Origin of the sequence: Halomonas sp. 5021 (assembly GCF_036663435.1) — a bacterium.
Classification (GTDB): domain Bacteria; phylum Pseudomonadota; class Gammaproteobacteria; order Pseudomonadales; family Halomonadaceae; genus Vreelandella; species Vreelandella janggokensis.
Genome location: NZ_JAXOVU010000017.1, coordinates 1 through 54,628, shown reverse-complemented (window position 1 = coordinate 54,628; position 54,628 = coordinate 1). Strand labels below are relative to the sequence as shown.

Genomic DNA, 54,628 nt, shown 5'->3' with positions numbered 1-54,628 from the left:
TTAGCTTACTGGCTGCATGACGTTGGTGCCACCGTGTACGTACTGAATCCTGCCCAGGTGCGCCATCACGCCAAGGGGATGGGCGTCCGCAGCAAGACTGACCGCAAGGACAGCATGATGCTCGCCCGCTATGGGATCGAACGGAACCCTCAACCGTGGCAACCAGAGCCAACGGAGGTGAGAGAGCTAAAGCGTCTCATCAACCGGTTAGAAGCCGTAGAGGACGATCTGCAACGCGAGCGTAACCGCCTGGAGAAGGCCGAATTCAACACCGACACTCAAGCGAGCGAATCCATTAGCTATATGCTGGTCGCCCTTGAGCGAGAAGTACAGCGGCTGCAGCAGGCGATCGCTGACCATTTCGAGGCGCATCCGCCGCTTAAACAGGATCGCAAACTACTCGAGAGTATTCCCGGTATCGGAAACGTCCTGTCAGCTCGCTTGGTCGCCACACTACGCAGTCGAGATTTTCGCAGTGCTCGACAGGCAGCCGCGTTCCTGGGCCTCGTACCGATACTAAAAGAGTCAGGTACATCGGTGAAATTACGATCCCATCTTTCCAAGGCAGGGGCGCCCGGCATCCGCCGGAAGCTTTATATGGCCGCCGTCGTATCGACCCGATGTAATCCTGATATCAGCGAGCAATTTGCACGACTCAAAGCCCGTGGTAAACCAACACTGTCGGCGTTGGGAGCGGCTATGCGGAAATTGGTGCATATCGCTTTCGGCGTGTTGAAGTCACAAAGTGAATATCGGCCGCAAGGGACATAAAGCCCCTTGCAGTTGGTATCGAGAGACGGTATCTACCACCCCGTCTTGCGCGAGGCCATGTAGGAGCCCGACTTGTCGGGCGATCAGGCCATTGACTGGCTATCACCCTCGGCGCCTCGATCCCTCTTCCCGCCGTAATTGAGCCTTAGGTCGTACTCTGCTATTCTGTCGTCCCATCCTGGTGTGGCTTTCTGCCGTGCCTTCTGATCACGTTTCGACAGGTTTTTCATGACACGATATATCTTCGTGACCGGCGGCGTTGTGTCCTCTCTTGGCAAAGGCATCGCGTCGGCCTCGCTGGCGGCGATCCTCGAGGCACGCGGCCTTAAGGTCACCATGCTCAAGCTCGACCCCTACATCAACGTCGACCCGGGCACCATGAGCCCCTTCCAGCATGGCGAGGTATTTGTCACCGAGGATGGTGCAGAAACCGACCTGGACCTTGGCCACTACGAACGCTTTATTCGCACCAAAATGACCCAGCGTAACAACTTTACGACCGGGCGTGTTTACGAGCACGTACTGCGTAAAGAGCGGCGTGGCGATTATCTAGGTGGTACCGTTCAGGTCATCCCGCATATTACCGACGAAATCAAGCAGCGCGTTTATGCCGGTGGTGAAGGCTTTGACGTCGCGCTGGTGGAAATTGGCGGTACGGTCGGCGATATCGAGTCGCTACCCTTCCTGGAATCGATCCGCCAGATTCGCAGCGAACAGGGCGCCAACCGCGCGTTGTTCATGCACCTGACGCTGGTGCCTTACATCAAGACGGCGGGTGAAACCAAAACCAAGCCGACCCAGCACAGCGTCAAGGAGCTCCGCTCCATCGGTATCCAGCCGGACATCCTGATCTGCCGCAGCGAAGTCGAGTTGGAAGAGAGCGAACGCCGCAAAATCGCCCTGTTCACCAACGTTGAAGAGCGTGCCGTTGTGCCGCTGCAGGATGCCGATACGATCTACCGTATCCCGCTGATGCTTCACGAGCATGGGCTGGACGATATCGTCTGTGACAAACTGCGTCTGGAGGCCGGCCCGGCGGATCTTTCCGAGTGGGTGAAGGTCCTGGATGCCAAGCTTAACCCGCTGAAGTCGGTCAGCATCGCCATGGTCGGCAAGTACATGGAATTGCTCGACGCCTATAAATCGCTTAATGAAGCGTTGACCCATGCCGGTATCCAGGGGCGCATCAAGGTCAATATCGACTTCGTCGACTCGGAAGATATCGAGCGCCATGGTACCGAACGGCTGGCCGGTAAAGACGCCATCCTGGTGCCGGGCGGCTTTGGTGAGCGCGGCGTTGAAGGCAAGATCATGACCGCCCAGTTTGCCCGTGAAAACAAGGTGCCGTATCTGGGGATCTGCTTGGGCATGCAGGTGGCTGTGATCGAGTTTGCGCGCCATGTGGCGGGCTGGAAGGATGCCAACTCCACCGAGTTCACCCACGATACCCAGCACCCCGTTGTCGGCCTGATTACCGAGTGGCTTAACGCAGAAGGCAAAATCGAGCTGCGCGATGCGGCTTCCGACCTGGGTGGCACCATGCGCCTGGGCGGTCAGGTATGCCGCCTCGCGTCAGGTAGCAAGGCACGTGAAGCCTATGGCGCTGATGAAATCGTCGAGCGCCACCGCCATCGTTTCGAGGTCAATAACCAGTTTATCGATGACCTGGAAAAGGCCGGGCTGGTAATTTCAGGCAAGAGTGTCGACCAGTCGCTGGTGGAAATGGTCGAGCTTGCTGACCATCCCTGGTACGTCGCCTGCCAATTCCACCCGGAATTCACCTCGACGCCGCGGGATGGCCATCCGCTCTTTTCAGGCTTTATCAATGCCGCCGTCGAGCACAAAGCCGCAAGGGCACGTGCCCACGCGGCGCCTCAGGAATAACAGGGGGAAGCATGGCTTCTCAAGAGACATTCCAAGAGCACCATATCAACGTTGCCGGCCTAACTGCCGGCAATTCTTTGCCACTGATGCTGCTGGGGGGCATGAACGTCCTGGAGTCGGCTGAGCTGGCGGATGAAGTGGCCGAGACCTACGTCAAGGTGACGCAAAAGCTGGGCATGCCCTACGTCTACAAGGCGAGTTTTGATAAGGCCAACCGCAGCTCGATCCACTCCTACCGTGGACCGGGACTGGAAAAAGGCCTGCAGATCCTGGCGGACATAAAAGCCCGCCACGGAGTGCCGGTCATCACCGACGTCCACGAACCCTGGCAGGCCGCACCGGCAGCCGAAGTGGCCGATATTATCCAACTGCCAGCGTTTCTTGCACGCCAGACCGATCTGGTCGTGGCCATGGCCAGGACGGGGGCGGCGATCAATATCAAGAAACCGCAGTTTTTGGCGCCGCATGAAATGCGTCATATCCTCACCAAGTTCCGGGAAGCCGGTAACGACCGCCTGATGCTTTGCGAGCGGGGCACCAGTTTTGGCTATAACAACCTGATTGTGGATATGCTGGGCCTGGGCGACATGAAGCAAACCGGGTCGCCGGTGTTTTTCGACGTGACCCACGCACTGCAGCGCCCGGGTGGGCGTGCCGATAGCGCCGATGGGCGCCGTGCCCAGGTGGCGGAATTGGCTCGCGCGGGCGTCGCGGTGGGTTTGGCCGGGCTGTTCCTGGAAGCGCACCCGGACCCCGATAATGCCAAGTGCGATGGCCCCTGCGCTTTGCCGCTGGATCAGCTGGAGCCGTTTCTGACCCAGCTCATGCAGCTGGATGCGCTGGTGAAAGGCTTTGCGCCGCTGTCCATTCGCTGATGGCGCCGCCAAACGTGATACGTTAAACCTCCATTAGACCGACAACTAAGGACACTGTCATGACCAAAATCGTTGATATCCGTGCGTTGGAAGTACTCGATTCACGCGGTAACCCCACCGTTCAGGCAACCGTTCGCCTGGCAAGCGGTGCGGTAGGCGACGCCTGTGCCCCAAGCGGCGCCTCTACCGGCTCGCGGGAAGCGCTCGAACTACGTGATGGCGACAAGGCGCGCTACCTGGGTAAAGGCGTGCTCAAAGCAGTGGACGCGGTCAATGGCAGAATCCGAGAGGCATTGCTGGGGATGGACGCGCGCGATCAGCGTGGCCTGGACGACGCCATGCTTGCCCTGGACGGCACGGATAACAAGGCCAACCTGGGCGCCAATGCGATTCTGGCCGTATCGCTTGCGGCAGCTAAAGCCGCTGCCAATGCCAAAGGCGTGCCACTCTACGCGCACATCGCCGAGCTATACGGCCAGCCTGGCCAGTACCGCATGCCCGTGCCGATGATGAACATCCTGAACGGTGGCGAGCATGCGGATAACAACGTCGATATCCAGGAATTCATGGTCCAGCCAGTAGGCGCGGCCAACTTCCGCGAAGGCCTGCGCATGGGCGCGGAAATTTTCCACGCCCTGAAAAAGGTACTGTCGGCCAAGGGGCTTTCCACCTCGGTAGGCGACGAAGGCGGTTTCGCCCCCAACCTGGCGTCCAACGCTGACGCGCTGGCGGTTATCAAGCAGGCGGTTGCCGATGCGGGCTACTCGCTGGGCAGCGATGTGACGCTGGCGCTGGACTGTGCGTCTTCCGAATTCTACAAAGACGGTCAGTACAACCTTGCCGGTGAAGGCAAAAGCTACGACGCCCAGGGCTTCACTGATTACCTTGCAGGCCTGTGCGCGGACTACCCGATCGTGTCCATCGAGGATGGCATGGATGAATCCGATTGGGCGGGTTGGAAAGCGCTGACCGACAAGCTGGGCGATAAAGTGCAGCTGGTGGGTGATGATCTATTCGTCACCAATACCAGGATTCTCAAGCGCGGCATCGACGAGCAGATCGGCAACTCGATTCTGATCAAGTTCAACCAGATCGGTTCGCTGTCGGAAACGCTGGATGCCATCAAGATGGCCCAGGACGCGGGCTTTACCGCGGTGATTTCCCATCGTAGCGGTGAGACCGAAGATACCACCATCGCCGATTTGGCCGTCGGTACCTGTGCCGGGCAGATTAAAACCGGCTCGCTGTGCCGTAGCGACCGCGTTGCCAAATACAACCGCCTGTTGGTGATCGAAGATGAATTGGGCGACGTCAGCTACCCGGGGATCAAGGCCATTAAGGGCCAATAAGGCAAGAAATGGCAGTGGCTTTGTAAGAGATGTCTCAAGATTTTGTAAGAGATCTCTTACAAATGCCGTCGAAAATCGCTCGATAGATGTAAGAAAAACAGAAATTTTTCACTAATTAAATTTTAACTATCTGTTTTTAAAGGTGTTTATGAAAAAGGGTAGGCCAGCATGGCCTACCCTTTGTCGTTTTGGACCGCCTTGTGGTGTCAGCCGGTTCTGCCACAATGCTCATCAAGGACAAGGGAGGCAAGGATGTCCCCCAGGCAGGATGCAACGGGATGCAGGTTGGTGCGCCGGGTGAAACAGTGATGTAAGTCCTGGCAAGGACAGCACCAAAGGAAGTTGACACAGGGAGTGGTCAAGAGGAAGTGCTTGGAGCGGGCGGCCTACGGGCCGCCTTTTTTTATGCCTGCCGCAGGCATAAAAAAACCAGCGCAGTCGCTGGTTTCTAAAAGGTGTGCAATGGCGACTCGATTCGCGCATCACTTACCGTTCAAGCTTCTCCAGCTTGCCGCTTTTGCCATCCCACTCCTCGGCATCGGGCAGCGGGTCTTTCTTCTCGGCAATGTTGGGCCACACTTCTGACAGTTCCGCGTTGATTTCAATAAACTGCTCTTGTCCCTCGGGCAGTTCATCCTCCGAATAGATTGCCTCGGCAGGGCATTCCGGCTCGCAAAGCGCACAGTCGATACACTCGTCCGGGTGGATCACCAGAAAATTGGGGCCTTCATAAAAGCAGTCGACCGGGCAGACTTCTACACAGTCGGTGTATTTACATTGGATGCAGTTCTCGGTAACGACAAACGTCATCTTGCTATCCCTCTTGCGGGACCAAGGGGACGCCCTTGGTCGTGGTCAATCGTGAATGGTTATAAATCAGCCGTTTTTTATAAGCTAAAAAGTATGGGCGACATTCTAGAGGTGCCCTAAGGCCGCGGCAAGCGCCGTGGCGATGTTCTGTTACGCGAATTAAAGCAGCTCGCGCCATTGATATAGCAGCGACAGAGCCTCTCGTGGCGATAAACCATCCACATCCGCGTTTTCCAGCGCCTCCACCACCGGATGAGGTGCGCTGGCAAACAAATCATTCTGTTGAGGTGCGGCCGTTTGAGACAGCGGCATTTGACGCTGTTCCTCAACGTCGCGCTGTTCAAGGGTAACCAGCTTTTCACGCGCCCGCTGGATGACCTGGCTGGGCACCCCGGCGAGTTGGGCGACCTGCAAGCCGTAACTCTGGCTGGCGGGCCCTGACTCGATACGGTGCATGAAGACGATATTGTCGCCATGCTCGGTAGCGGTTAAGTGAATATTGGCCACGCCGTCGGCCTGGTCGGGTAGCCCGGTCATTTCAAAGTAGTGGGTCGCGAATAGCGTCAAGGCGCGGGCACTGGCCAGATGCTCTGCACTTGCCCACGCCAGTGACAGACCATCAAAGGTGCTGGTGCCGCGGCCGATCTCGTCCATCAGCACCAGGCTGTGCTCGGTGGCATTGTGCAGGATATTGGCGGTCTCGGTCATTTCGACCATGAAGGTCGAGCGTCCGCCCGCCAGGTCATCCGAAGAGCCGATGCGGGTAAAGATACGGTCGACGGGGCCTATTTCGGCAGCGTCCGCCGGGACAAAGCTGCCGCTGTGGGCCAGCAGTGCAATCAGCGCGGTTTGCCGCATGTAGGTTGATTTACCCCCCATGTTGGGGCCAGTGATAATCAGCATGTGCTGCTCGGGGGTGAGGGTCACATCGTTGGGCACGAAGGGATGATCACTCACCTGCTCGACCACCGGGTGACGACCGGCGTGGATGGTCAGACCGGTGGCCTCCACCAGGGTTGGGCGTACCCAGTTGAGTGCTTCGGCGCGTTCGGCAAAGGCGCACAGCACATCCAGCTCGGCCAGCGCCTGGGATGTCCGCTGCAGTGCGTTGAGATCCTCGTTGAGCTCGTTGAGCAGCTGGTCATAAAGCCACTTTTCCCGGCTTAGCGCGCGGGATTTCGCCGACAGCGCTTTATCTTCGAACTCTTTAAGCTCGGGGATGATAAACCGCTCGGCATTTTTCAGCGTCTGGCGGCGAATATAGTCGGCCGGGGCCTGCTGGGCCTGGGCCCGGGGCAGTTCGATAAAGTAGCCATGCACGCGGTTATAGCCGACCTTCAGGTTGGCAAGGCCGGTGCGCTCGCGCTCGCGCTGTTCCAGTTGAACCAGATAGTCGCCGGCGTTCTCGGCCAGGCCGCGGTGTTCATCCAGCTCAGCGTCGTACCCCTGGGCGATGACGCCGCCGTCGCGGATTACCACCGGCGGATTGTCGATCAGCGCTCGCTGGAGCGTATCGGTTATCTCCGGGTAGGGGCGAATATGCGGGCGCAGGCTATCCAGCAGGCTGCCGTTTTCGACCTCACCCAACTGCTGCTCCAGCGTGGGCAGCGTGGCCAGGGCATCGCGCAGACGCGCCAGGTCACGTGGACGGGCGCTATACAGCGCCACCCGGGCAAGAATACGTTCGACGTCACCCACGTCGTTTAGGGTATCGCGGATGGCCAGGTAGTTGGCGTCCAGGCTTAATAGCGCAACGCCTGCCTGGCGACCCTGAATGACGTCGCGTTGGCGCAGCGGTCGATTCAGCCAGCGCTTCAGCAGGCGCGAGCCCATTGCCGTTGTGCAGGTATCCAGAACGCTTGCCAGGGTGTTGTCAGTCCCGCCCCCGAGGTTGATATCGATTTCCAGATTGCGTCGGCTGGCGGCATCGATCACCACCGCGTCGTCACGGTTCTCGACGCTGATGGCCGTCACGTGGGGCAGGCGTGAGCGCTGGGTGTCCCGCGCGTAGTCGATCAGCACGCCGGCGGCGACCAGCGCTGTGGTCAAGTGGGCGCAGCCAAAGCCGCGTAAGTCCTGCACCTCGAACTGGTCGCACAAACTGCGCGTCGCACTCTGCAGGTCAAACAGCCACTCCCCCTGGCGGCGCAGGCCACGGGTCTGCGACCATGCGTCGGGCAGGGTAAGGCTTTCGGGGACCAGCAACTCAGCCGGCGATAACCGCGTCAACTCGGCCAGCATCTCGGCTTCACCGTCGACTTCCAGCACGCTAAAGCGGCCGCTGGAAAGCTCAAGCCAGGCCAGCCCCCACTGTTCGTTGCCGGGCGCAACGGCCACCAGTACGTTATCGCGCCGGGCGTCCAGCAAGGCCTCGTCGTGCAGGGTGCCGGGCGTGACAATACGCACAACCTGGCGATCAACGGGGCCTTTGCTGGTAGCCGGGTCGCCAATCTGTTCGCAGATGGCAACGGATTCGCCAGCGGCGACCAGGCGTGCCAGGTAGCCTTCGGCACTATGATAGGGCACGCCCGCCATGGGGATGGGCTTGCCGCCCGACTGGCCGCGCTGGGTCAGGGTGATATCCAGCAGCGCAGCGGCGCGCTTGGCATCGTCGAAAAACAGCTCGTAAAAGTCCCCCATTCGGTAAAACAGCAGTACCTCGGGGTGCTCGCGTTTGATCTTCAAATATTGCGCGATCATTGGCGTGTGCGCGGGGCTGGCCTGTGACATGGACGTCCTAATTGAGCGGGGCGCAAGCGCGTGGAACTTGCTGCCTGTTCTTTGAGCAACTGAAACACAGTATTCTACGCTGAATTGATGACGCACATGAAGGAGCGACGATGTCACCCAGTGTCTCAAGCTTGATGAATCTGGATTTATCCCTGCTAGCCCAACGCCTGGGGCGCCTGTGCCAGCAGGCGCAACTGGAAGTGACCGCGGCCGAGTCGTGTACCGGCGGCGGCATTGCCAGCGCGATCACCTCGGTGGCGGGCAGTTCGGCGTACTTCACCACCGGCTACGTCACCTACGCCAATGCGGCCAAGACGCGTCTTCTGGGCGTGCCGGAAGCCACGCTGGACACCCATGGCGCGGTCAGCGACGTCGTGGTCAAGGCCATGGTGGCGGGCGCCTGCCGGGAAAGCGGTGCCGGGCTTGCGGTGGCCGTCAGCGGCGTCGCGGGTCCTGACGGCGGTAGCGAAGACAAGCCCGTGGGGACTGTCTGGCTGGCGTGGGGCAATGCGGACCAGCAGCAAGCCGAGCGGTTTGTTTTTCCCGGTGACCGTCAGGCCGTTCGTGAGCAGGCCGTGCGCCAGGCACTGGCAGGGCTGATAGTGCGGCTGGCGGAAAAAGTGGGTGACGGCAGCGAGAAATAATCGCGCGAAACACTAGCTGAGGATTTGTTTAGCGGCTAATCTTTGGCATACTACTGGCTAATTATACAGCTTATGATGAGGATTGACTGAATGGCTCAGGATGATAATCGCACCAAGGCGCTCAACGCTGCGCTCAGCCAGATTGATCGCCAGTTTGGCAAAGGCACGGTCATGCGGCTGGGCGACGCTCCCCGCGTTGTCATGCCGTCGGTGTCCACCGGCTCGCTGGGTCTGGATATCGCCCTTGGTATCGGTGGCCTGCCGTATGGCCGGGTGGCTGAAATTTTCGGCCCGGAGTCCTCGGGTAAGACGACCCTGACCCTGTCGGTGATTGCGCAAGCCCAGAAACAGGGCAAGGTCTGCGCATTCGTGGATGCCGAGCATGCGCTGGACCCCAGCTATGCTGAAAAACTGGGTGTTAATCTGGACGACCTGCTGGTGTCTCAGCCGGATACCGGCGAACAGGCGCTGGAAATCACCGATATGCTGGTGCGTTCCGGCGGTGTCGATGTGATCATTATCGACTCGGTGGCGGCGTTGACCCCACGTGCTGAAATTGAAGGCGAAATGGGCGATGCCCACGTTGGCCTGCAGGCACGCCTGATGTCGCAGGCGCTGCGCAAGATCAGCGGCAACATCAAGAATGCCAACTGCCTGGTGGTGTTCATCAACCAGATCCGCATGAAGATCGGCGTGATGTTCGGCAGTCCCGAAACGACCACTGGCGGTAACGCACTGAAGTTTTACTCAAGCGTGCGGCTGGACATCCGGCGCACGGGGTCGGTGAAAGTTGGCGACGAGGTCACCGGTAACGAAACCCGCGTTAAAGTGGTCAAGAACAAGGTGGCGCCGCCGTTCCGTCAGGCCGAATTCCAGATTCTCTACGGCAAAGGCATATACCACGCCGGCGAAGTCGTCGATCTGGGCGTGCAGCAGAACCTGGTAGACAAAGCCGGTGCCTGGTACAGCTACAAGGGTAAAAAGATCGGTCAGGGCAAGGCCAATGCGGCCCAGTACCTGGAAGAGCACCCTGACGTCATGGAAGAGATCGAAAGCCAGATTCGCGCCCAGCTGCTTGCCCAGCCCGAGCCGAAGAAAGAAGAGGCTGCCAAGAAGGAAGAAGCGGCTGACGCGAACGCCGAAGACGATCTGCTCTAAGCCGCGGGCGTCAGCATGTTCCCATCGTCCCACGAAGCCACCCCCCGCGAGGTGGCTATCCAATTGCTGGCGAGGCGCGAATACTCGCGTACCGAGCTGGCACGAAAGCTGGAACAGAAGACGTTTGCTGCTGAGGATATCGACGCCTGCCTGGACGCCCTGATCGAGCAGGGCCTGCAGTCGGATGAGCGATTTGCCGAAAGCTTCATTCGGTCGCGAGTGAATCGGGGGCAGGGCGTTATTCGCATCAAAGGCGAGTTGCGCCAGCGTGGTGTCGACCAGGAAATCGCCACGGCAGCGTTTGCGACCGTTGAGGAACGCGAGGCCGTCGACTGGTTTGAACTGGCCCGGGACACCCTGGCGCGGCGCTTCTCATCGCCTGGCGCTACCCCTAAAGAACGGGCTAAACGCGAACGTTTTCTGGCGATGCGGGGGTTTGATTTTGACCAGATTCGCTACGCATTAGACTGCTTGTAGCCTGCTTTGCCGGGCGATTTAGCCTCCTTTCTGATAGCTCTGCCACTAACTGCGGCTTTAGTCGTTTGACAACTGCGCTATAATGGCGCTTTTGCGACCCCAGCGGGTAGCGGCGACAGCGCCCTGGGGCATCACGCTTTATTGTTACGGATACCCTATGAAGAGCGCAGAGATCAGACAGGCCTTTCTATCCTTCTTCGAAGAACACGGGCACACCATCGTACCCACGAGTTCGCTGGTGCCGGGCAACGACCCGACGCTATTGTTTACCAATGCCGGCATGGTGCCGTTCAAGGACGTTTTTCTGGGGCGAGACCCGCGCCCCTACGTGCGTGCCACCTCGGCGCAGCGTTGTGTTCGTGCGGGTGGCAAGCACAACGACCTGGATAACGTCGGCTATACCGCGCGCCACCACACCTTCTTTGAAATGCTGGGCAACTTCAGCTTTGGTGACTACTTCAAGCGTGATGCCATTCGTTTCGCCTGGACCTTTCTTACCGAGACCCTGGGGTTGCCCAAGGACAAGCTGTGGGTAACGGTACATATCAGCGACGACGAAGCCGAACGCATCTGGAAAGATGAGATCGGTATCGATCCTGAACGTTTTTCCAAGCTCGATGAAGATAACTTCTGGCAGATGGGCGATACCGGCCCCTGTGGCCCCAGTTCCGAAATTTTCTTTGACCACGGTCCCGAGGTCTGGGGTGGCCCGCCGGGAAGCCCGGAAGAGGATGGCGACCGCTACATCGAAATCTGGAACCTGGTGTTCATGCAGTTCGATCGCGACGCCGAAGGAACGCTTAACCCACTGCCCAAGCCGTCCATCGATACCGGCATGGGGTTGGAGCGTGTCGCGGCCGTCATGCAGGGCGTACACTCCAACTATGAAATCGACCTGTTCCAGAACCTGCTCCAGGCCGCCGCAAGCGCCACTGGCTACGCGGATACCACCGCGCCTTCCTTGCGGGTGATAGCCGATCACATCCGTTCCTGCGCGTTCTTGATTGCCGATGACGTACTGCCGTCCAATGAGGGGCGTGGCTATGTACTGCGCCGGATCATTCGTCGAGCGATTCGCCATGGCCACAAACTGGGGGCGACAGAGCCGTTCTTCCACAAGCTGGTGGACGCACTCGATACGGAAATGGGCGATGCCTATCCCGAGCTGCGCGACGCAAGCGATCAGATCACCCGTGTCCTGCTCAAGGAAGAAGAGCAGTTTGCCCGGACACTGGACCACGGCATGGGGCTTTTAAGCGCGGCACTCGATAACCTGCAGGGCGACGTATTGCCGGGCGAGACGGTGTTCAAACTCTATGATACGTACGGGTTCCCCTACGATTTGACCGCCGATGTGTGCCGCGAGCGCGAGGTCACGCTGGATGAAGAGGGCTTCCACCGTGAACTGGAAGCCCAGCGCGAGCGTGCCCGCGCGGCCAGCCAGTTTGGCGCTGACTACAGCGCTTCCATCGAATTGGACGGCGAAACCACCTTTACCGGCTACGACCGGCTGGAAGACCAGTCCAGCGTGACCGCTCTGGTGGATGCTGAAGGCAATGAATTGGCAGCACTGGAAGCGGGGCAGAAAGGCGTTGTCGTCCTTGATCGCACCCCCTTTTACGGTGAATCGGGCGGTCAGGTCGGCGATACCGGTTACCTGCATGTCGACGGTGGGCGCTTCCAGGTCACCGACACCCAGAAACAAAGTGGCCACCATCTTCACCAGGGGATCATGGTCGAGGGCACGATGAGTGTCGGGGCCAAGGTGCGCGGCGAGGTGGATGCGAGCCTGCGTAATGCCACTGTTCGCAACCACTCGGCGACTCACCTGCTGCATCAGGCGCTACGCATGGTGCTGGGCGACCATGTGCAGCAAAAGGGCTCATTGGTTAATGCCGAGCGCCTGCGTTTTGACTTTAGCCACTTCGAGCCCATGACCGCCGAGCAGCTGGCCGAAGTGGAGCGGCTGGTCAACGAACAGATTCTCGCCAACGCGCCGACCAAAATCGAGCAAATGAGCCTGGATCAGGCCAAGGCCAAAGGGGCTGCGGCGTTGTTTGAAGCCAAGTACGCCGACAACGTCCGCGTGCTGACCATCGGTGAAGATGACTTCTCGATTGAGCTGTGCGGTGGTACCCACGTGGCGCGCAGCGGCGACATCGGTTGTTGCCATCTGGTCAGCGAAGCAGGCATTGCCTCGGGCGTGCGCCGCATCGAAGCGATTACCGGCGAAAATGCCCTGGCATATTTCCGCGAACAGGAGGCCCGTGTCCAGCGGCTTGGGGAGCGGCTGAAGACCAAGCCCGAGCAGGTTGAAGCGCGCGTCGAAGGGCTGGTCGAACGCAATCGCAGTCTGGAAAAAGAACTTGAGCAACTCAAGGCCAAGCTTGCCAGCGCCGCCGGTAGTGACATGCTCAGCCAGGCGCAGGACGTTAACGGCGTTAAACTGCTGGCGACCCAGCTGGACGGGGTATCAGGTAAAGAGCTGCGCGGCGTACTCGACCAGCTGAAGAACAAGCTGGGTTCGGGGGTGATCATTCTTGGCGTTGCCGATACAGACACTGGCAAGGTCAGCCTGATTGCTGGGGTCACCAAAGACCTCACCGACCGGGTCAAAGCGGGCGAACTGGTTAACCACGTGGCCTCACAGGTTGGGGGCAAAGGTGGTGGGCGCCCTGACATGGCCCAGGCCGGGGGTAGCCAGCCCGATGCCCTCCCCGGTGCGTTGAACAGCGTACCGGCATGGTTGGAAAACACGCTTAGCTAAACAGACAGGCCGGTGGCATTATTTGCTATCGGCTTTTTTCTTCATACATGTCCAAACCACAGGAAAACGGCATATGGCATTATACGTACAGAAGTTCGGCGGCACCTCGGTGGGCTCTGTCGACCGTATCAAGGCCGTGGCGGAAAAGGTCAAAGGTTTCCGCGACCAGGGCCATCAGGTAGTCGTCGTCGTCTCTGCGATGAGCGGGGAGACCAATCGCCTGACCGATATGGCCCAAGCGCTAAACAGCGATCCCGCCCCGCGCGAGATGGACATGCTGTTGTCGACCGGTGAGCAGGTGACGATTTCCCTGTTGGCGATGGCGCTGCAGCAGGCAGGTGTGGCGGCAACGTCGCATACCGGTGCCCAGGTGGGTATCCATACCGACAGTGCCTATACCAAGGCGCGCATCCAGCGCATCGAAACCGAAGACCTGAGAGCCGACCTCGACGCCGGTCAGGTTGTCGTGGTGGCGGGCTTCCAGGGTGTCGATGAAGACGGCAACATCACCACGCTGGGTCGTGGCGGTTCAGATACCACCGGTGTGGCCTTGGCGGCAGCACTGGGCGCCGATGAGTGCCAGATCTACACCGACGTCGACGGCGTGTACACCACCGACCCCCGTGTCTGTTCCAAGGCGCAGCGTCTGGAAAATATTACCGTCGAAGAAATGCTCGAGCTATCAAGCCTGGGCTCAAAAATACTGCAAATTCGCGCGGTCGAATTTGCTGGCAAATACAACGTTCCCCTGCGGGTGCTGTCGAGCTTTGAAGATGGCCCCGGTACCCTAATTGTTGCTGAAGCAGACAAAGACGAGGATTCCATGGAAGAACCGCTGATCTCCGGTATCGCCTTTACCAAAAACGAAGCCAAACTGACCCTGCTCAACACGCCTGATGTGCCGGGTGTTGCCTCACGTATTCTGGGCCCGATTGCCGACGCCAATATTGAAGTCGACATGATCGTTCAAAACGTGGCCCCGGCAGGCGATTACACCGACTTCACGTTTACTGTGGCCAAGGGTGATTACAAGGCCACCAAGAAGCTGCTTGAAGAGACGGTGATTCCAGGCCTGGGCGGCGGTGAATTGCGTGGTGACGACAACATCGCGAAAGTATCGCTGGTGGGTGTCGGTATGCGTTCTCACGCGGGCGTGGCATCGAAAATGTTTCGCGTGCTGGCTGACGAAAACGTTAATATCCGTATGGTGTCGACCTCCGAGATTAAAATTTCGGTAGTGATTGACGAGAAACATATGGAGCTGGCCGTGAATGCCTTGCACAAGGCATTCGGCCTGGATAAGTCAGATATCGAATCTGAATAACATTAACGCCTTATACCTTCTACGCTGAAGGGTACTTGCTGCCGTGTGGTGGTGAGCTTTCTTTCAACGGGAGGTTAAGGTGTCATGGAGCCGGTGCCTTTGGTGGCAGGGGGTACCATGCCGCATAATGGCATGGTACCGCTGCCGGCGGACACATCCCGTTGTATATAACGTCTGAGAAGGAGATCAGCCATGCTCATCCTAACCCGCCGTGTCGGCGAAACCCTGATGATCGGGGATGAAATCACCGTCACCGTACTAGGTGTGAAGGGTAACCAGGTTCGTATCGGCGTCAATGCGCCTAAAGACGTGGCGGTTCATCGTGAAGAGATATACCAGCGTATTCAGCGCGAACGAAGCGGTGAAAGTGAAGCCGAATAAGCGCTGTTTGATGGTGCGATAGTGCCGCGTTTTACGCGTAAGGTAAGGCCGGCGCGAAAAAAATCCGAGCAGGGCTGGACAACTTCCTGCCAAATCGGTAATATTCGCGCCGTGCCGTTAAGGAGAGGTGGCCGAGTGGCTGAAGGCGCTCCCCTGCTAAGGGAGTATAGGGTTTATAGCCCTATCGAGGGTTCGAATCCCTCTCTCTCCGCCAGCCGCACACCAAGGTAAGCGCCCGTAGCTCAGCTGGATAGAGTATCTGACTACGAATCAGAGGGTCGGAGGTTCGAATCCTCCCGGGCGCGCCAGATTCCAAACCCGTCCTTTTCAAGGGCGGGTTTTCTGCTTTCTAGACAGGCTCAAGTGCCACGCGCTTGAGTCTCGTGCTCGTTTAGCGCCCCACTTCACGGTAGGGCGCTTTTTTTATGCCGGTTCGGCCATCCGGGTTGGCAGCACAAGGCTATCAAGCAGGGTGTCCAGATCGGTAATCCGCTTGACGCGCTGAAAGTGAAGGTTGGCTTCCGCGTTGCCTTGGCGCATCTGTGCAAGCCACTGCTTAACGAGCGATACCACCACTTTCTTCGGCAACTGTTGACGCTGACGATGAGCGTATTGCTTGAGAACGTTGGCGCGCATTGACCAGGTGGTGTCGGCCAGGCGCTCGCCGGTGCTCTGCCAGTGTCGTATCCTGGGCGCCAGCCAGGGATCGGCCAGGGCGCTGCGTCCCAGCATGACATCACGGCATCCTGAGAGCGTGCGCGCTTTCCAGTAATCTTCCAGGGACCAGATATCCCCATTGGCCACCACGGGCAGTGAAACGCGGTGTCGGATCCTGGCGATCCATTCCCAGTGAGCGGGTGGCCGGTAGCCTTCGTCACGGGTACGCCCGTGAACGACGAGCCGTGCGGCGCCGCCGGCTTCAGTGGCCTGGGCGCAGGCAACGGCCAGGCGGCGGTCAGAAAACCCCAGGCGGATTTTTGCCGTCACGGGAATTTCGCCGTCGAGGGCGTTAGCAACCGCTTTCACGGCTTGGTAAACGCGCTCGGGCTGGCGCAGCAGCGATGCGCCGCCGTCGTGACGGTTGACGAGCTTGGCCGGGCAGCCGAAATTAAGATCAATGCTGCGCGCCCCGAGTGCCAAAGCCTGGCGGGCATTGGCGGCGAGAGCCACCGGGTCGGCGCCGAGGAGTTGCAGGTGAACAGGAATGCCGCTGGGTGTGGCAACCTGATCGCGGGCGAGTTCAGGGCAGTGTTTGTAAAACACCCGAGGGGGTAAGCGGGCATCGACGACACGCACAAATTCCGTCACCGTCCAGTCAAACCCGGGCCTGACCGTCAGCAGCTCGCGCGTGACAGCATCGATCACACCCTCCATGGGGGCTAGTCCGATTTCGCCTTTATGTAGTAAATTAACAACCATGACTTACACCATCGCGCCATTGCATTCTTCAGGGGGTGTGGCAGGTTAGTGTATTCCCAGCATTGCGCCAAGCGTCAATGAGCGGTCGCGTTGATGGTCTTATTGGCTACCAGATAGGAGAAGCCTTATGCAGGACCCGGAATTATTACACGAAGGCCTGGGGCTTATGGCGTTAGGCATGGGGTTTGTGTTTGTTTTTCTTGCGATTTTAGTTTTTTTGCTGACCTTGATGTCAGGCATTATCCGGCGTTTTCAGCCTGCCCCCGCGCCGGTTGCGCCTGGTGGTAGCGCCAAGCCTGCCTCCCCAGCAAAAGGGCAGGGCGATGAGACGCTTGCCGTGATTAGTGCTGCAGTGCACCGTTATCGCTCGAAAAGACGTCGTTAACTTTCATCTTTTGTTGGGGTGCTCCGCGCAAACCGCATAATTTTTTGTTATTTTTACTACAAATAAACATTCCTTGACTACGAGCCAAGCCATGAACGAAACAAAAAGACCACTAGGCATTACCGATGTCGTGCTGCGCGACGCCCATCAGTCGCTGTTTGCTACCCGCTTACGTCTAGCCGATATGCTGCCGATTGCCGAAAAGCTGGATAAGGTCGGCTACTGGTCGCTGGAAACCTGGGGGGGCGCGACCTTCGACGCCTGCATCCGTTATCTGGGTGAAGATCCCTGGGAGCGCATTCGGGCACTCAAAGAGGCGATGCCGAACACACCGCAAGCGATGTTGCTGCGCGGCCAGAACCTGCTGGGCTATCGCCATTACGCCGACGATGTGGTCGATAAATTCGTCGAGCGCGCCAAAACCAACGGTGTCGATGTATTTCGTGTCTTTGATGCCATGAACGACCCGCGCAATCTGGAGCGCGCCATCAAGGCGGTTCGCCAGGTGGGCGGTCATGCGCAGGGGACTATTTCTTATACGGTTAGTCCGGTACATACCCTGGATAGCTGGGTCGACCTCGCCAAGACCATCGCGGCCATGGGTGCGGATTCGTTGGCTATCAAGGATATGGCGGGTCTACTCACGCCTTACACCGCGTTTGAACTGGTCTCGCGTCTCAAGAAAGAACTGTCGATTCCCGTACACCTGCACTGCCACGCCACCACGGGGCTTTCCACCTCGACCATTCTCAAGGCGGTCGAGGCGGGCATCGATAACGTTGATACCGCCATTTCGTCGATGTCGATGACTTACGGCCACAGCCCCACTGAATCGGTGGTGGCGATGCTCAAGGATACCGACCGCGATACCGGGCTCGACCTTGAGCTGCTGGAAGATATTGCCAGCTATTTCCGTGGCGTGCGCAAGAAGTACGCCGCCTTTGAAGGCTCCCTGCGTGGCATCGACTCGCGGATTCTGATCGCCCAGGTACCCGGCGGCATGCTGACCAATATGGAAGGCCAGCTCAAGGAGCAGGGCGCGGGCGATAAGCTCGACGATGTTCTCACCGAAATCCCCCGCGTACGCGAAGACCTGGGCTTTATTCCGCTGGTCACGCCGACTTCGCAGATTGTCGGCACCCAGGCAGTGATGAATGTCATGATGGAGGAGCGCTACAAGTCGATTTCCAAGGAAGTCCAGGCGTTGCTCAAAGGCGAATACGGCGCCGCACCTGCGCCCTTCAACAGCGAGCTGCAACAGCGCGTGCTGGAAGGCAGCGAGCCGATTACCTGCCGCCCGGCGGATAATCTCTCGCCGGAAATGGACAAGCTGGCCAGCGAACTGAAGGACAATGCCAAGGCCGACGGCATTCGCCTGGCCGACGGCGAGCAGCAAGTCGACGACGTGCTGACCTACGCGCTGTTTCCGCAGATTGGCCTCAAGTTCCTCAAGAACCGGGATAATCCCGACGCCTTTGAGCCCGAGCCCCAGGCAGCCGAGGCGGAAACGGTCAGCGGGCCTGCCAAAGGGGAAAGCAAAGCACCTGCCGCCAGTAACGGCCCGGAAACCTATACCGTCAAGCTCAACGGCAAGGCGTTCGTTGTGGAAGTCGCCGAGGGTGGTGACATCAGCAACGTGCAAGAGCAGACAAGTGCATCTGCCACCGCTGCCAAGGAAGAAGCACCGGCCCCCAGCGGCGAGGCAATCACCGCCCCGCTCGCTGGCAACATCTTCAAGGTCAATGTTCGCCAGGGCGACACCGTCGAAGAAGGTGACGTGGTGATTATTCTCGAAGCGATGAAAATGGAAACCGAAGTGCGCGCCAGCAGTGCCGGGACCGTTTCGGCTGTTAGCGTCAGTGAAGGCGACAGCGTTGTCGTTGGCGATACGCTGATCGAACTTTAAGGACCTCGCATGGATAAATTACTGACCCTATGGCAAGGCTCCGGGCTTTATAACCTGGAGCTGGGCCAAGCCGTGATGGTGATGGTGGGCCTGTTACTGCTCTATCTCGCTATCTACAAGAAATTTGAGCCACTGCTGCTGGTGCCGATTGGTTTTGGTGGCATTCTCGCCAATATCCCGGAAGCCGGTTTGGCGCTGTCCGCTCTTGAACAAGCGATTGATGTGGGGCGCCCCGCCGTGCTGGAGCAGCTTGCTTCGGCGTTGGGGGGCAGCCTCGACACCCAGGCGAGTATCGAGAGCTGGCGCACGAGCCTTCAACAGATGATGGCCAATGGCGCAGCCGAACAGCTTGCCACCGCAAAAGCCGTGGCCAATGGCGCAGGCTATGGCGATGGTTTGCTGTACATGTTTTACACCGTGGCGATTACCTCAGGCATTGCACCGCTGATTATCTTCATGGGCGTTGGCGCCATGACCGACTTTGGGCCGCTGCTGGCCAATCCGAGAACGCTGTTTCTCGGCGCCGCCGCGCAGTTCGGGATCTTTGCCACCCTCTTCGGGGCCGTACTGCTGTCGTCGATGGGCTGGATGGATTTCTCGCTCAACCAGGCGGCTGCCATCGGCATTATCGGCGGTGCAGATGGTCCGACTTCGATCTACGTCTCGAGCATGCTGGCGCCTGAACTGCTGGGTGCGATTGCCGTGGCCGCGTATGCCTACATGGCGCTGGTACCGTTGATCCAGCCGCCGATCATGCGCCTTCTGACCTCCCAGAAAGAGCGCGAGATCACCATGACGCAGCTGCGCCCGGTGTCGAAGCTCGAGAAGATTGTGTTTCCGCTGCTGCTGTTGATCCTGGTGGCGTTGTTTCTGCCCGATGCGTCGCCGCTGCTGGGGATGTTCTGCTTTGGCAACCTGATGCGCGAATGCGGCGTGGTCGAGCGGTTAAGCGACACGGCGCAAAACTCCCTGATCAACATCGTGACGATCATGCTCGGGCTGGCAGTGGGCTCCAAGCTCATGGCCGACAGCTTCCTGGCGGTCGAAACGCTGGGCATCATGGCGCTGGGGATCGTCGCCTTCGGGATTGGCACCACGGCAGGCGTGCTGATGGCCAAATTGATGAACCTGGTGAGCAAAATGCCGATCAACCCATTGATTGGCGCGGCAGGCGTTTCGGCGGTGCCCATGGCCGCACGTGTGGCCAACAAGGTGGGACTCGAGTCCAACCCGCATAACTTCCTGCTGATGCACGCCATGGGGCCCAACGTGGCCGGGGTGATCGGCTCGGCGGTAGCCGCCGGGGTGATGATCAAGTACTTGGGTTAGGCTAAAGGGCCTCGCCCATAGCAAAACGGCCGCCCCCTTGAGGGGCGGCCGTTTTTTTGCTTAGTCGTTGATGACCTGCGCGGTAATGGACTGCTTCAGGCGGCTTTCCAATGGTGTTAAGTCAAGCTCGCAATCACTCGGCCAGCCGATGGTGAGCGCCACTCCCTTTCCGTCATACTCGGCGTTGACCACGGGAATGGCCTGTTCGTCGCACCACCCGCGGGCAACGGATTCGTCGGCGAAGGAAAAGCGCACCCGGTAGTGAATGCGTTGGATGATTTCCCGGGTACCAAGGGTGTCGAGTGTCTTGTTTACCGCTTGGGCATACGACCGGGCCAGCCCGCCGGTACCCAATTTGGTACCGCCAAAGTAGCGGATGACCACGCAGCCGATTTCGCCCAGCTGACTACCTTGCAGCGAGTGAAACATGGGCCGACCGGCGGTGCCGCCGGGCTCGCCGTCATCGGAAAAGCCAATCTGCTGTTGCTCGCCCGGGGCGCCGGCAATGTAGGCCAGGCAGTGGTGGCTCGCACTGGGGTGTGCCTGTTTGGCGGCCTTTGCCAATGCTTCCACGGCGTCAAGCTCAGGGGTATGGGCTATCCAGGCAATGAAACGGCTCTTCTCAACCTCGATCTCGTCAATATGCCAAGTGCCTGGCGGCAGTTGGGGGACGCGATAGCGCATGATTATCCCGGCAATTTAGTGTGTCACGGGATGATGCTCAATTCCCATGAACATGCCAAGTACCTGAATATCGCGATTATGCAAAAACACTTCGGGGTGCCGGGCATCATCCAGCCACAGGCGTACGCCCGCCCGGCTGATGGATAGCTGCTTGAGGGCGAGGCTTTGCTGATTGATTTCGGCGATAACCGTCTCGCCCTGACTGTCGTCCTGATAGCGCCGAATCACGATGACGTCGCCATCGAACAGGTTGCAATCGGCCATCCGGTTGCCGCGTACCTTCAGTGTATAGGTGTTACGGCGAGTCATTCGCGCTGCTGCCGACGGGATTGAATAGGGGGGTGGCGTCGGGCGAGTCGTCGGTATTGCGGCGTTCATCGACATGTTCATCGGCTTTCTCCAAATCAGCGCCCGGTCCCTAGGCAAGATCTATCGGTAGACACGATACGGTTGTTAGGTTTTTTACATGTTCTTTCATACAGTGTTTGTCCAGTATAAACCTGTTTTTGCATACAGTGCCAGAAATAATTATCCAGTGGTTTGGCAAACCGACCTATGCGAGCGTCGAAGACCGGCGCGACTAGCGGGGAAATGGCTTTGAGTGTAGAGTTCAAGACAGTATTTGATTGCGTGGGGTGGCATGTGTCGCTGAGTTTGCAAGGCCGTCAATTGGGTTGTGAGCGCGATGGCCGCTGGCTCTTTGAGGGGCTGGATATTGACGTCAATCGCGGCGATATATGGCATGTAGCCGGCCCCAATGGCAGTGGCAAGACCACGCTGTTAAAAGTGCTGGCGGGGCAATTCAATGACTATTGCGGGTCGCTCCACTGGCAGGGCAAGCCGCTTGGTCAGGGGCGTGAACATTTTGCCGCCAACATGCTTTATCTGGGGCATTCGCCGGGCGTGAGCGCGGGCCTGACGCCGCTGGAAAACCTGGCCTGGTACCAGGCGTTGCACGATGAATGTAGCGACGAGGTACAGCGCGAAGCCGCCCTTGCGACCATGGGGCTTGAAGGCTTTGAAGATGTTCCGGTGGGGCATTTATCAGCAGGCCAGCAACGCCGCGTGGCGCTGGCAAGGCTGAATCTCACTCCGCGTGTGCTATGGATACTGGATGAGCCCTTTACGGCCATCGATCAGGCGGGCGTCGAGGCGCTGGAGGCGCAGCTGGTCGCCCATGCCAGGGCTGGTGGGGCCGTGGTGATGACGACCCATCACGTACTCGAGATTGACCATCCACTGCGTCATGTTGCGTTGGGCTAAGGAGCCAGAGTTGCCGCCTTCAGAAACCACAGAGCGCGTTGCGGTCCTGGCCGAGCCGACATCCAGGCGCCTGGGCGTCGCCTTTGGCGCTACCCTGGTGCGTGATCTCAATCGCGTTCGCCGTCGGCGCGGTGACGTGCTGAACCCGTTGGTCTTCTATGCCTTGACGGTTAGCTTATTTCCCATCGGTATTTCACCCGAGGCAGAGCTGCTGGCTGTCATGGCGCCGGGGCTTTTATGGGTCACGGCGCTGCTCGCCACACTGTTGTCGCTGGATGGACTTTTTCGCAGTGATTTCGATGACGGCAGCCTGGAGCAGATGATGCTTTCCCCTCAGCCGCTTGCGGCGCTGAGTGTCGCCAAAGTGGCTGCCCATTGGCTAGTTACCGGTTTGCCGCTGGCGCTCATGGCGCCGCTGCTGGGTATCATGCTGGCACTGCCTTTCCAGAGTGTCGGCGTGCTGATGGCATCGTTAGCGCTGGGCAGCGCCAGCTTGAGCCTCATCGGCGGCATTGGCGCGGCATTAACCGTCGGTTTGCCCCGGGGTGGCGTGCTACTCTCGCTACTGGTACTGCCGCTGTATATTCCGGTGCTGATTTTTGGCACCGGGGCGGTTCAGGCGGCAATCCAGGGCGATACCGCATTGCCTCACCTGGCGATGCTTGGCGCCTTGCTGGCGGCAGCGCTGATATTTGCTCCCTGGGCCATCGCCGCGTCGCTGCGTATCAGTATTAACGGGTAGGGATGAGCACTGTATGTGGGGCTTGATACATAAGCTGGGGTCGCCAAAGTGGTTTTATTACCGGAGTGCAGCGCTGCAGCCCTGGTGCTGGGGCGTGGCCGCCGCGTTGCTGCTGGTCGGCAGCGTATGGGGGCTCGTCTTTGCCCCCGCCGACTACCAGCAGGGCAACAGCTTCCGCATCATTTATGTCCATGTGCCCGCCGCTTTTTTGGCCCAGTCGGTGTTTGTCGCCATGGCCGTTTCCGGGCTTGTTTTCATGGTCTGGAAAATCAAGATTGCCGATATGGCGGCGACTGCCATGGCCCCGTTGGGGGCGGCCATGACCTTTGTCGCGCTGTTTTCCGGCGCGGTGTGGGGCGTGCCAACCTGGGGAACATGGTGGATATGGGACGCCCGATTGACGTCCATGCTCATTCTTCTGTTTTTATATATAGGGGTGATAGCACTGCGCGGTGCCTTTAGTCGTCGGGATAGCGGTGCGCGGGCGGCATCGGTGCTGGCAATGGTTGGCGTGATCAATATTCCCATCATCAAATACTCGGTGGACTGGTGGTACACCTTGCACCAGCCCGCCTCATTTACCCTGACCTCCCGCCCCGCAATGCCGGTGGAAATGTGGCTGCCGCTGCTGATGATGGTGGTGGGCTTTTACGGCTTCTTTATCGCCCTTACGCTTACCCGTACGCGCAGCGAAATACTCCGTCGCGAAGCCAATACCCGATGGGTGAGAGCGTTGCTTGAGGAGGTTAACTGATGGTGGCCTCGTTGGCTGAATGGGTATCCATGGGTGAGCACGGTGTCTACGTGTGGTCTGCCTGGGGTATCACGGCCTTGTTTATGCTGGGCCTTACGCTCCATGCCCGGCTGGAACGTCGACAATTGCTCAAACATCTCAAGCGGGTAGCGCGCCGCCAAGCCTCACCCCCGCAGCAAAGAGGGCATGACGATGACCCCAAAGCGTAAGCGCAAGCTTTATGTGATTGTCACGCTGGTCAGCCTGGCAGCAGTGGCCGTGGGCCTGACCCTGTATGCGCTGCGGGCCAACATCAATCTGTTTTTTAGCCCCGTACAGATTGCCCAGGGCGAGGCCCCCGTGTCGCGTTCCATCCGTGCGGGGGGCATGGTGAAAGTCGGCTCGGTATCCCGCGATGCCGATAGTTTGAATGTCGAATTTACCGTTACCGATTACGTGGGTGATCTGCACGTTGATTACCAGGGTATCCTGCCCGACCTGTTTCGTGAGGGGCAGGGCGTGGTCGTGGTGGGGGAGCTGCAGGAGGATGGCCGTTTTCGTGCCGATGACGTCTTAGCCCGGCACGATGAGAACTATATGCCGCCCGAGGTCGCACAGGCCCTGGAAGAGGCCGGTTACTCGCCCGCCGATTTTCAGGCCAGGGCCGCCGAGGTGAGGCAGCCGCGCGAGGACGATACGTGATGCCCCGCTACCTCGCCATCGTTCGTCGTGTTCAGCCGGAGTCCCCATGCTGACCCGAATATTGCCCGAAATAGGTCATTTCGCCTTGATCGTTGCCCTACTGATGGCGGTTGTGCAGTCAATACTGCCATTGGCCGGGGCCGCAACGCGGCGTCCCTTGTGGATGGCCTACGGGCAGCCCATGGCCACCGGCCAGTTCCTGTTTGTGCTGCTGGCCTACGTTTGCTTGACGGCCAGTTACGCGATGGACGACTTCAGCGTGGTGAATGTCGCCAATAACTCCAATTCACTGTTGCCCTGGTATTACAAGCTCAGCGCCGTATGGGGCAACCATGAAGGCTCGGTGCTGCTGTGGAGCCTGATGCTGGCGGGCTGGGGATGCGTTGCCGGCTGGTGGTCGCGGCGCCTGCCCCGCGACATGCTTGCCCGTGTGCTCGGTGTCCTGGGGCTGATCAGCGCCGGTTTTCTGTTGTTTATCCTGTTGACCTCCAATCCCTTCGAGCGGCATCTGCCTGACATCCCCGCCGATGGCGCAGACCTTAACCCCTTGCTGCAGGATATCGGGCTGATCATTCACCCACCCATGCTGTATATGGGCTATGTCGGGTTTTCGGTGGTGTTCGCCTTTGCCATTGCCGCCTTGTTGGGAGGGCGGCTGGATGCCGCCTGGACCCGCTGGGCAAGGCCCTGGACCAACGCCGCCTGGGCGTTTCTGACGGTCGGGATTGCGCTGGGTAGCTGGTGGGCCTATTACGAACTGGGCTGGGGCGGCTGGTGGTTCTGGGACCCGGTGGAAAACGCCTCGCTGCTGCCATGGCTCACCGGTACGGCCCTGATTCACTCGCTGGCGGTCACCGAAAAACGCGGCTCCTTCAAGAGCTGGACGGTCTTGCTGGCGATTGCCACCTTTTCGCTTTCGCTGATGGGCACCTTCCTGGTCCGCTCCGGCGTGCTGACCTCGGTACACGCCTTTGCCAACGACCCATCAAGGGGACTGTTTATCCTGGTGCTGCTGGCTATCACCGTCACGCTTTCCCTGGTCGTGTTTGCGCTGCGAGCACCGCGCGTCAGCCATACGGTGGGTTTTAACTGGTTGTCCCGGGATGCCCTGCTGCTGATCAATAACGGGTTGCTGGTGACCGCGACGATGACGGTGCTGCTGGGCACCCTGTACCCGTTGATCCTGGATTCGCTGGGGCTGGGTAAGATCAGCGTGGGGCCGCCTTATTTCAATGCACTGTTTGTACCGCTGACCGTGATCGCCTGCCTGTTCATGGGCCTGGGGCCGATGGCGCACTGGAAATCGACGTCGCCTGGCAAACTGGTGCGCAGGTTGTGGCTGGCCGGGTTGGTCGCGCTGGGTCTGGGGGCACTGGTGCCGCTGGTGTATCGCGGCGAATGGAACCTCTGGGTGACCTTGGGGTTGTCAACGGCGCTGTGGATAGGGCTGTCATTGAGCCGTGACCTGTTCGACAAAGTGCGTCATCGGCACTCGATATGGAAAGGGCTGCGCAGCCTGTCGTTAGCTTATTGGGGAATGGTGCTGGGCCATCTGGGGGTGGCGGTGACGATTGTCGGTGCCACGGTGGTCAGCCATTATGCGGTGGAGCGCAACGTGCGCATGTCGCCGAATACCAGCGTCGAGGTGGCAGGCTATCACTTTACCATGACCGAGCTTTTTGACCGGCGCGGTGCCAACTTTCTGGCCGATACCGCTGTTATTGAGGTACAGCGCGGTGACAGTCGCCGCCGTTTCGAGATGCAGCCAGAAAAGCGGCTGTATCTGGCGACGGGCATGCCCATGACCCAGGTGGCGCTTAGCCCGGGCCTCTTTCGTGATCTTTACGTGGCCATGGGCGAAGAGCTGGACGACGGCAGTTGGGCGATGCGTATCCAGTACAAACCCTTTGTGCGCTGGCTATGGCTCGGCGGTTTGCTGATGGCGCTGGGCGGTGTGCTGGCGGTGTTCGACAAGCGCTATCGTAAGACGCGCCCGGCAAGATTGGTCCAGGAGGGGCAGGCATGAAACGACGCTGGCTTTTGTTTCTGTTACCCGTTGCGTTTTTAGGTCTCGCGCTGTTTTTCTTTGAGCGCTTGTCCCAGGACCCCGCCGATCGTGACTCGGCGCTGATGGCCCGCGACTTCCCCGCCTTTGAGGCCACGACGCTGGAAGATGAGCAGCAGCGAGTCGATCAATCGTTGCTCCAAGGCCAACTGACACTGGTCAATGTGTGGGGAGAGTGGTGTGCCGCCTGTCGCCAGGAAATGCCCCAGTTGCTTGACCTGGCTGATCGGGGCATCCGACTGGTGGGGGTTAACTACCGGGATACCCGTGAGAATGGCCTGGCGTTTCTGGACGAGTTTGGTGATCCTTTTGCGGCCAACATTTTTGATCCTGAAGGTGAACTCGGCTTTGAGCTTGGCGTCATTGGCGCGCCGGAAACCTTTGTGGTCGATGCGCAAGGTGTCATTCGCTATCACCATAAAGGCTATGTATCTCCCGAGGATGTTCGCAACCGTCTTCTGCCGGAGGTGGAGAAATGGCGCTGATTCGCGGCTTAGGCCTGGTGGTGCTGATGCTATGCGCGCTACCGGCGTGGTCGGCCGGTATCGAGCTGCGCGACTTTGACGACCCGGTAACGGAGCAGCGCTATCGCGACCTAACGGCTTCGATGCGCTGCCCACTGTGTGAAAACCAGGCAATCGATGATTCCGATGCGCCTATTTCGGCGGACATGCGGGAACGGGTGTATCAGTTGCTTGACGAGGGCAAATCGGATACGGAAATCATCCAGCACATGGTGCAGCGGTTTGGCGACTACATTCTCTATAACCCGCGTTTGGAACAGCGTACCTACTTGCTGTGGGGCTTGCCGGTCGGGCTGCTGGTAGTGGTAGGCGTTGTGGTGGCATGGATCGTCAGGTCTCGTCGCCACGCCTCGGCGAAGGCCCTTAGCCCTGACGAACAGGCGCGACTGGATGCCCTTATCGAGCGTAAGGAGTCGTCGTGACCCTGCTCTGGACCGCTCTTGCCTGCGTATTGCTGCCCGCGCTCTGGCTGTTGGTGTTGCCGTTGCGCACGGCGCGCCGGTGGCGCGACGAGCAAATGGCCTTTGAGCAGCATGACAGCGCCGCTGAACAAAATGTCGCCATCTTTCGGCGGCGTCTCGCGGCGCTTGAAAACGCCCACGCCGACGGCAAAGTCGACGCAGCGCAATTGGCGGAAGAACGTCTTGAACTGGAACGCAGTCTGCTGGACGATACCGCCACCTTGCAGTGTCGGCCGCTCAAGCCTTATGTATCGGGGCGTTGGATCGTGCCACTGGCGATGCTCGCGCTTGGGGCGGGCAGCGTGGTGTGGTACCAGCAGCAGGGCGCTGAAGACGATCTTGTGCTGTGGGCCATTGGCCAGGAGGTTCGCGAACATCCGGAGGGCTCGCGGGAGATGTATATCGAACGGCTTGAAGCCCAGACGTCCCGGCAGCCGACCAACCCCAACCTGTGGAGCACACTTTTCCCGCTTTATCGGGAAACCGGCCAAGCGGATAACGCCGTGACAGCGCTTGAGCGCTTGATCGCCCTCGAAGGGCGCTTGCCATCGCTGTTAGCCCAGCTCGCGCAGCTGCGCTTTTTCATGGCCGGGCGAGAACTCACCGACGAGGTGCAGGGGCTTGTGGACGAAGTGCTGGCGGAAGATCCCCGTCAGCCCACTGCCTTGGGTATACTCGGCATTCACGCCTTCGACGCTGGCGATTATGCGCAGGCAATCGACCGCTGGCGGCGCGCCGTGGCCAATGTTGAGAATCCCGATATCGCCGCGTCGCTGCGCGAGGGAATTCAGGTGGCGCAATCGCGCCTGGGAGAAGAAGGCCGTCAAGTTGCGCAGGCAGACGGCCCGGGGGTGCGGGTCAGCGTGTCGCTCGATCCCGATCTGGCAAGTCAGGTTGACGGTGATGATAAAGTCTTTATCGTTGCGCGCGATGTAGACGGCGAACAGCCGCCACTGGCGGTGGTTCAGGGCCTGGTGTCAGAACTGCCAATGACCGTCGTGCTGGACGACCGCGCGGCCATGACGGCTGACGCGCAGATATCGCAAGCGCGTGAGGTTCGTCTGATGGTGCGTGTTTCGCCAAGCGGCCAGGCTACTCCTCAGGCGGGGGATTTATGGGGCTCTGTCGACCGGGTCGACGTTGGCCCGATTAACGCACGAGAGACTACCAGGGTGACCATTGATCGTGTTTTTGAATAATCTCAACGTGAACTCTCCATGCGTTTAACGTCAATACGTCTCGTCGGTTTCAAATCCTTTGTCGACCCGGTCACGGTGCCTTTCGACGGAAATATGACGGCTGTCGTCGGGCCCAATGGTTGCGGTAAATCAAATATTATCGACGCCGTGCGCTGGGTGATGGGCGAGTCTTCCGCCAAGACGTTGCGCGGTGAGTCCATGGCCGACGTCATCTTCAACGGCTCGACGGGCCGTAAACCGGTGGGGCAGGCCTCCATTGAACTGAAGTTCGATAACCGGGATGGCGCCATGGGTGGGGTCTATGCCCAGTACGCTGAAATTGCGGTGAAGCGGCTGGTGACCCGCGACGGTCAGTCCAACTACTTTTTCAATGGCCAGAAATGCCGCCGCCGGGATATCGCCGACCTGTTCATGGGGACCGGGCTGGGCCCGCGTTCCTACGCCATTATTGGCCAGGGGATGATATCGCGGCTGATCGAAGCTCGTCCGGATGACCTGCGTGCCACCCTGGAAGAGGCGGCGGGGATCTCCAAATACAAAGAGCGCCGCCGGGAAACCGAAAACCGCATGCGGCGTACCCAGGAAAACCTGGAGCGCCTGGACGACATCCGCGAAGAACTGGATAAGCAGCTTGAGCGCCTCAAGCGTCAGGCCGAGGCCGCCAAGCGTTACCAGGCATTAAAGCAGCAGGAATTCCAGCTAAAAGGCGAGCTTGCCGTGCTGCGCGGGCGTGCCCTGCGGGCGGAACAGGCCCAGCAGGAAAGCCGTGTGCGCGAGCTGGAAATCGCCGTCGAGAAAGACGTATTCGGCGTGCGCCAGTGCGAAACCCGCCTCGAACAGGCCCGTGAGCAACACGATGAGCTGGCCGAAGTCCTCGAGCGCCATCAGCAGCAGTTCTTTGAGACCACAACCCGCATCGCCCGTCTGGAGCAGGACCAGGCCCACCGGCGCAGCCGGGAAGCGCAACTGGCAAGCGACATCCAGACGGCGCGGCGAGACCTCGACGAGCAGCGCCAGGTCAGCGAAGGCGATCAGGAACGCCTGGCCGCCATTGAAGCGCGGTTGGACGAATTGCTGCCCGAGCACGAAGCACTCGACGAACAGCTGGAAACCCTGGAGCAGGCCCTGGCCGATGCCAGCCCCTCTCTGGAGGCCGCCGAGCAGCAGTGGGCGGATGCCGAAAGCCACTGGCGGGATGCCAGCCGCGAGGCCGAGCGCCGCCAGGATCAGTTGCGTGACCTTGAACAGCGCATTGCCCGCCTGCAGGCCGAACGCCAGCGCCGCCGTCAGCAGCGGGGCGAGCTTGCCGATGTCACCGAATTACGCAGCGAGCACGCTGAATGCCAGGCCCGCAAGGAAGAGGCCGAACAGCGCGCTGAGGCATTCCAAACCGAGCGCGACCAATGGCAGCAGCGCTACAGCGAAGCCAAGGCGGCTTACCAGCAGGCGACCCAGACCCGCGATCAACAGCGCGCCGAGTTGAGTCAGCGACAGGGCGAACTTGCCTCGCTGGAGGCGCTGATTGATGCCGCGCTTGCCGATCACGACCCGCACATCACCGAGGCGTTAGCCGCCCACGGGCTTGCCGAGGCGCCACGGTTGGGGGAGGCCATCAGTGTCGAACCCGGCTGGGAACGGGTGATTTCCTGGCTGCTGGCGCCCTGGCTCAATGCCCGTCTGGTTGCCGTTGATCAGTTGCAGGCCCTGCCCGACGCGCTGGCCACCGACTGGTGTTTGATTGACCGGGCGTCGCCTGCCTTGCACGGTGGACAACGCCTGGACGCGCTGGTGAGTGGGGCGGGCGCGCTGGGTGAATGGTTGGCAAGTATTCACTATGCCGAGAGCAGCGCCGAGGCGGATGCGCTATTAGCCACACTTGCCCCGGGTGAAAGCGTGGTCACGCGGGAGGGAGTGTGGCGCGGGCGTGGCTGGTTGCACCAGCAGGCCAACGGCGACGGCGTGGACGCGCTGTTGGTCACCCGGCGTCGCTATGATGAGCTGGCGGCCCGCCGGGAGCAGGATGAAGAGGCGCTGGCGCTTGCTGAAGCCCAGTGCGAGGCGGCCAGTGAAACCATCGAGACGCTGGAGCACACCCGCGATCAACAGGCGGAGGAAGAGCGTGCCCACGCCGCCACGCTCCAGCAGCTGGCGGTCACCGAGCAGCGCCTTTCTCAGCGTCTGGAACATCTGGAAAGCCGAGCCACAGAACTTGACGAAGAATTGAGTCAACTGCAGGAAGATGAAGCAGAGTTAGCGCTTACTCTCGATGAGCAGCGTGCCCGCTGGCATGAGGCCATGGAACAGCTGGAAATGGCGGCCCAGGCCCGCGACGAAAGCGCCGAGCAGCGGGATCACCAGCGCGAACAACGCGAACGGTTGAATCAGCAGCATGCACCGCTGAAAGCCCGCCAACAGGCGCTGGCGCTTGAACGGGAACGTCTCAACACCGAGGTTAATAGCCTGCGTTCCCAGCAGTCGCGTAGCCATGAAAGCGAAGAGCGCCTGGCGCTGCGCATTGAAGAGTTGGAAGCATCGCGGGAGACCCTGCTTGAACCTGACGAGCTTGCCGCCGAGGAGCTTGAAGAGCTGCTTCACCAGCGCGAACAGCAGGAGCAGCGTTTAAACGACACCCGCCAGCAAACCCAGACGCTGGCAGAGCAGTTGCGTAACGACGAACTGACCCGTCAGCAGCATGAACGTAATCTGGAACAAAGCCGCGAGCAGTTGCAGCAGCGGCGAATGGACGTTCAGGCGCTGGCGCTAAAAGCTGCTACTCAGGATGAGCAGCTCACTGAGCTTGGCCACGATGGCGATGCATTGGCAGAACAGCTTGCCGACGACGCCACTGAAACCGCCTGGCAGGAGCATCTGGAAAGCACCACCGACAAAATTCGTCGCCTGGGGGCCATTAACCTGGCGGCGATTGAAGAATATGATCAACAGGCCGAACGGCGTGACTATCTGGAAGCCCAGCACGCTGAGCTAAGCGAAGCGCTGGAAACCCTGGAACGCGCCATTAAACGTATTGATCAAGAAACCCGCATTCGTTTTAGAGATACGTTTGATCGGGTCAATACCGGATTGCAAACCTTGTTTCCGAGAGTGTTTGGCGGCGGCACTGCCTGGTTAACGCTCACCGGTGATGACTTATTGGAAACCGGTGTGGCGATCATGGCGCGTCCACCGGGTAAAAAGAACAGCACGATTCATCTCTTATCCGGGGGGGAAAAAGCACTGACGGCACTTTCCCTCGTGTTCGCTATATTCCAGTTAAACCCGGCGCCTTTTTGTATGCTGGATGAAGTCGATGCCCCCTTGGATGATGCTAACGTTGGTCGCTATGCCAAGTTGGTAAAAGAGATGTCGGAAAACGTTCAGTTCATCTATATCACCCACAACAAAATTGCCATGGAGGCTGCCGAGCGATTAATGGGGGTCACCATGCAGGAGCCGGGGGTCTCACGGATGGTCTCGGTAGGGATTGAAGAAGCAACAGCGTTGGTGGATTAATGCTCGCAAGTGTTAACGTTATTAACTACCCTAACGGTTAATGATCCACGCCCCAGCGTTAAAAAAGGTGACTTGAGGCGCTAAACTTATCTATATTATAGGGCGATGAGTGATTTTGGCCTTCAGTAGTGTTAGAAAATGTGGTAACCGCATCCAGCTTCCGGTACTCAGCAGGGTGATGTTTAAAGGACTGGGCATGCATTACTAACACGGGCTTCAATCGCAAACGATGTTGCTGTCGCGTAAGGTAGTTAATTAATAGACAGGCATTGGGGCACTTATCGCCGACGGTATAGTCGAATTTTTGCCTTAAATAACGTTAAAAACTGTGCGATAACGTGAAAATTAGCAAAAAGTGGCCCTTTTCGTAGTAATCGCGCTATGCTTGGGGTAAGTATAGGTTTAACAGTAGTGATCTAATTTTCAGGCATCGCGCCTTAGCAACCGTCAAAATGACCCATGGAATTTTCAACATGGAATTAAGAGAGTGGCTAATCATTTTAGGGCTGGCGTTGGTTTCCCTCATCGTGATTGATGGGGTGAGACGACTTCAGCGCCAGCGCCGTGTTCCTCGCCTTGACCAGTCTGTCGGCGAGACACCGGCAAGTCGATCCACCGAGTTCGATGACGCGGCTAAAGAAGCTGAGGTCAACTGGGAGCTTCCCAACGGCGGAGCCCGTGTCGTAAAGCCTGCTGATTATAGCGGTTTCAATCAAAAGCCCAAGTTGGAACGCCAAGAACACCCGGGACCCTCAAAAATACTTTCCCAGTTTAAGCGCGGTAGCTCCAAGACAAGTTCATCTGTCTCCTCGAGGGTAAAAGAGAGCTGGAAAGAGAGCCGGGATGAGCAACCAGCCACCACGCGCACAGCCGAAGCATCGACAACGACGCGTGCCCAGCGCCCCGAGGTGAAAATGCCTGAGCCAACGCCAGCGCCAGAAGAAGGCCATCGCGAACCTGCGTTGTCCTCCTCAGACGGCGCCAGCCCTGCGCCAGATGAAAACGCCACCGCTGCCAGCCGCGAGCCTCGTTTAAGTGCCATGGAGGAAAACGAGGTTGAACGTTCGGCGGCCACGCAAGACGTCCATGACGACAGGCCGGTACTGAGGGCTGAGCCGGAGGACGCCGCGTTCGCCAAACACGCCTCCTCTGATGGATCGACGAAACGTCGTCATCTGCGCAACGATATTGCCGGTGAATACCCGGATGAAGACGAAGAAGATACCTATCGTCTGGTCGACTTTGAGGAAATTGGTCGTTCACTGAAACAGAAAATGATCGACCATCGCAAAGCCCGGGCAAAGAAAAAAGCCGAGAAGGCGCGTCGCGCCGACGCATTAGCCAAGCAGAAAGCAGAGCGTAAGGCGCTTGAGGCAGAGCAGCGCCGGGCAGCCGAGGAAGCCGCCGAGGCAGAGAAAGCCCGCATCGCTCAGGAACAGGCGAAAGAACGTGAGTTGGCTGCCCAGGCCGCTGAAGAAGAACGTCTCGCCCAGGCGTCCGAGATGGCCCAGTATGCCGCCGAGGAAGAAACTTACGACTCGCTGGAGCCACAAGCGACCCGGCACGAGCCTGATGAAGGGGTAGTACGGACTCACCCTGCACTGGAAAAAGCATTGCGTCACGATGTCTGCGGTGAACACGCCAAGGAAACCTTGACCAATGCAGAAGAAATGATCGTCATCAGCGTGCTGTCACGCGATCCGGAAGGCTTTGACGGTGGCAAGCTGCTGGAATTGATGATGGCCTGTGGCCTCCGCTATAGCAGCGCCATGGGGGTTTTCCACCGCTTCGAAACCGAAAGTGCCGACAGCGAACTGCAATTCTCCATGGTCAATGTCGTCAAGCCCGGCACCTTCCCCATTGAAGAGATGGATGAGTTTGTGACCCCCGGCATTACCTTGCTGATGCCGCTACCCGGCGCCCACGACAGCTCGGCAGCGTTCGAGGCCATGGTCGAAACCGCCATGGTAGTTGTGCGGCATATGGGTGGCGAGCTGAAAGACGAGAACCATAGCGTGATGACGGCACAAACCATCGAGTTTGCGCGCCAACGCGTACACGAGTTTGAACGCCGACATCGCCTGCACCGCCATATGCAGGCGCACTAACAGCGCGCTTGTCATCCAGCACCCGTCCTCTTGCAGAGGGCGGGTGTTTTTTATTTTATAATACTGTTAATTCGTACCACCGCTATCGAGAACCCGCTTCAATGAGTCAGCCTTCCCCCGATGTGCGGCAAGAAGTCAGCCAGCTTCGCGCCGAGCTGGACGACGCCAACTACCGCTACTACGTGTTGGATGAGCCCACGCTATCCGACGCGGACTACGACCGTAAGTTTCAGCGTTTAAAAGCCATTGAAGACGATAACCCTGAACTTGTCTCGCCGGATTCCCCTACCCAGCGGGTGGGCGCGGCGCCTGCCGATGGCTTCCCCGAAGTGGCCCACGCCATTCCCATGCTGTCGTTGGATAACGCCTTTAGCCGTGAGGATATCCACGCATTTGCCGAGCGCGTTGCCGAACGCCTGGAGAGCGAGGCGGATGATATCGAGTTTAGCTGCGAGCCCAAGCTGGATGGTGCGGCGGTGTCGCTGGTTTACGAGCAGGGTGTGCTGGTCAGTGGGGCGACTCGGGGCGATGGTCGCACCGGCGAGGGAATTACCTCCAACCTGCGCACGCTACGCTCGGTGCCCTTGAAGCTGATGGGGAAAAACGTCCCCGAGCTGCTGGAAGTGCGCGGCGAAGTGATCATGCGCCATGCGGGTTTTGAAGCGCTCAACGAACGCGCCCGGGAAGAGGGCAGCAAGGTGTTTGCCAACCCGCGTAACGCAGCGGCGGGTAGCCTGCGTCAGCTGGACCCGCGCATTACCGCTAAACGGCCGCTGGAGTTTCATGCCTACCAGGCGGCTCGCCTTGAGCCCGACCTGGGCGATACCAGCCATAGCGCCTTGATGGCGCGGTTATCAACACTCGGTTTTCGCACCAGCGCCGAGCTGACCACCATGAAGGGCCCCAAAGCCGTCGCCGATTACTGCGAACAGCTCGGCGAGAAGCGTGACCAGCTGGGCTACGATATCGATGGCGTGGTCATCAAGGTGAACGATCTGCGCCACCAGCGGGAGCTTGGCTTTGTCGCCCGGGCGCCGCGCTGGGCTGTGGCCTTCAAGTTCCCCGCCCAGGAAGAAGTCACAACGCTCAACGAGGTGGAATTTCAGGTGGGGCGTACCGGCGCCATTACCCCGGTGGCACGGCTTGAACCGGTGACCGTGGCAGGCGTGACGGTTTCCAATGCCACGTTGCACAATGCCGATGAAATTACTCGCTTGGGCGTCATGATTGGCGATACCGTCGCGATTCGTCGTGCCGGTGATGTGATTCCACAGGTGGTCCGGGTGGATACCGACAAGCGCCCCGCGGATGCCCGGCCCATTATCTTTCCCGACCGTTGCCCGGTGTGCGACTCAGAGATCGAGCGTTTAGCCGATGAGGCCGTTGCCCGCTGCTCCGGGGGGCTTTACTGCGCCGCCCAGCGCAAAGAAGCGCTGAAGCATTTCGCCAGCCGCAAGGCACTGGATATCGACGGTCTGGGCGAAAAGCTGATCGAGCAGCTCGTTGATCTGGACTGGGTGAAAACCCCGGCAGATTTGTTTCATCTGACCGTTGAGCAACTGCAAGGCCTGCCACGCATGGGGGAAAAGTCATCCCGCAATCTGGTCAACGCCCTGGATAACGCCAAATCGACAACGCTGGCGCGGTTTATCTACGCATTGGGTATACGCGAGGTGGGTGAAGCCACGGCGTCCAACCTGGCGAATCACTTCGGCACCCTCCAGGCACTGCAGGACGCCGACCAGGCAGGGCTGGAAGCGGTGAACGATGTCGGGCCGGTGGTCGCGGCTCACCTGTACACCTTTTTCCGCCAGCCGCATAACCTGGAAACATTGCAGGCGCTGATAGACGCAGGCGTAACCTGGCAAGAAGCAGAGGTTACCCAGGGCCCCACGCCCCTTGACGGCCAGACCTGGGTGCTCACCGGCACCCTTGAGTCGATGACCCGGGATGAAGGTAAGGCGCGCCTGCAGGCGCTGGGTGCCAAGGTGGCAGGCAGCGTCTCCAAGAAAACTGCCTGCCTGGTGGCGGGCGAAGCCGCGGGCAGCAAACTCACCAAGGCCGAGCAGATGGGTGTCGACGTCATCGATGAAGCGACCTTTATAGACCGATTGGCAGAGTGGGAGCAGAGCTAATGAGCCGATTTATTGAAGTACCCGCCAGAATGCTGCCGCAGGAAACCCTGGATGCCCTGCTCGAGGCGTTTGTGACTCGTCAGGGCTACGACACGACCGATACCACGGGCGAGGGCATGCATGGCTGGATTGCGCAGATTAAAAAGCAGCTTGAGCGCAATGAGCTGATCATTGCCCACGACCTTGAGCTAGAGATGACCGAGGTGATGACCCTGGCCCAATGGCGTTCCTTTGGCCGCGATATAGCCGACGATGAGGAGGAAGGTGACATCTAGGCCATCGTTCCCCGAATAATCGCGCTGATAAGCCGCCGCCCCGGGTGGAGGTGGTCGACCAGCGGCAACTCCAACGGCTGCGGGTCGTCGCTGATACGCGAGGCAATCACCTCGGCGCACAGCGGCGCGCTGGCAAGCCCACGGGAACCGTGGGCGGTGGATATCCACAGCCCCGGGTAATGCTCCCCCCGTGTATCAGGCACTTTCGAGGCGTCCTTGCCTAATGCTTGATACGCCTCCTGCCAGGATTCAGCTATCGGCACCGGCCCTGCATAGGGGCTTTTGTCCGGGCTTGCCGCACGCACGGCGGCCCGGCCCTCGAGTGTTTCGGGGCTGAGGTCAACGCCTGATGCCTCAATAGCCGCCACCCAGTCGGGCAATGCCTGTCGCAGCTCGTCAATATTGCGCTGGTGGTCGTCATGGGTGACGTGGCGGGTGTCGTTATTGGGCACAAAGCTGGCGCCAAAAGTCAGTACGCCATCCACAGGCGGTGAGACATAGCCGCCAGCGCAAACCACCCGCTGAGGCGCTTGCACGCTTTCTGGCAGCACCACTTCGCTGACCTGGCCACGCACCTGCTGCAGCGGCAGTTGTGTGGTTTGCGCAAAGTGGTTGGCCAACTGAGCGTTGGCAATCACGACCTGATCGGCGCTTACGGTATCGCCGTTGGCCAGGTCGAGCTGCCAATGCTGCCCGTCTCGCTGCAGTTGTGTCACATCCCCCTGAATAATACTGATAAGCGGATGGGCGAGCAGCTGCTCGCACAGCGCCTTGGGGTGTACCCAGCCTGCCTGGGGATAAAACAGCGCCTGCCGGGCACTGATCGGTACCCCGGCAAGCTCGCTCAGGTTTTCCGTATGAGCCGACACCACCGCTTCAGGCAGCGCATGGTACGCCATGAAGCGCTGCTGGCGGCGGGCTTCCTTATCGCTTAACGCCAGCTGTACCACGCCGCTTTGCCGCCATACAGGCGTGTCCGTGGCTAACTGCCCAAGCCAGCGCTGGGAATACATCAACCCGGCCAAATAAAACCGGCTTTGATGGTTCGTCTCGGCGGCCAGTTTGACGTATAGCGCTCCTTGGCGATTGCCCGAGCCGCCCGCACCGGGTGCCTCACGCTCTACCACGCTGACCTTGATCCCGCGCCTGGCAAGGGCGGCGGCGACGCTGGCCCCGGCGATGCCCGCGCCGATCACGGCGACGTGTCGGTTATCCAGGCCTGCAGGCGGCGTAAACCATGGCGTGGCGCGGCGGCGCGTATCGCCGGGTGGCGCGGCGATCGCGCCTGCCAGCATTTCCCGCTTGCGTCCAAAGCCCGGCACTTTTTGCCACCCAAACCCGGCGGCTTTCAGCCCGCGTTTGACGATACCGGCGCAGGTGAAGGTGGCGAATGTCGCCCCGGGGCGTGAGCGCGCCGCCATGGCCTCAAATAGCTCAGGTTGCCACATCTCAGGGTTCTTGGAAGGTGCAAAGCCATCCAGAAACCAGGCGTCGACCTGGCCATCCAACTGCAACAGGCGCTCGGTGGTGTCACCAAAATGCAGATCCAGCGTCACGCGTTCGCTCAGGTGCAAACGGTGGATGCCGCTGACCGCGTCGGGCCACTGGTCGCAAAGCACCTGTGCATAAGTGGCAAGCGACGGCCATGCGCTCAACGCGCGGATAAGCGAGGCGCGATCCAGGGGAAACTTCTCTGTGGATAACAGGTGAAGCCGGGCGTGGGCCGGTGCATGCGCGGCAAAGCAGGCCCAGGCACACAGCATATTCAGCCCGGTGCCAAAGCCGGTCTCGCCGATCACAAAGGCACGCCGCTGCTGCCACTCGGTAAAGCGAGCAGGCAGGTGGTTGGCGTTGATAAACACGTGCTCGGTTTCAGCGCGGCCGTTATCACGGGAAAAATAAACGTCGTCGAAGGCGTCCGAGTGCGGCGCCGCGTCGTTCCAGGTGAGCGACGGCGACGTCAGCGCCGCCAGAGGCGGCAAAGGGTAAGGGTGTTGCGTCACGCAGTCATCCGTGTTGCAGAAAGATGGTTAAAAAATGACCAATTTGTGAATAGGGGCGTTATTCCTGGCTTAGGGAAATGCGTCCGCCGTGTTTTCACAGAGTTTTCCACAGCCTCTGTGAAAAAGCCGACGGACCCTCCATATTCACTCGTCAGGGTCAAGGTAAAACTTTCTTGAACGGCTTGACGGTCACCTGGGAATAAACACCGGCAATGACGTAGGGGTCGGCATCGGCCCAGCTTTTGGCGTCTTCCAGGCTGCCGAACTCGGCAATCACCAGGCTGCCGCTGAAGCCCGCTTCGCCAGGGTCATTGGCATCAATGGCCGGGTGGGGGCCTGCGAGCACCAGGCGCCCTTCGTCGCGCAAGGCTTCCAGACGCGCTAAATGGTCAGGCCGGGCGGCCAGGCGGCGTTCCAGACTGTTAGCCGTATCTTCACTGATGATGGCATATAGCATGTGCATAACTCCTTGAATGAAAGAAGGAACAAAAAGGTAGGTAACCACGGCTTCAATTGACCGGACCGGTATAAGCGAGCACCATATCGCATCAACCTAAGCCTTATTCTGACAAACTCGCCACACGGCGTCATGCCTATGCTCCGACTTCCTGCCACGTTTGAGACCGACCAGCGTTACCCCGTTGATTTGCATATGCATTCGACGGCCTCCGACGGTGCCTTGACGCCGACGCAACTCGTCACGCTGTGCGCCGAACGTGGGCTTACCCACATGGCGTTGACCGACCACGATACCATGGATGGCGTGGTGGAGGCGGGCCAGGCGGCGGCATCCACAGGTATGTGCCTGCTGCCCGGCTGTGAGTTATCCACTCGCTGGCAGGGTATCAATATTCACATGGTGGCGCTGATGCCGGGCGGCCTCCAGGGCCCGCTGGTGGAAGGGTTGATCCATCAGCGTGAGGCGCGTATCAAACGCGCCGAGGTGATTGCCGAGCGGCTTGAAAAGGCCGGTCTGACTGACGCCCTGGCCAAGGCCCGCGAGCAGGCCGGTAGCGACCGGCCACTAGGTCGCCCCGACTTTGCCCGAGCCCTGGTGGCCGACGGCATGGTGGCCGATTGGGCCAGCGCCTTTAAGCGCTTTTTGGGCAGCGGCAAGAAAGGCGATGTAAAGGCCCATTGGCCGGAAATCAGCGACGCGGTGGGCTGGGTTGTCGCCTCAGGCGGCGTGGCGGTGCTGGCTCATCCGCTGCGACACGGCCTGACCCGGCGCAAGCGTGGCCTGTTGATGGATACCTTTCAGGCAGCCGGCGGCCAGGCGGTGGAACTGGTCAGCGGCCAGCAAAATCCGGACAGCACCCGGGATCTGGCGCGCCAACTGGTCGAACGCGAGTTATACGCCTCGATGGGCAGTGACTTTCACTTTCCCGGCAGCCACGCCGCCCCTGGCAGCATGAGCATGATACCGCGAACCGCAGCGCCGCCTATCTGGCAGCATCCGCGTTTACGCCACCTGCAGGACGCACCGGCTGGGCCTCTCGCCGCTGCATAAGCTAAGGTAGGCGGTAGGACCACTAATATCCACAGGCAGGAGTACGCCATGAGCCAATACTTTCAGATTCATCCCGAGAATCCGCAAAAACGCCTGATCGACCAAGCCATCGAGATTATCCGCAAAGGCGGCGTGGTGGCGTACCCCACCGATTCCGGCTACGCGCTGGGTTGCCACCTGGGCGAGAAAAAAGCCATCGAGAAAATCAAATGGCTGCGCTCGCTGGACGACAAGCACAACTTCACCCTGGTGTGCTCGGACCTGTCGCAGATCGGCACCTACGCCAAGGTCGATAACGACGTGTTCCGCCTGCTCAAGGCGCATACGCCTGGCCCCTACACCTTCATTCTAGACGCCAGCACCGAAGTGCCACGCCTGCTGCTGCACCCCAAACGGCGTTCTATCGGTGTTCGCGTGCCCGACCACCGCATCACCCACGCGCTCCTGGATGCACTGGGCGAGCCGCTGATGAGCGTCACCCTGATTCCCGTCGGCGAGGACCTGCCAATGAGCGACGCCGAGGATATCCGCGAGCGCTTTGGGGCACACCTGGACCTGATCATTGACGGTGGCGCCTGCCACCTGGACCCCACCAGCGTCATCGATCTACGCGAACTGCCGCCCAAGATCGTCCGCGAAGGCCGCGGGGATGTCACGCCCTTTACCGTTTAAGTGGTTGATCTGTTAATCGCTTGAATGCTTAACGTCCTCATCGTCTAACGGCGCGCCTCAGGTGTCACTATCCTGGGGCGCGTTTTTATCTGTGTCGTCGCCGTTGTCGTCTTTCTTCTTTTCTTCTTTCTTTTCTTCCTCTTTCTTGCGCGGGTCTTCACTGTGTTCATCCAGCCAGGTGCCGCAGCGCAGGCAATAGTAGGCGCGTTTTTCGTGGCGCTCGTGGCCGCAACCTGGGCAGGCTTCTTCAGAGTAGCGATCCTCGCGGATCGAGCGTATGACCTGGGCGGAGAACACCCCGGTGGGCACGGCGATGATCGAGTAACCGAGCAGCATCAGCACCACGGTGATGGATTTGCCTAACGGCGTTGCCGGCACGATGTCGCCGTAGCCTACCGTGGTCATGCTGACGATCGCCCAGTAGATCGACATGGGAATACTGGTAAAACCGGCTTCTGGCGATTCGATCACATACATTAGCGCCGCAAACAGCGTGACCACCATGAAAATGCTGAAGAAGAACAGCAGGATCTGGCGCAGGCTGCGCTTTAACGCATCGATCAGCAGCCGCGCCTCACCGACAAACTCCATCAACCGCAGAATGCGGAAGATCCGCAATACCCGCAGGATTCGCACAATCACCAGACCGTGGGCGCCGGGTATCAGCAATACCAGCCAGGTGGGCAGAATGGCGATCAGATCGACAATACCGTAAAAGCTTTTTAGGTAGAGCGTGGGGCGCTCAAGGCAGTAAAGGCGCAGCACCAGCTCGATGCTGAACAAGATGGTGAATATCCACTCCAGGACATAAAAAAGCATGCCGTAGCGCTCGGCATAGGCCTCAACGCTATCCAGTAATATGACCCCGACGCTGAGCAGGATCGCCAGAATCAAGCCAATGTCAAAGGCTTTGGCACCCGGCGTATCGGACTCGAAAATGATGTGGAAAAGCTGCGCGCGAAGTCCCTCTGCGCCAGGTTTTAATGAAAGATTCATCAGGCCGTCCTGAAAAAGGCTGTGAGCGCTAGCGTAGCGCGGTTTGATGCGCCATGCGATGGGCAAGGGCCAGTGCGGCCTTGGCATACGTCACGCTTGGCTGGCCGGTGCTTCCCAGCGCATCGCGCATGGCGCTTGCGTCATCACGGGCCTGGTCGGTGAGCGCCGGATCGGCGGCCAGCATGGCAAGTGCCTCCTGAGCCGCCGCCAGGTGCTCGGCGCGGTGGCTGTCGTGGTAGGCATCAAGCGACAGCGTTGCCCGGTGCATCCATTGCGCGGCGGCGTCAGCGTCGGGAAGCGGCCATTGCTGGGCGGCGAGGGCGTTGCCACGGGCGGCCTTGCTGGTGTCTGAAGGGCGCAGGGGAACGCGTTCGGCGATCGCCTGGGCCAGCGACCAGAGTGCCTCGGGCGCGCCGTGTTTAAGCTCGAGTTCCGCTTCGCAGATGATCGCCTGATGCCCGCCGCTGTGAATCCTGCCTTCATCCAGTGCCAGTTCGATATGGCTGTCCTGCCACATCACCTGCCAGCTCCACCGTTCAAAATCGGTGCTCAGCTGAGGCTGCAGCGTGGGAATTGCCTCGCCCAGGGCGCCCTGAAACGGCGGGAGCTCGGCAAGCCCTTGGGTATCCAGGTGGCGTGTCGTCAGCGGCCATTCCCACTCATGGCGTTGCGAAAACCCGCCGCCGCCGTGGCCGGCGGTCTTGACGGTCTGCAGCACCTGATCGTCCACCTGACGCAGACGCACCGCGATGCGCGCCTGGGCAAGTGCTCCCCCAGAGGTGTCGTAATAGGTGTTGGTCAGGGTTTGCCGACTGGGTGTCAGGGTCTGTAACAGGGGGTACTGGCGCAGGGCCACCGGCCCCTCGGGGGACAGGGCAAGCTTCAGTTCAATCTCGGTTGGCTCTGAGGGTTTCATGACAATTGCCACCTCTATACTATGACATTTAGGTTAAATTTTAATGACATTATGAACTTTTCATGACGGCGGCAGACGCACTCTCTATACTATTGCCGCCATTTCCCGGCTTCCCGAAAAAAGGCGTAAAGGCTTTATGGTTACTTCCAACCCTTTTTCCTCGATGTTTGGCCGCTCGCCATTCCAGCCGCTGCTCGCTCACATCGTCAAGGCAAACGAATGTGCCGATCAACTCCTGCCCTTCTTCGAAGCGACGCTGGCAGGCGATTGGGAGAGCGCTGCGCAACTACGCGAAAACGTCACCCGTTTAGAACACGATGCCGACGTACTCAAGACCGAGTTACGTCTGAACCTGCCTAACACCATGTTCTTGCCTGTTTCGCGCTCCGATCTGCTCGACCTGATCAGCGTTCAGGACAAGATTGCCAATAAAGCACGAGACATTACCGGCATTATGCTGGGCCGTAAAATGACCGTGCCTGACGAGTTGGCTGACCCCATGCGTGACTATATCCGCACCAGCGTGGCCTGTGTGGCGCAAGCCCGCCAGGCGCTGGAAGAACTCAAGGACCTGTTGGAGTCAGGCTTTGGGCGCAATGTATCGGATGTCATGCACAACATGATCCGCGAACTGCATACCCTTGAGCACCAGGCCGATGGTCAGCAAGTCGCGATCCGCCGTCAGTTGTTCAGTCTGGAAAGCGAGCTACCGCCGGTCGATGTGGTCTTCCTCTACCAGATCATTGATTGGGTAGGCGAACTTTCCGACCGCGCCGAACGGGTCGGTAGCCGCCTGCAGATCATGACCGCCAACTAATTTGTGATCCAAACCTAATACCTGATCCCAACCAAGGGAAGCGTTATGCAGATCATTGCTCAGCACGGTGATATTTTTATCATCCTGGCCTGTCTTTTCGGCTTTTTCATGGCCTGGGGCGTGGGGGCCAACGACGTGGCCAACGCCATGGGTACCTCGGTCGGCTCCAAGGCCATCACCATCAAACAGGCAATCCTGATTGCCATTGTGTTTGAGTTTCTAGGTGCCTGGCTTGCGGGCGGCGAAGTCACCAATACCATCCGCAAGGGCATTATCGATCCTGAACTGCTGCAGGGGGAACCACAACTGCTGGTGTACGGCATGTTGTCGGCGCTGCTGGCAGCGGCCACCTGGCTGTTGGTTGCCTCGATGAAGGGGTGGCCGGTTTCGACCACTCACTCGATTGTGGGTGCGATTGTCGGCTTTGCAGTGGCAGGCCTGGGGGCCGAGGCCGTCGACTGGGGGGCGGTCGGTAGTATCGCCGCGAGTTGGCTGGTGTCGCCGCTATTGGCCGGTACGGCCGGTTTCGTGCTGTTTAAGTCGGTCCATCACCTGGTGTTTGAAGACCGCAACCCACTGGCAGCCGCCAAGCGTTATCTGCCCGCCTATGTGTTCCTGGTAGGCTTTGTCGTCTCCATGGTCACCATGACCAAGGGCCTGAAACACGTTGGCCTGAATCTTTCGTTTGGCCAGAGCCTGGTGATCTCGTTGATCCTGGGCGGGTTGCTCGCCGGTGTCGGTGTCTTGATGGAACGCCGTGTGAAGTACGTAGAAAGCAGCGATGATCACTTTGGCTATGCCAACGTGGAGCGCGCTTTTGGTGTGTTGATGATCTTCACCGCCTGCGCCATGGCCTTTGCGCACGGCTCTAACGACGTGGCCAACGCGGTTGGCCCGCTGGCGGCGGTGATCAGCGTGGTGCAGACCGGTGGTGAGATTGGCGGCTCGGCGCTGGTCCCCTGGTGGGTACTGGTACTAGGCGGTGGCGGTATCGTGGCCGGTCTGGTGACCTACGGTCATAAAGTGATTGCCACCGTGGGTACAGGCATCACCGAGCTGACGCCTAGCCGCGGCTTTGCTGCGACCCTGGCGGCGGCCACCACCGTCGTACTTGCGTCAGGCACCGGCTTGCCGATTTCCACCACCCATACCCTGGTTGGTGCCATTCTAGGGGTTGGCCTGGCGCGCGGCATGACGGCGCTCAACCTGCGGGTGATCGGTACGATCGCCATGTCGTGGTTGATTACGCTGCCTGCAGGCGCGGCGCTCTCTATTCTGTTCTTCTTTATGTTCAAGGGTATGTTCGGTTAAGCGGCGAGGGCAGTACAACTGACCCGGCACGCCAACGCCTGGTACCCCAAAGCGGCATCTTCTTTATGCATAAGTGCATTAGAAGGTGCCGCTATTTTTTGTGCTCTGGTAAAGTAACCGTAGTTATTAACCATAGTTCTTCCATTCACCTGCTGCCGGAGAGCGGCCCCTTGGATACACGCTTCCCCTTTGTCGACTGGTTTCGTAATGCCTCCCCCTATATCAATGCGCACCGGGGGCGAACCTTTGTCATCTTGATCGAAGGCGAAGCCATGGCGTCTGGCCGAGGGGAGCAACTGATCCAGGACCTGGCGCTGCTGCATACGCTGGGCGTGCGACTGGTGGTGGTGTTTGGCATTCGCCCCCAGGTGCACGAGGCGCTGAGTGCGGCGGGGGTTGAACCGACGCGTCTCAACGGCCGCTGGGTCGCCGATCGCGCGGTTATGGCGCATGTGGAACAGGTGGCTGCCCATCAGCGCCTGTGGCTGGAGGCGCGGCTTTCGCTGGGCCTGCCCAGTACGCCGCTGCATGGCGTGGAGCTAAGCGTGATTTCCGGCAACCTGGTGACCGCCAAACCGTTGGGCGTGCGCGAAGGGGTGGATTTCGACCACAGCGGCGAGGTGCGTCGCGTGCGCGCCAGCGCCATTGAAGGGTTGCTGGAAAAAGGCTCGCTGGTACTGTTGCCGCCGCTGGGGTTTTCAAGCACCGGCGAGGTATTCGACCTGGATGCTTCCGAAGTGGCCCAACATGCCGCGGTGGCGCTCAAGGCCGACAAGCTGATTCTGCTGGGCGAGTCCGAAGGTCTGGAAGACGAGCAGGGTGCACTGCTGCGCCAGCTGTCTCCCGCCGATGCCGAGCCGCGCATCCAGCATGCCGCGCCGGGCAGTGAACTGGCCCGCCATCTCAATGCCGCCTGTACCGCCGCGCGGGAAGGCGTGGCCCGCACTCACCTGCTTTCCTGGCGCAATCACGATGCCTTGCTGGGAGAACTCTTCACCCGCGACGGTGTGGGTACCATGATTACCCAGCACCGCTATGAACAGCTGCGCCCGGCCACGCTCAACGATGTGGCGGGCCTGTTGGAGCTGCTGGAGCCGCTGGAAAACAGAGGCATGCTGGTGGCACGCTCCCGCGAGCGGCTGGAGCATGAAATCGATGACTACATGGTGATTGAGCGCGACGGCATGGTGATCGGTTGCGCGGCGCTGCATGTCTTCCCTGATACGGGCGTGGCCGAACTGGCCTGCGTAGCGGTGCATACCAATTACCGCGGTGGCGAACGCGGTGAGCGTCTGGTCGAGGCGCTGGAGCGCCGTGCCCGCCAGCGCGCGGTGCAGGAGATGTTTGTGCTGACCACCCACACGGCGCACTGGTTTGTGGAGCGGGGCTTCCGCGCCGCCAGCCTTGAAGAGCTGCCGACGCTGAAGCGCGAAACCTACAACCACGCGCGCAAATCCAAGGTGCTGGTCAAAACGCTGGCGAGTTAGGTATTGAGGATCACACCGCCGTTCAGATGCATTGTTTGTCCGGTCATGTAGGACGACTCTTCGCTTGCCAAATACACATAGGCAGGCCCCATTTCGCTGGGCTGGCCAGCGCGCTTCATCGGCACTTGGCCGCCAAAGGAGGCGACTTTATCGTCGTCGAAGCTGGCGGGAATCAGCGGCGTCCATACCGGCCCGGGGGCAACGGCGTTGACCCGAATGCCGCGGTCCATCAGCGACATGGCAAGCGAGCGCACCAGGCCCTGAATCGCCCCTTTGGTGGCGGTGTAGTCGATCAGCGTGTCGTTGCCCTTGAAGGCGTTGATCGACGAGGTGGCGATGATCGTATCGCCCTCGCTCATGTGGGGTAGCGCGGCCTTGGTCATGTAAAAGTGGCTGAACAGGTTAGTTTGAAAGGTACGCTGCAACTGGTCGTCGGGGATCTCGGTAATATCGCGCCAGTCGTACTGCTCAGCCGCGTTATTGACGACGATATTGAGCTTGCCGAATTCTTTCAGGGCGCGCTTCACAATCTCACGGCAGAAGCTGGGAGTTCCTACGTCACCTTTCACAACCAGGCAGCGACGGCCTTCAGCCTCAACCAGTCGTTGGGTTTCTTTGGCATCTTGGGTTTCCTTCAAATGCACGATCACGCTGTCGGCGCCTTCGCGTGCATAGTGCACTGCCACCGCGCGGCCAATACCGCTGTCGCCGCCGGTAATGATTGCCACTTTATCCAGCAGCTTGTCGGCACCTCGGTAGCTTTCGCGAATAAACTCGGGTTCCGGGTGCATGATGTGTTCGTCGCCCGGCTGTTTGGCTTGATGCTGAGGGGGTTGTTGCTGATTGCTCATGTGCGGTCACTCCTTTGTTGGCACAAACATCAAAAAGTAAGATGCAGCAGGTGCCGGCCTCCTTGGACACCCGTTTTTTAATGTAGACCCGGCTCGCCAGTAGGGGCAAACCGGGGCATCTACAGCATGGCGTAAGCCGGAATCCACGACGATAGTGACAGACGATGTGCCTTATTCAGTTTGCTAATCACCTTGCTGAATACCATGGTTCATATATGGCATTGTTTTTAAATTGTTTTTTAATTCGAAGGGGATGGATGGGCGAGAGGTGCTTAATTGCAAGTTACGCGTGACGCACTACAGTGAAGACAGGCAACGTAATGCCGAGCACCATTAACCGTAAGGAGTACGCGTTATGTCTCATCCCGACAGGAAAGACGAGAAATCACCCAAACCTCAGGACGAACACTACAGTGAAGCCAATCCGATGCCGGATACGCATCATGTAAACCCTGAGTCCGAGGACTCGCCCCAGAAACCGGGCAAGGACAGGCAAAAAGACAAGTAGTAAGCCAGGTTGATCCCGTCAACTCAGCCATCGCGGCGCTATCCCTTGTAGCGCCGTTTTACTTCCACGCTGAGTTGACCTTCGCCCAGACGCAGCTTGAGTTTTTGCCCCGGCGAGGTATCGTCCGCGCGCCGCACGATCTGACCCTGCTCGTCCTGGGCGATGGCGTAGCCCCGTCCCAATACCGCGAGCGGGCTGATGGCATTCAACTCCCGGGCGGCGCTGGTTAACCGCGCCTGGCGGCTTTCCAGCTGGCGCTGCATGGCCGCGCTCAAGCGGCGCTGAAGCTGACTGACCCGCTCGCTTTCCACGCGGTGCAAACGTGCCATATCCTGGCTGGCCAGGCGTCGGCTCAATTGCGATACCTGCGCTTTCTGCTGGGTGAGCGTGTGCTGCATGGCGCGGCTCAAGCGTTGGTGCAGCGCGGTTAAATACTGGCGCTGACGATTGAGCTGCTCGCCGGGATGGCGCAGTTTGGCGCGCAGGGTATCCAACCGCTGACTGTCCCGCTCCAGGCGCGCCTGCATGGCCCGCATCAATCGGTTTTCATGGTGCTCAAGCTGGCGCTTGAGGGTGTGCTGGTCCGGCACCAGGCGCTCGGCCGCGGCGGAAGGCGTGGGCGCACGCATGTCGGCGGCAAAGTCTGCCAGGGTGATATCCACCTCGTGACCCACCGCCGACATCACCGGCAGCCGCGAATGAAAAATCGCCCGCGCCAGGTGCTCGTTGTTGAACGCCCACAAATCTTCCAGACTGCCGCCGCCGCGGGTGATCAGGATGGCATCGCGTTCCGGGTCCAGCCGCGCCTGACGATTGAGCAGGGCCAGCGCCGAGATCATCGCAGGCGCCGCCTCGGCCCCCTGTACCGGCACCGGAATCAGCGTGACATCCGCCAGCGGCCAGCGGGCGGCCAATACCGCCAATACGTCACGAATCGCCGCGCCCGTCGCCGAGCTTAAAATCAACAGCTTGCGCGGCGGAAAGGGCAGGGGGCGGGCGTTGGCAAACACGCCTTCGCCGTCGAGCTGGGCTTTCAGGTGTTCGAACGCCGCCAGCAGTTCGCCCAGCCCCGCTGCCTGAACCGCCTCGGCAATCAGCTGGTAATCGCCACGGGGCTCGAACAGCGACACCCGCCCGCGCAGCTTGACCTGGTCGCCGTCGCGCATCGGTGCCGACACAAACCGTGCCCGCTGACGAAACAGCACACAGCGGATCTGCGCCCGGTCATCCTTCAGGGTGAAGTAAACATGCCCGGACGCCGGGCGCGAGACGTTGGAAAGCTCACCCTCTACCCACACCTCGCCCACGTCGCGCTCGAGCGTCTGCTTGGCGCGCTGATTGAGCTGACTGACGGAAAGCGCCTGGGGCGTGGCAGAGGACATAACGTTAAGCGCGCTCGGTGAGGAAGTGTTTCAGCGTCGCTGGATCGGGGACGCCCTGAATGGTTTCGCCGTCGATGATCAAGGTGGGCACCGACTGAATGCGCGCTTCTTCCATGGCGTGGCGCAGCGCCGCCTGGTGCTGCTCGCTGTAGCGGCCCTCGGCAAGCGCATCGAGCACCGCCTGGCGTTCCAGGCCGACGGATTCGGCAATGTCGGCCAGCACGTCCGGGTCGCCAATATCGCGTTCCTGCTGGAAGAACGCCTTCAACGTTGCCATCGAATAGGCGTGGCCCAGGCCGTGCTCTTCAGCCATGGCGAAGACTTCAAAGGCCTTGTCGGTGCGCGGCTGCGGCGAAATATTGGGCAGCTTGATGGGCACGCCCAGTTTTTCTGCCATGGGGTAGACCGCCTCGCGCCACACTTTGGGCAGGTACGGGTCTTCGACCTTCAAGGTGGGCACCGGCGCCGGGCGCAGCTCGAACGGGCGCCATTGGATGTCGACGTCCAGGCCTTTGGTGGCCTCGGCAAGCACCTCTTCGGCCAGCAGGCAGAAGGGGCAGACGTAATCGCTGTAGACAATGATTTGCTGGGTCAACACGCACCCCTTGGGTCGGTAAATGAATCGGCTGTCAGGCTACCATCAATCGTCATTATCCATTGGTATAAGCGTAATGGCGTCTCTGCATTGCTGGGATGGCCCTCTACCCGTTATAATGGGGGATTAACTTTTCACGCCCCGTCTTCCACTTCAAATTGGGTGTTGCCGCTATGCTACGTATGGCTCAAGAAGCACTTACGTTCGACGACGTACTCCTCCTGCCCGGTTATTCGGACGTTCTCCCCAAGAATGTTAACCTTAAAACCCGCCTGACCCGCAATCTCTCGCTGAACATTCCGCTTGTCTCCGCCGCGATGGACACGGTGACCGAAGCGCGGTTGGCGATTGCCATGGCGCAGGAAGGTGGCATTGGTATCATTCATAAAAGCATGACCATGTCGCAGCAGGCCGCTGAAGTGCGCAAGGTGAAGAAGCACGAAAGCGTGATCGTTAAAGACCCGATTACCGTCAGCCCCAAAGCCAAGCTTGAAGACCTGCTCGCCATGGCGCGCGAGTACGGGTTCTCCGGTTTCCCGGTGGTCGAGGGCGAAACCCTGGTGGGTATTGTGACCGAGCGCGACATGCGCTTCCAGCCCAACCACGGCGACAGCGTGGCCGACATCATGACCCCCCGCGAGCGGTTGGTCACCGTGCCGGAAGGCACCCAGCTTGAAGAAAGCAAAGCCAAGATGCGCGAACACCGCATCGAAAAGATGCTGATCGTTGACGACGCCTTCCACCTGCGCGGCCTGGTGACTTTCCAGGACATCGAAAAAGCCCGCACCTACCCGATGGCCGCCAAAGACAGCGACGGCCGTCTGCTGGTCGGCGCTGCCGTGGGTACTGGCCCGGAAACCCCGGACCGCATCGCGGCGCTGGCCGAAGCCGGTGTGGACGTGATAGTGGTGGACACCGCCCACGGTCACTCCGAAGGCGTAATTGACCGCGTTCGCTGGATCAAGGAACACTTCCCGGCCATTCAGGTGATTGGCGGCAACATCGCCACCGCCGCCGCCGCCAAGGCACTGGCCGAAGCGGGTGCCGATGCGGTGAAAGTGGGCATCGGCCCCGGCTCTATCTGCACCACGCGGATCGTCACGGGCGTGGGTGTACCGCAAATCACCGCGGTCTCCAACGTGGCTGAAGCGCTCAAAGAGTTCGACATTCCGCTGATTGCCGACGGCGGCATCCGTTTCTCCGGCGACCTTTCAAAAGCCATTGCCGCCGGCGCAAGCGCGGTGATGGTGGGCGGCCTGCTGGCCGGTACCGAAGAAGCCCCGGGCGAGGTGGAGCTTTACCAGGGCCGTACTTACAAAGCCTACCGCGGCATGGGCTCCATGGGTGCCATGTCCGAGAATCAGGGCAGTGCCGACCGCTACTTCCAGGATAAAGCCGAAGGTGCCGAAAAGCTGGTGCCGGAAGGCATCGAAGGCCGCGTACCTTACAAAGGCGTGATGGGCGCCATCGTCCACCAGCTGATGGGCGGCCTGCGTGCCTCCATGGGTTACACCGGCTGCAGCACCATTCAAGAGATGCGCACCAAGCCGGAGTTCGTGAAAATCACCGGCGCTGGCTTTAACGAATCCCACGTCCACAACGTGCAGATCACCAAAGAAGCGCCCAACTACCGGGTGAGCTAACCAGCGCTTTAGTTCAATAGCGGCGGGCATGGCTCGCCGCTTGCTTTTTGGCCTTACCGTGCCCCCGCCCCGCTTAACGAGATACCGCCATGAGTGACATTCACGCCCACAAGATCCTGATTCTCGACTTCGGCTCCCAGTACACCCAGTTGATCGCCCGCCGGGTCCGCGAAATCGGTGTGTATTCCGAAGTTCGCGCCTTCGATATCACCGAAGAAGAGATCCGCGAGTACAACCCCAACGGCATCATCATGGCCGGTGGGCCTGAATCCGTCACCGAGCTGGATTCCCCGCGTGCGCCGCAGTGCGTGTTCGAAATGGGCCTGCCGGTCTTTGGTATCTGCTACGGCATGCAGACCATGGCCGAGCAACTGGGCGGCAAGGTGGAAGGCTCCAACCAGCGCGAATTCGGCTACGCCCAGATCCGCCTGGACGAACCTACGGCGCTGTTCAACGACATCAAGGACCACGTCGACCACGAGACCGGCAAAGCGTTGCTGGACGTATGGATGAGCCACGGCGATAAAGTCGCCCAGGCGCCGGACACCTTCACTGTGACCGCTTCCACACCCAGCTGCCCGATCGCCGCCATGGCCTGGGAAGAGAAACAGTTCTACGGCGTGCAGTTCCACCCGGAAGTGACCCATACGCTGCAGGGCCAGCGCATCCTCGAGCACTTCGTGCTGGATATCTGTAAAGCCGAGAAGCTGTGGACGCCCGCGCAGATCATCGAAGACCAGGTACAGCGCGTACGCGAACAGGTCGGCGACCGCCACGTGCTGCTCGGCCTCTCCGGCGGCGTGGATTCCTCCGTGGTCGCCGCGCTGCTGCACAAGGCCATTGGCACCCAGCTGACCTGCGTCTTCGTGGACAACGGCCTGCTACGCAAGGCGGAAGGCGACCAGGTGATGGAAACCTTCGCCAAGCACATGGGCGTGAAGGTCATCCGAGTGGACGCCGAAGACCTGTTCCTCGACAAGCTGAAGGGCGAACAGGACCCGGAAGTGAAGCGCAAGATCATCGGCAACACCTTCATCGACGTGTTCGATGATGAAGCCAGCAAGATCGAGGATGTGGACTTCCTCGCCCAGGGCACCATCTACCCGGACGTGATCGAATCTGCCGCCAGCAAAACCGGCAAGGCCCACGTGATCAAATCCCACCACAACGTGGGCGGCCTGCCGGAAACCATGAAGCTCAAGCTCGTCGAGCCGCTGCGCGAACTGTTCAAGGACGAAGTGCGCAAACTCGGCCTGGAACTCGGCCTGCCCTACGACATGGTCTACCGCCACCCCTTCCCGGGGCCGGGCCTGGGCGTACGCATCCTCGGCGAAGTCAAAAAAGAGTACGCCGACATCCTCCGCGAAGCCGACGCCATTTTCATCGAAGAGCTGCGCAATGCCGGCTGGTACGAAAAAACCAGCCAGGCGTTTGCCGTCTTCCTGCCGGTGAAATCGGTAGGCGTCGTCGGCGACGGCCGCCGCTACGAATGGGTCATCGCGCTACGCGCCGTCGAAACCATCGACTTCATGACCGCCCGCTGGGCGCACCTGCCTTACGAGCTGCTGGAAAAGGTTTCCAACCGGATTATCAATGAGTTGGAAGGGGTTTCGCGGGTTACCTATGATGTCTCCAGCAAGCCGCCTGCTACTATTGAGTGGGAGTGATTGAGAAATTTTTAATTTTGGCTGAGGTTTTCCAAGAAATGGTTAATAATTAAATGTATTTTAACCATTTCTTTAGGAGATTCTTCTTTTGCTAACTATAAGTAAAATACATTTCTTAAATAGGCATGATTTATGATCAACCTATAAAGGTGTTTCAATGCTAAAAAGCATAGGTATACATAGGTTTAAATCAATACGGTCTCAAAAACTAAGTTTGGGAAAGGTTAATCTTTTTGTAGGCGGTAATGGTTCAGGTAAGTCTAATATCTTAGAGGCTATAGGTCTGGCTTCAGCTTCTTTTGGGCGCGGAATTGGTGATATAGATTTAAATGAAAAAGGAGTAAGGCTTTCATCACCAGAGTTAATGAAGTCCGCACATAAAAACTTTGAGATTCCTAAAACATTTGAGCTAGATTGCAATTTTGATAATAATATAAATTATAAGTGCAACCTGACTTCAAAAGAAAATGACCCTCACCTTAGGTTTCATTCAGAGAGTTGTTACTTTAATGGGGTGAGTCAGTTTGGAAGAAGTGGAAATGGAAGTAGAGCTTTTGGAGAGACTCTTAAAGCAAGAATAGACAAGTCAAGAGGTTTGTGGGATCAAATTCGAGTGGCCTATGATTTTGATAATCAATTGGGAAATGTTTTTGAAGAGTTCTCGAAATATTCTATATATTCACCGCAAACTGATTATTTGAGAGGTGTGAAGCTTGGTAGCGTACTGAAGTCTCCCATTGGCCTTCATGGCGAGGGGTTGCCTTTAGCGGTAAATGATTTGATAGGACAGTTTCACGATCTAAATAAAATAGGAAAAAAAAGTGAAAGGCAAAAAAATATACACCATTTAACTCAGCAGGCGCTCGATCTGGTTTTTTTGCCCCAATGGACAAACTCGGTAAAAGTAGGGAAAATAGATAAATCTTTTATTTCAAGAGGGGTTCAAGACACAGAAACCGATATGGTTTATTTTATAGATAGATTTATGCGTGAAGGTAGGAATACTTTAACTGCTTATGATAGTAGTGAAGGTACGCTTTTTCTTTTATTTATTTCAATTTTGCTCGCGCATGTCGAAGCACCAAAATACTTCGCTCTCGATAATGTTGATAATGCCTTGAATCCACGGCTAACTAGAAAGTTAGTAGAAAAAATTATTAGCATGACAAAATATGTTTCTGAGTTTGATATGGACGTCGGACCTAGGCAAGTATTCCTAACGAGTCACAATCCAACATCTTTAGATGCTTTTGATCTTTTCGACGAAGATCAAAAAATATTTATTGTAAAAAGAAATGATAAAGGGCAAACAATTATTGATCCTCTCAAACCTCGTGAGGGGTTTACGCGGGAGAAGTGGTCAGAGTTAATGGATGGTAAGAACCTTTCTCAGTTATGGCTGGACGGAATGATCTCAGGCGCGAATGGCATTGAAGAGGAAATCTAAATGAGGGTAGGGGTTGTATGTGAAGGCGCTACCGACTTTGTTGTGATCAGTCATTTTCTAGGAAGTTCGGTTGAAAGTGCAGGTATCAATATAGATATATTTGCAATTCAGCCTCCTTCTGACAATACTAAGAAAGGGTTCTTCGTCACTTCATGTGGATTTGGCCTGATCGAACAGGCGGCCCACCGGGCTGCCAATCAGGTAGATCATGGC

General features: G+C 59.1%; 48 protein-coding genes and 2 tRNA genes. 38 read left to right on the top strand and 12 right to left on the bottom strand.

Going from position 1 to position 54,628, the window contains the following annotated elements:
- The 4 genes from R3F64_RS18070 to eno form a co-directional block, all read left to right on the top strand.
- On the top strand, positions 1–771 hold a 771-nt coding region (locus R3F64_RS18070; RefSeq protein WP_332612923.1), incomplete at its 5' end, for an IS110 family transposase.
- A gap of 228 nt (positions 772–999) precedes the next feature.
- The gene (locus R3F64_RS18065; protein ID WP_085918912.1) at positions 1,000–2,655 is read left to right on the top strand and encodes a CTP synthase; all 1,656 of its coding nucleotides are present in this window, start codon (positions 1,000–1,002) and stop codon (positions 2,653–2,655) included.
- Positions 2,656–2,666: 11 nt separating this feature from the next.
- Positions 2,667–3,530 (top strand): 3-deoxy-8-phosphooctulonate synthase, encoded by an 864-nt coding sequence (gene kdsA / locus R3F64_RS18060; protein ID WP_253025365.1) that lies wholly within the window; start codon positions 2,667–2,669, stop codon positions 3,528–3,530.
- 59 nt (positions 3,531–3,589) lie between these two features.
- Positions 3,590–4,879, top strand: a complete 1,290-nt coding sequence (eno, locus tag R3F64_RS18055) for a phosphopyruvate hydratase (RefSeq protein WP_085918910.1) — start codon at positions 3,590–3,592, stop codon at positions 4,877–4,879.
- Positions 4,880–5,365: 486 nt separating this feature from the next.
- On the opposite strand, the gene fdxA is transcribed toward eno, so the two are convergent.
- Together fdxA and mutS are read right to left on the bottom strand one after the other, a co-directional pair.
- Positions 5,366–5,689: a ferredoxin FdxA gene (gene fdxA, locus R3F64_RS18050; protein ID WP_066321307.1), complete on the bottom strand. Its 324-nt coding sequence runs from the start codon at positions 5,687–5,689 to the stop codon at positions 5,366–5,368.
- A 159-nt stretch (positions 5,690–5,848) separates the two neighbouring features.
- Positions 5,849–8,419: a DNA mismatch repair protein MutS gene (gene mutS, locus R3F64_RS18045; RefSeq protein ID WP_085918909.1), complete on the bottom strand. Its 2,571-nt coding sequence runs from the start codon at positions 8,417–8,419 to the stop codon at positions 5,849–5,851.
- A gap of 110 nt (positions 8,420–8,529) precedes the next feature.
- Here mutS and R3F64_RS18040 point away from each other — a divergent pair, with 110 nt between their 5' ends.
- The 8 genes from R3F64_RS18040 to R3F64_RS18005 all read left to right on the top strand — a co-directional run bounded on the left by R3F64_RS18040 (position 8,530) and on the right by R3F64_RS18005 (position 15,478).
- A complete protein-coding gene (locus R3F64_RS18040; RefSeq protein ID WP_085918908.1) occupies positions 8,530–9,063 on the top strand; it encodes a CinA family protein in 534 nt (177 codons plus the stop codon).
- A gap of 90 nt (positions 9,064–9,153) precedes the next feature.
- Positions 9,154–10,221, top strand: a complete 1,068-nt coding sequence (gene recA / locus R3F64_RS18035) for a recombinase RecA (protein ID WP_066321310.1) — start codon at positions 9,154–9,156, stop codon at positions 10,219–10,221.
- Between the two features lie 15 nt (positions 10,222–10,236).
- Positions 10,237–10,698 carry a regulatory protein RecX gene (locus R3F64_RS18030; protein WP_085918907.1) on the top strand — a complete coding sequence of 154 codons (462 nt, stop codon included), beginning with the start codon at positions 10,237–10,239 and terminating at the stop codon, positions 10,696–10,698.
- Positions 10,699–10,855: 157 nt separating this feature from the next.
- Entirely contained in the window at positions 10,856–13,465 is a 2,610-nt protein-coding gene (gene alaS, locus R3F64_RS18025) for an alanine--tRNA ligase (protein WP_332612921.1), read from the top strand.
- A 73-nt stretch (positions 13,466–13,538) separates the two neighbouring features.
- Positions 13,539–14,789, top strand: coding sequence for an aspartate kinase (locus R3F64_RS18020; protein WP_085918905.1), 1,251 nt, complete (start codon positions 13,539–13,541; stop codon positions 14,787–14,789).
- A 192-nt stretch (positions 14,790–14,981) separates the two neighbouring features.
- Positions 14,982–15,170: a carbon storage regulator CsrA gene (csrA, locus tag R3F64_RS18015; RefSeq protein WP_066321318.1), complete on the top strand. Its 189-nt coding sequence runs from the start codon at positions 14,982–14,984 to the stop codon at positions 15,168–15,170.
- 121 nt (positions 15,171–15,291) lie between these two features.
- Positions 15,292–15,384, top strand: a tRNA-Ser gene (locus R3F64_RS18010).
- Positions 15,385–15,401: 17 nt separating this feature from the next.
- Positions 15,402–15,478 (top strand) — tRNA-Arg (locus R3F64_RS18005).
- A 115-nt stretch (positions 15,479–15,593) separates the two neighbouring features.
- Here the strand turns inward: R3F64_RS18005 and R3F64_RS18000 are convergent.
- Positions 15,594–16,544, bottom strand: a complete 951-nt coding sequence (locus R3F64_RS18000) for a tRNA dihydrouridine synthase (protein WP_264824638.1) — start codon at positions 16,542–16,544, stop codon at positions 15,594–15,596.
- A gap of 172 nt (positions 16,545–16,716) precedes the next feature.
- On the opposite strand from R3F64_RS18000, the gene R3F64_RS17995 reads away from it, so the two are divergent.
- From R3F64_RS17995 to R3F64_RS17985, 3 genes are all read left to right on the top strand, one after another.
- Positions 16,717–16,974 carry an OadG family protein gene (locus R3F64_RS17995; protein ID WP_268901097.1) on the top strand — a complete coding sequence of 86 codons (258 nt, stop codon included), beginning with the start codon at positions 16,717–16,719 and terminating at the stop codon, positions 16,972–16,974.
- A gap of 91 nt (positions 16,975–17,065) precedes the next feature.
- Positions 17,066–18,880: a sodium-extruding oxaloacetate decarboxylase subunit alpha gene (oadA, locus tag R3F64_RS17990; protein WP_332612917.1), complete on the top strand. Its 1,815-nt coding sequence runs from the start codon at positions 17,066–17,068 to the stop codon at positions 18,878–18,880.
- A 9-nt stretch (positions 18,881–18,889) separates the two neighbouring features.
- Positions 18,890–20,209, top strand: a complete 1,320-nt coding sequence (locus tag R3F64_RS17985; protein ID WP_085918902.1) for a sodium ion-translocating decarboxylase subunit beta — start codon at positions 18,890–18,892, stop codon at positions 20,207–20,209.
- Between the two features lie 60 nt (positions 20,210–20,269).
- On the opposite strand, the gene R3F64_RS17980 is transcribed toward R3F64_RS17985, so the two are convergent.
- Both R3F64_RS17980 and R3F64_RS17975 read right to left on the bottom strand, forming a co-directional pair.
- Entirely contained in the window at positions 20,270–20,893 is a 624-nt protein-coding gene (locus tag R3F64_RS17980) for an IMPACT family protein (RefSeq protein ID WP_332612914.1), read from the bottom strand.
- Between the two features lie 15 nt (positions 20,894–20,908).
- The gene (locus tag R3F64_RS17975) at positions 20,909–21,202 is read right to left on the bottom strand and encodes a LexA family protein (protein ID WP_085918900.1); all 294 of its coding nucleotides are present in this window, start codon (positions 21,200–21,202) and stop codon (positions 20,909–20,911) included.
- 333 nt (positions 21,203–21,535) lie between these two features.
- Between R3F64_RS17975 and ccmA the strand changes: the two genes are divergently transcribed.
- From ccmA to R3F64_RS17910, 13 genes are all read left to right on the top strand, one after another.
- Positions 21,536–22,156 (top strand): cytochrome c biogenesis heme-transporting ATPase CcmA, encoded by a 621-nt coding sequence (gene ccmA, locus R3F64_RS17970; protein WP_199284701.1) that lies wholly within the window; start codon positions 21,536–21,538, stop codon positions 22,154–22,156.
- 10 nt (positions 22,157–22,166) lie between these two features.
- Positions 22,167–22,898, top strand: a complete 732-nt coding sequence (gene ccmB / locus R3F64_RS17965; RefSeq protein WP_332612912.1) for a heme exporter protein CcmB — start codon at positions 22,167–22,169, stop codon at positions 22,896–22,898.
- 13 nt (positions 22,899–22,911) lie between these two features.
- Positions 22,912–23,652, top strand: a complete 741-nt coding sequence (locus tag R3F64_RS17960) for a heme ABC transporter permease (protein WP_199284703.1) — start codon at positions 22,912–22,914, stop codon at positions 23,650–23,652.
- Complete coding sequence (gene ccmD / locus R3F64_RS17955; protein ID WP_309782254.1) at positions 23,652–23,861, top strand: heme exporter protein CcmD; 210 nt, start codon at positions 23,652–23,654, stop codon at positions 23,859–23,861. The genes R3F64_RS17960 and ccmD overlap by 1 nt, the downstream gene beginning before the upstream one ends.
- Positions 23,845–24,333, top strand: a complete 489-nt coding sequence (gene ccmE / locus R3F64_RS17950) for a cytochrome c maturation protein CcmE (protein ID WP_085918139.1) — start codon at positions 23,845–23,847, stop codon at positions 24,331–24,333. Before ccmD ends, ccmE begins: the two co-directional genes overlap by 17 nt.
- Before the next feature lie 46 nt (positions 24,334–24,379).
- Complete coding sequence (locus R3F64_RS17945; RefSeq protein WP_332612907.1) at positions 24,380–26,359, top strand: heme lyase CcmF/NrfE family subunit; 1,980 nt, start codon at positions 24,380–24,382, stop codon at positions 26,357–26,359.
- On the top strand, positions 26,356–26,883 hold the full coding sequence (locus R3F64_RS17940) for a DsbE family thiol:disulfide interchange protein (protein WP_199284705.1): 528 nt from the start codon (positions 26,356–26,358) through the stop codon (positions 26,881–26,883). The genes R3F64_RS17945 and R3F64_RS17940 overlap by 4 nt, the downstream gene beginning before the upstream one ends.
- A complete protein-coding gene (locus R3F64_RS17935) occupies positions 26,874–27,344 on the top strand; it encodes a cytochrome c-type biogenesis protein (protein WP_085918136.1) in 471 nt (156 codons plus the stop codon). The genes R3F64_RS17940 and R3F64_RS17935 overlap by 10 nt, the downstream gene beginning before the upstream one ends.
- Positions 27,341–28,582 (top strand): c-type cytochrome biogenesis protein CcmI, encoded by a 1,242-nt coding sequence (gene ccmI / locus R3F64_RS17930; RefSeq protein WP_332612904.1) that lies wholly within the window; start codon positions 27,341–27,343, stop codon positions 28,580–28,582. Before R3F64_RS17935 ends, ccmI begins: the two co-directional genes overlap by 4 nt.
- Positions 28,583–28,600: 18 nt before the next feature.
- The gene (smc, locus tag R3F64_RS17925; protein ID WP_309782245.1) at positions 28,601–32,092 is read left to right on the top strand and encodes a chromosome segregation protein SMC; all 3,492 of its coding nucleotides are present in this window, start codon (positions 28,601–28,603) and stop codon (positions 32,090–32,092) included.
- A gap of 473 nt (positions 32,093–32,565) precedes the next feature.
- Positions 32,566–34,200, top strand: coding sequence for a cell division protein ZipA (zipA, locus tag R3F64_RS17920; RefSeq protein WP_264824471.1), 1,635 nt, complete (start codon positions 32,566–32,568; stop codon positions 34,198–34,200).
- Between the two features lie 101 nt (positions 34,201–34,301).
- A complete protein-coding gene (ligA, locus tag R3F64_RS17915) occupies positions 34,302–36,335 on the top strand; it encodes an NAD-dependent DNA ligase LigA (RefSeq protein WP_332612900.1) in 2,034 nt (677 codons plus the stop codon).
- Entirely contained in the window at positions 36,335–36,610 is a 276-nt protein-coding gene (locus R3F64_RS17910; protein ID WP_332612899.1) for a YheU family protein, read from the top strand. The genes ligA and R3F64_RS17910 overlap by 1 nt, the downstream gene beginning before the upstream one ends.
- On the opposite strand, the gene mnmC is transcribed toward R3F64_RS17910, so the two are convergent.
- Positions 36,607–38,613, bottom strand: a complete 2,007-nt coding sequence (gene mnmC, locus R3F64_RS17905; RefSeq protein ID WP_332612897.1) for a bifunctional tRNA (5-methylaminomethyl-2-thiouridine)(34)-methyltransferase MnmD/FAD-dependent 5-carboxymethylaminomethyl-2-thiouridine(34) oxidoreductase MnmC — start codon at positions 38,611–38,613, stop codon at positions 36,607–36,609. The genes R3F64_RS17910 and mnmC overlap by 4 nt on opposite strands.
- A 157-nt stretch (positions 38,614–38,770) precedes the next feature.
- On the bottom strand, positions 38,771–39,070 hold the full coding sequence (locus tag R3F64_RS17900; RefSeq protein ID WP_085918130.1) for a YciI family protein: 300 nt from the start codon (positions 39,068–39,070) through the stop codon (positions 38,771–38,773).
- Positions 39,071–39,202: 132 nt separating this feature from the next.
- On the opposite strand from R3F64_RS17900, the gene R3F64_RS17895 reads away from it, so the two are divergent.
- Positions 39,203–40,123, top strand: coding sequence for a PHP domain-containing protein (locus R3F64_RS17895; RefSeq protein WP_085918129.1), 921 nt, complete (start codon positions 39,203–39,205; stop codon positions 40,121–40,123).
- Between the two features lie 48 nt (positions 40,124–40,171).
- A complete protein-coding gene (locus R3F64_RS17890) occupies positions 40,172–40,795 on the top strand; it encodes an L-threonylcarbamoyladenylate synthase (RefSeq protein WP_085918128.1) in 624 nt (207 codons plus the stop codon).
- A gap of 57 nt (positions 40,796–40,852) precedes the next feature.
- Here the strand turns inward: R3F64_RS17890 and R3F64_RS17885 are convergent, their stop codons facing one another.
- Positions 40,853–41,791, bottom strand: coding sequence for an ion transporter (locus R3F64_RS17885; protein ID WP_085918126.1), 939 nt, complete (start codon positions 41,789–41,791; stop codon positions 40,853–40,855).
- Between the two features lie 28 nt (positions 41,792–41,819).
- Positions 41,820–42,707: a CYTH domain-containing protein gene (locus R3F64_RS17880; protein WP_332612893.1), complete on the bottom strand. Its 888-nt coding sequence runs from the start codon at positions 42,705–42,707 to the stop codon at positions 41,820–41,822.
- A gap of 136 nt (positions 42,708–42,843) precedes the next feature.
- On the opposite strand from R3F64_RS17880, the gene R3F64_RS17875 reads away from it, so the two are divergent.
- From R3F64_RS17875 to argA, 3 genes are all read left to right on the top strand, one after another.
- On the top strand, positions 42,844–43,524 hold the full coding sequence (locus R3F64_RS17875; protein ID WP_085918124.1) for a TIGR00153 family protein: 681 nt from the start codon (positions 42,844–42,846) through the stop codon (positions 43,522–43,524).
- Positions 43,525–43,569: 45 nt separating this feature from the next.
- Positions 43,570–44,835, top strand: a complete 1,266-nt coding sequence (locus R3F64_RS17870) for an inorganic phosphate transporter (protein WP_085918123.1) — start codon at positions 43,570–43,572, stop codon at positions 44,833–44,835.
- 170 nt (positions 44,836–45,005) lie between these two features.
- Entirely contained in the window at positions 45,006–46,322 is a 1,317-nt protein-coding gene (gene argA, locus R3F64_RS17865; RefSeq protein WP_199284717.1) for an amino-acid N-acetyltransferase, read from the top strand.
- Here the strand turns inward: argA and R3F64_RS17860 are convergent.
- Positions 46,319–47,173, bottom strand: a complete 855-nt coding sequence (locus tag R3F64_RS17860; protein WP_332612890.1) for an SDR family oxidoreductase — start codon at positions 47,171–47,173, stop codon at positions 46,319–46,321. The two genes, argA and R3F64_RS17860, sit on opposite strands and share 4 nt — an antisense overlap.
- Before the next feature lie 355 nt (positions 47,174–47,528).
- On the opposite strand from R3F64_RS17860, the gene R3F64_RS17855 reads away from it, so the two are divergent.
- Positions 47,529–47,681: a hypothetical protein gene (locus R3F64_RS17855; protein WP_176243645.1), complete on the top strand. Its 153-nt coding sequence runs from the start codon at positions 47,529–47,531 to the stop codon at positions 47,679–47,681.
- A gap of 38 nt (positions 47,682–47,719) precedes the next feature.
- On the opposite strand, the gene xseA is transcribed toward R3F64_RS17855, so the two are convergent.
- Positions 47,720–49,063, bottom strand: a complete 1,344-nt coding sequence (xseA, locus tag R3F64_RS17850) for an exodeoxyribonuclease VII large subunit (protein ID WP_332612887.1) — start codon at positions 49,061–49,063, stop codon at positions 47,720–47,722.
- A gap of 4 nt (positions 49,064–49,067) precedes the next feature.
- Positions 49,068–49,661, bottom strand: coding sequence for a DsbA family oxidoreductase (locus tag R3F64_RS17845; RefSeq protein WP_332612886.1), 594 nt, complete (start codon positions 49,659–49,661; stop codon positions 49,068–49,070).
- 170 nt (positions 49,662–49,831) lie between these two features.
- Between R3F64_RS17845 and guaB the strand changes: the two genes are divergently transcribed.
- The 4 genes from guaB to R3F64_RS17825 form a co-directional block, all read left to right on the top strand.
- Positions 49,832–51,301: an IMP dehydrogenase gene (guaB, locus tag R3F64_RS17840; protein WP_264824464.1), complete on the top strand. Its 1,470-nt coding sequence runs from the start codon at positions 49,832–49,834 to the stop codon at positions 51,299–51,301.
- Positions 51,302–51,390: 89 nt separating this feature from the next.
- Positions 51,391–52,968: a glutamine-hydrolyzing GMP synthase gene (guaA, locus tag R3F64_RS17835; protein WP_332612885.1), complete on the top strand. Its 1,578-nt coding sequence runs from the start codon at positions 51,391–51,393 to the stop codon at positions 52,966–52,968.
- 157 nt (positions 52,969–53,125) lie between these two features.
- Positions 53,126–54,415, top strand: a complete 1,290-nt coding sequence (locus R3F64_RS17830; RefSeq protein WP_332612883.1) for an AAA family ATPase — start codon at positions 53,126–53,128, stop codon at positions 54,413–54,415.
- Positions 54,416–54,628: hypothetical protein (locus R3F64_RS17825; protein ID WP_332612882.1), on the top strand; the 213-nt coding region annotated here is incomplete at its 3' end. It abuts the gene before it with no gap.

Excerpts from the sequence above, each read along its gene's own strand:
- R3F64_RS18065 (WP_085918912.1), top strand. The coding sequence starts at position 1,000 with ATGACACGATATATCTTCGTGACCGGCGGCGTTGTGTCCTCTCTTGGC.
- fdxA (WP_066321307.1), bottom strand. The coding sequence starts at position 5,689 with ATGACGTTTGTCGTTACCGAGAACTGCATCCAATGTAAATACACCGAC.
- R3F64_RS17885 (WP_085918126.1), bottom strand. The coding sequence starts at position 41,791 with ATGAATCTTTCATTAAAACCTGGCGCAGAGGGACTTCGCGCGCAGCTT.
- R3F64_RS17975 (WP_085918900.1), bottom strand. The coding sequence starts at position 21,202 with ATGACTCGCCGTAACACCTATACACTGAAGGTACGCGGCAACCGGATG.
- R3F64_RS18000 (WP_264824638.1), bottom strand. The coding sequence starts at position 16,544 with ATGGAGGGTGTGATCGATGCTGTCACGCGCGAGCTGCTGACGGTCAGG.
- R3F64_RS17880 (WP_332612893.1), bottom strand. The coding sequence starts at position 42,707 with ATGAAACCCTCAGAGCCAACCGAGATTGAACTGAAGCTTGCCCTGTCC.
- R3F64_RS17910 (WP_332612899.1), top strand. The coding sequence starts at position 36,335 with ATGAGCCGATTTATTGAAGTACCCGCCAGAATGCTGCCGCAGGAAACC.
- R3F64_RS17900 (WP_085918130.1), bottom strand. The coding sequence starts at position 39,070 with ATGCTATATGCCATCATCAGTGAAGATACGGCTAACAGTCTGGAACGC.
- zipA (WP_264824471.1), top strand. The coding sequence starts at position 32,566 with ATGGAATTAAGAGAGTGGCTAATCATTTTAGGGCTGGCGTTGGTTTCC.
- recA (WP_066321310.1), top strand. The coding sequence starts at position 9,154 with ATGGCTCAGGATGATAATCGCACCAAGGCGCTCAACGCTGCGCTCAGC.
- R3F64_RS17995 (WP_268901097.1), top strand. The coding sequence starts at position 16,717 with ATGCAGGACCCGGAATTATTACACGAAGGCCTGGGGCTTATGGCGTTA.
- R3F64_RS17895 (WP_085918129.1), top strand. The coding sequence starts at position 39,203 with ATGCCTATGCTCCGACTTCCTGCCACGTTTGAGACCGACCAGCGTTAC.
- R3F64_RS17875 (WP_085918124.1), top strand. The coding sequence starts at position 42,844 with ATGGTTACTTCCAACCCTTTTTCCTCGATGTTTGGCCGCTCGCCATTC.
- R3F64_RS17855 (WP_176243645.1), top strand. The coding sequence starts at position 47,529 with ATGTCTCATCCCGACAGGAAAGACGAGAAATCACCCAAACCTCAGGAC.
- R3F64_RS17960 (WP_199284703.1), top strand. The coding sequence starts at position 22,912 with ATGTGGGGCTTGATACATAAGCTGGGGTCGCCAAAGTGGTTTTATTAC.
- alaS (WP_332612921.1), top strand. The coding sequence starts at position 10,856 with ATGAAGAGCGCAGAGATCAGACAGGCCTTTCTATCCTTCTTCGAAGAA.
- kdsA (WP_253025365.1), top strand. The coding sequence starts at position 2,667 with ATGGCTTCTCAAGAGACATTCCAAGAGCACCATATCAACGTTGCCGGC.
- eno (WP_085918910.1), top strand. The coding sequence starts at position 3,590 with ATGACCAAAATCGTTGATATCCGTGCGTTGGAAGTACTCGATTCACGC.
- R3F64_RS17945 (WP_332612907.1), top strand. The coding sequence starts at position 24,380 with ATGCTGACCCGAATATTGCCCGAAATAGGTCATTTCGCCTTGATCGTT.
- oadA (WP_332612917.1), top strand. The coding sequence starts at position 17,066 with ATGAACGAAACAAAAAGACCACTAGGCATTACCGATGTCGTGCTGCGC.
- R3F64_RS18030 (WP_085918907.1), top strand. The coding sequence starts at position 10,237 with ATGTTCCCATCGTCCCACGAAGCCACCCCCCGCGAGGTGGCTATCCAA.
- guaA (WP_332612885.1), top strand. The coding sequence starts at position 51,391 with ATGAGTGACATTCACGCCCACAAGATCCTGATTCTCGACTTCGGCTCC.
- R3F64_RS17940 (WP_199284705.1), top strand. The coding sequence starts at position 26,356 with ATGAAACGACGCTGGCTTTTGTTTCTGTTACCCGTTGCGTTTTTAGGT.
- R3F64_RS17830 (WP_332612883.1), top strand. The coding sequence starts at position 53,126 with ATGCTAAAAAGCATAGGTATACATAGGTTTAAATCAATACGGTCTCAA.
- ligA (WP_332612900.1), top strand. The coding sequence starts at position 34,302 with ATGAGTCAGCCTTCCCCCGATGTGCGGCAAGAAGTCAGCCAGCTTCGC.
- R3F64_RS17985 (WP_085918902.1), top strand. The coding sequence starts at position 18,890 with ATGGATAAATTACTGACCCTATGGCAAGGCTCCGGGCTTTATAACCTG.
- mutS (WP_085918909.1), bottom strand. The coding sequence starts at position 8,419 with ATGTCACAGGCCAGCCCCGCGCACACGCCAATGATCGCGCAATATTTG.
- R3F64_RS17935 (WP_085918136.1), top strand. The coding sequence starts at position 26,874 with ATGGCGCTGATTCGCGGCTTAGGCCTGGTGGTGCTGATGCTATGCGCG.
- R3F64_RS17870 (WP_085918123.1), top strand. The coding sequence starts at position 43,570 with ATGCAGATCATTGCTCAGCACGGTGATATTTTTATCATCCTGGCCTGT.
- R3F64_RS17980 (WP_332612914.1), bottom strand. The coding sequence starts at position 20,893 with ATGCGCTATCGCGTCCCCCAACTGCCGCCAGGCACTTGGCATATTGAC.
- R3F64_RS17890 (WP_085918128.1), top strand. The coding sequence starts at position 40,172 with ATGAGCCAATACTTTCAGATTCATCCCGAGAATCCGCAAAAACGCCTG.
- ccmD (WP_309782254.1), top strand. The coding sequence starts at position 23,652 with ATGGTGGCCTCGTTGGCTGAATGGGTATCCATGGGTGAGCACGGTGTC.
- R3F64_RS18020 (WP_085918905.1), top strand. The coding sequence starts at position 13,539 with ATGGCATTATACGTACAGAAGTTCGGCGGCACCTCGGTGGGCTCTGTC.
- R3F64_RS18040 (WP_085918908.1), top strand. The coding sequence starts at position 8,530 with ATGTCACCCAGTGTCTCAAGCTTGATGAATCTGGATTTATCCCTGCTA.
- ccmE (WP_085918139.1), top strand. The coding sequence starts at position 23,845 with ATGACCCCAAAGCGTAAGCGCAAGCTTTATGTGATTGTCACGCTGGTC.
- smc (WP_309782245.1), top strand. The coding sequence starts at position 28,601 with ATGCGTTTAACGTCAATACGTCTCGTCGGTTTCAAATCCTTTGTCGAC.
- xseA (WP_332612887.1), bottom strand. The coding sequence starts at position 49,063 with ATGTCCTCTGCCACGCCCCAGGCGCTTTCCGTCAGTCAGCTCAATCAG.
- guaB (WP_264824464.1), top strand. The coding sequence starts at position 49,832 with ATGCTACGTATGGCTCAAGAAGCACTTACGTTCGACGACGTACTCCTC.
- csrA (WP_066321318.1), top strand. The coding sequence starts at position 14,982 with ATGCTCATCCTAACCCGCCGTGTCGGCGAAACCCTGATGATCGGGGAT.
- R3F64_RS17860 (WP_332612890.1), bottom strand. The coding sequence starts at position 47,173 with ATGAGCAATCAGCAACAACCCCCTCAGCATCAAGCCAAACAGCCGGGC.